The sequence below is a fragment of the Iodobacter sp. CM08 genome (genome assembly GCF_033446605.1).
Lineage (GTDB): Bacteria > Pseudomonadota > Gammaproteobacteria > Burkholderiales > Chitinibacteraceae > Iodobacter.
On record NZ_JAWQUO010000009.1, the window covers coordinates 1 to 57671 of the forward strand.

45 protein-coding genes (1 of these 45 running past the window's edge) are annotated in these 57671 nt (G+C 48.2%); 29 read left to right on the forward strand and 16 right to left on the reverse strand.

All coding sequences use genetic code 11. The features are described 5' to 3' along the window. Nucleotides 1–107: 107 nt before the first annotated feature. From R6242_RS06350 to R6242_RS06360, 3 genes are all read right to left on the reverse strand, one after another. Nucleotides 108–548 (reverse strand): SDR family NAD(P)-dependent oxidoreductase, encoded by a 441-nt coding sequence (locus R6242_RS06350; RefSeq protein WP_318425188.1) that lies wholly within the window; start codon nt 546–548, stop codon nt 108–110. Between the two features lie 54 nt (nt 549–602). After that, the gene (locus R6242_RS06355; RefSeq protein WP_293933859.1) at nt 603–1907 is read right to left on the reverse strand and encodes a hemolysin family protein; all 1305 of its coding nucleotides are present in this window, start codon (nt 1905–1907) and stop codon (nt 603–605) included. 223 nt (nt 1908–2130) lie between these two features. Beyond that, entirely contained in the window at nt 2131–3114 is a 984-nt protein-coding gene (locus R6242_RS06360; protein ID WP_318425192.1) for a patatin-like phospholipase family protein, read from the reverse strand. Between the two features lie 154 nt (nt 3115–3268). Here R6242_RS06360 and creB point away from each other — a divergent pair, with 154 nt between their 5' ends. From creB to creD, 3 genes are all read left to right on the forward strand, one after another. After that, the gene (creB, locus tag R6242_RS06365; protein WP_318425194.1) at nt 3269–3967 is read left to right on the forward strand and encodes a two-component system response regulator CreB; all 699 of its coding nucleotides are present in this window, start codon (nt 3269–3271) and stop codon (nt 3965–3967) included. Further along, the gene (gene creC / locus R6242_RS06370) at nt 3967–5400 is read left to right on the forward strand and encodes a two-component system sensor histidine kinase CreC (protein ID WP_318425197.1); all 1434 of its coding nucleotides are present in this window, start codon (nt 3967–3969) and stop codon (nt 5398–5400) included. The genes creB and creC overlap by 1 nt, the downstream gene beginning before the upstream one ends. Nucleotides 5401–5733: 333 nt before the next feature. Further along, on the forward strand, nt 5734–7152 hold the full coding sequence (gene creD / locus R6242_RS06375) for a cell envelope integrity protein CreD (protein ID WP_318425199.1): 1419 nt from the start codon (nt 5734–5736) through the stop codon (nt 7150–7152). Nucleotides 7153–7478: 326 nt separating this feature from the next. Here the strand turns inward: creD and R6242_RS06380 are convergent, their stop codons facing one another. Together R6242_RS06380 and R6242_RS06385 are read right to left on the reverse strand one after the other, a co-directional pair. Next, nucleotides 7479–8597, reverse strand: a complete 1119-nt coding sequence (locus tag R6242_RS06380; protein WP_318425201.1) for an efflux RND transporter periplasmic adaptor subunit — start codon at nt 8595–8597, stop codon at nt 7479–7481. Between the two features lie 15 nt (nt 8598–8612). Next, nucleotides 8613–11702 (reverse strand): efflux RND transporter permease subunit, encoded by a 3090-nt coding sequence (locus R6242_RS06385; RefSeq protein WP_318425204.1) that lies wholly within the window; start codon nt 11700–11702, stop codon nt 8613–8615. A 283-nt stretch (nt 11703–11985) separates the two neighbouring features. Here R6242_RS06385 and R6242_RS06390 point away from each other — a divergent pair, with 283 nt between their 5' ends. From R6242_RS06390 to tyrS, 6 genes are all read left to right on the forward strand, one after another. Next, nucleotides 11986–12702 carry a 16S rRNA (uracil(1498)-N(3))-methyltransferase gene (locus R6242_RS06390; protein WP_318425208.1) on the forward strand — a complete coding sequence of 239 codons (717 nt, stop codon included), beginning with the start codon at nt 11986–11988 and terminating at the stop codon, nt 12700–12702. A 203-nt stretch (nt 12703–12905) separates the two neighbouring features. Further along, nucleotides 12906–14660, forward strand: coding sequence for a lipid A export permease/ATP-binding protein MsbA (gene msbA / locus R6242_RS06395; protein WP_318425211.1), 1755 nt, complete (start codon nt 12906–12908; stop codon nt 14658–14660). Between the two features lie 283 nt (nt 14661–14943). Next, nucleotides 14944–15432 carry a 5-(carboxyamino)imidazole ribonucleotide mutase gene (gene purE, locus R6242_RS06400; protein ID WP_318425213.1) on the forward strand — a complete coding sequence of 163 codons (489 nt, stop codon included), beginning with the start codon at nt 14944–14946 and terminating at the stop codon, nt 15430–15432. Further along, the gene (locus tag R6242_RS06405; RefSeq protein WP_318425216.1) at nt 15429–15689 is read left to right on the forward strand and encodes a hypothetical protein; all 261 of its coding nucleotides are present in this window, start codon (nt 15429–15431) and stop codon (nt 15687–15689) included. Before purE ends, R6242_RS06405 begins: the two co-directional genes overlap by 4 nt. A gap of 77 nt (nt 15690–15766) precedes the next feature. Then, entirely contained in the window at nt 15767–16906 is a 1140-nt protein-coding gene (locus tag R6242_RS06410) for a 5-(carboxyamino)imidazole ribonucleotide synthase (RefSeq protein ID WP_293933834.1), read from the forward strand. A 230-nt stretch (nt 16907–17136) separates the two neighbouring features. Next, nucleotides 17137–18402 carry a tyrosine--tRNA ligase gene (gene tyrS / locus R6242_RS06415; RefSeq protein WP_318425219.1) on the forward strand — a complete coding sequence of 422 codons (1266 nt, stop codon included), beginning with the start codon at nt 17137–17139 and terminating at the stop codon, nt 18400–18402. Nucleotides 18403–18458: 56 nt separating this feature from the next. Here tyrS and pssA read toward each other — a convergent pair whose 3' ends face one another. After that, the gene (gene pssA, locus R6242_RS06420; RefSeq protein WP_318425222.1) at nt 18459–19802 is read right to left on the reverse strand and encodes a CDP-diacylglycerol--serine O-phosphatidyltransferase; all 1344 of its coding nucleotides are present in this window, start codon (nt 19800–19802) and stop codon (nt 18459–18461) included. A 127-nt stretch (nt 19803–19929) separates the two neighbouring features. Beyond that, nucleotides 19930–21129 carry a nicotinate phosphoribosyltransferase gene (gene pncB, locus R6242_RS06425; protein WP_318425225.1) on the reverse strand — a complete coding sequence of 400 codons (1200 nt, stop codon included), beginning with the start codon at nt 21127–21129 and terminating at the stop codon, nt 19930–19932. A gap of 401 nt (nt 21130–21530) precedes the next feature. Here pncB and R6242_RS06430 point away from each other — a divergent pair, with 401 nt between their 5' ends. The 12 genes from R6242_RS06430 (at nt 21531) to R6242_RS06485 (ending at nt 39670) form a co-directional block, all read left to right on the forward strand. Beyond that, nucleotides 21531–23702 (forward strand): DUF3141 domain-containing protein, encoded by a 2172-nt coding sequence (locus tag R6242_RS06430; protein WP_318425228.1) that lies wholly within the window; start codon nt 21531–21533, stop codon nt 23700–23702. Then, nucleotides 23699–25078, forward strand: coding sequence for a bifunctional enoyl-CoA hydratase/phosphate acetyltransferase (locus R6242_RS06435; RefSeq protein WP_318425230.1), 1380 nt, complete (start codon nt 23699–23701; stop codon nt 25076–25078). The genes R6242_RS06430 and R6242_RS06435 overlap by 4 nt, the downstream gene beginning before the upstream one ends. A 588-nt stretch (nt 25079–25666) precedes the next feature. After that, nucleotides 25667–26851, forward strand: a complete 1185-nt coding sequence (locus tag R6242_RS06440) for an acetate/propionate family kinase (RefSeq protein WP_318425233.1) — start codon at nt 25667–25669, stop codon at nt 26849–26851. 72 nt (nt 26852–26923) lie between these two features. Beyond that, nucleotides 26924–27706 (forward strand): enoyl-ACP reductase FabI, encoded by a 783-nt coding sequence (gene fabI, locus R6242_RS06445; protein ID WP_318425235.1) that lies wholly within the window; start codon nt 26924–26926, stop codon nt 27704–27706. A gap of 332 nt (nt 27707–28038) precedes the next feature. Continuing rightward, complete coding sequence (locus tag R6242_RS06450; RefSeq protein WP_318425238.1) at nt 28039–31017, forward strand: type VI secretion system Vgr family protein; 2979 nt, start codon at nt 28039–28041, stop codon at nt 31015–31017. Next, a complete protein-coding gene (locus R6242_RS06455) occupies nt 31014–32981 on the forward strand; it encodes a phospholipase D-like domain-containing protein (protein ID WP_318425241.1) in 1968 nt (655 codons plus the stop codon). The genes R6242_RS06450 and R6242_RS06455 overlap by 4 nt, the downstream gene beginning before the upstream one ends. Before the next feature lie 87 nt (nt 32982–33068). After that, nucleotides 33069–34301, forward strand: coding sequence for a sel1 repeat family protein (locus tag R6242_RS06460; protein WP_318425244.1), 1233 nt, complete (start codon nt 33069–33071; stop codon nt 34299–34301). A gap of 28 nt (nt 34302–34329) precedes the next feature. After that, nucleotides 34330–35643 (forward strand): sel1 repeat family protein, encoded by a 1314-nt coding sequence (locus R6242_RS06465; protein WP_318425247.1) that lies wholly within the window; start codon nt 34330–34332, stop codon nt 35641–35643. A gap of 28 nt (nt 35644–35671) precedes the next feature. Further along, nucleotides 35672–36985, forward strand: a complete 1314-nt coding sequence (locus R6242_RS06470; RefSeq protein WP_318425250.1) for a sel1 repeat family protein — start codon at nt 35672–35674, stop codon at nt 36983–36985. A gap of 28 nt (nt 36986–37013) precedes the next feature. Beyond that, a complete protein-coding gene (locus tag R6242_RS06475) occupies nt 37014–38327 on the forward strand; it encodes a sel1 repeat family protein (RefSeq protein ID WP_318425252.1) in 1314 nt (437 codons plus the stop codon). A gap of 28 nt (nt 38328–38355) precedes the next feature. Continuing rightward, a complete protein-coding gene (locus R6242_RS06480) occupies nt 38356–39099 on the forward strand; it encodes a tetratricopeptide repeat protein (RefSeq protein WP_318425254.1) in 744 nt (247 codons plus the stop codon). Next, a complete protein-coding gene (locus R6242_RS06485) occupies nt 39083–39670 on the forward strand; it encodes a DUF6396 domain-containing protein (RefSeq protein WP_318425257.1) in 588 nt (195 codons plus the stop codon). Before R6242_RS06480 ends, R6242_RS06485 begins: the two co-directional genes overlap by 17 nt. Nucleotides 39671–39850: 180 nt before the next feature. On the opposite strand, the gene R6242_RS06490 is transcribed toward R6242_RS06485, so the two are convergent. After that, on the reverse strand, nt 39851–41053 hold the full coding sequence (locus R6242_RS06490) for a glycerophosphodiester phosphodiesterase (RefSeq protein WP_318425260.1): 1203 nt from the start codon (nt 41051–41053) through the stop codon (nt 39851–39853). A 241-nt stretch (nt 41054–41294) separates the two neighbouring features. On the opposite strand from R6242_RS06490, the gene R6242_RS06495 reads away from it, so the two are divergent. Then, nucleotides 41295–42245, forward strand: a complete 951-nt coding sequence (locus R6242_RS06495; RefSeq protein WP_318425262.1) for a transporter — start codon at nt 41295–41297, stop codon at nt 42243–42245. Between the two features lie 4 nt (nt 42246–42249). Here the strand turns inward: R6242_RS06495 and R6242_RS06500 are convergent, their stop codons facing one another. The 4 genes from R6242_RS06500 to R6242_RS06515 form a co-directional block, all read right to left on the reverse strand. Then, nucleotides 42250–44199 carry a hypothetical protein gene (locus R6242_RS06500; RefSeq protein ID WP_318425265.1) on the reverse strand — a complete coding sequence of 650 codons (1950 nt, stop codon included), beginning with the start codon at nt 44197–44199 and terminating at the stop codon, nt 42250–42252. A 108-nt stretch (nt 44200–44307) separates the two neighbouring features. Beyond that, nucleotides 44308–45033 carry an acyltransferase gene (locus R6242_RS06505; protein WP_318425268.1) on the reverse strand — a complete coding sequence of 242 codons (726 nt, stop codon included), beginning with the start codon at nt 45031–45033 and terminating at the stop codon, nt 44308–44310. Nucleotide 45034: 1 nt separating this feature from the next. After that, nucleotides 45035–45955: a glycosyltransferase gene (locus R6242_RS06510; protein ID WP_318425271.1), complete on the reverse strand. Its 921-nt coding sequence runs from the start codon at nt 45953–45955 to the stop codon at nt 45035–45037. A 449-nt stretch (nt 45956–46404) separates the two neighbouring features. Next, nucleotides 46405–47316 carry a LysR family transcriptional regulator gene (locus R6242_RS06515; RefSeq protein WP_318425274.1) on the reverse strand — a complete coding sequence of 304 codons (912 nt, stop codon included), beginning with the start codon at nt 47314–47316 and terminating at the stop codon, nt 46405–46407. Nucleotides 47317–47407: 91 nt separating this feature from the next. On the opposite strand from R6242_RS06515, the gene R6242_RS06520 reads away from it, so the two are divergent. Further along, the gene (locus R6242_RS06520) at nt 47408–48328 is read left to right on the forward strand and encodes a DMT family transporter (RefSeq protein WP_318425277.1); all 921 of its coding nucleotides are present in this window, start codon (nt 47408–47410) and stop codon (nt 48326–48328) included. On the opposite strand, the gene R6242_RS06525 is transcribed toward R6242_RS06520, so the two are convergent. Continuing rightward, on the reverse strand, nt 48325–49239 hold the full coding sequence (locus R6242_RS06525) for a LysR family transcriptional regulator (protein ID WP_318425280.1): 915 nt from the start codon (nt 49237–49239) through the stop codon (nt 48325–48327). The genes R6242_RS06520 and R6242_RS06525 overlap by 4 nt on opposite strands. 93 nt (nt 49240–49332) lie before the next feature. On the opposite strand from R6242_RS06525, the gene R6242_RS06530 reads away from it, so the two are divergent. After that, nucleotides 49333–49518 carry a hypothetical protein gene (locus tag R6242_RS06530; RefSeq protein ID WP_318425283.1) on the forward strand — a complete coding sequence of 62 codons (186 nt, stop codon included), beginning with the start codon at nt 49333–49335 and terminating at the stop codon, nt 49516–49518. 28 nt (nt 49519–49546) lie between these two features. Then, complete coding sequence (locus R6242_RS06535) at nt 49547–50020, forward strand: GNAT family N-acetyltransferase (protein ID WP_318425285.1); 474 nt, start codon at nt 49547–49549, stop codon at nt 50018–50020. Nucleotides 50021–50238: 218 nt separating this feature from the next. Here the strand turns inward: R6242_RS06535 and R6242_RS06540 are convergent, their stop codons facing one another. Continuing rightward, a complete protein-coding gene (locus tag R6242_RS06540; protein WP_318425287.1) occupies nt 50239–51063 on the reverse strand; it encodes an SAM-dependent methyltransferase in 825 nt (274 codons plus the stop codon). A 390-nt stretch (nt 51064–51453) separates the two neighbouring features. On the opposite strand from R6242_RS06540, the gene R6242_RS06545 reads away from it, so the two are divergent. The 3 genes from R6242_RS06545 (at nt 51454) to R6242_RS06555 (ending at nt 54897) form a co-directional block, all read left to right on the forward strand. Then, nucleotides 51454–52182 carry a carbonic anhydrase family protein gene (locus tag R6242_RS06545; RefSeq protein WP_318425290.1) on the forward strand — a complete coding sequence of 243 codons (729 nt, stop codon included), beginning with the start codon at nt 51454–51456 and terminating at the stop codon, nt 52180–52182. 219 nt (nt 52183–52401) lie between these two features. Next, the gene (locus R6242_RS06550) at nt 52402–54561 is read left to right on the forward strand and encodes a YgiQ family radical SAM protein (protein ID WP_318425293.1); all 2160 of its coding nucleotides are present in this window, start codon (nt 52402–52404) and stop codon (nt 54559–54561) included. A gap of 135 nt (nt 54562–54696) precedes the next feature. Beyond that, nucleotides 54697–54897, forward strand: a complete 201-nt coding sequence (locus tag R6242_RS06555) for a SlyX family protein (RefSeq protein ID WP_293931509.1) — start codon at nt 54697–54699, stop codon at nt 54895–54897. A gap of 48 nt (nt 54898–54945) precedes the next feature. Here the strand turns inward: R6242_RS06555 and R6242_RS06560 are convergent, their stop codons facing one another. Next, the gene (locus R6242_RS06560) at nt 54946–55641 is read right to left on the reverse strand and encodes a MarC family protein (protein ID WP_318425297.1); all 696 of its coding nucleotides are present in this window, start codon (nt 55639–55641) and stop codon (nt 54946–54948) included. 441 nt (nt 55642–56082) lie between these two features. Next, nucleotides 56083–56403: a N(4)-acetylcytidine aminohydrolase gene (gene yqfB / locus R6242_RS06565; protein ID WP_318425299.1), complete on the reverse strand. Its 321-nt coding sequence runs from the start codon at nt 56401–56403 to the stop codon at nt 56083–56085. Between the two features lie 153 nt (nt 56404–56556). Between yqfB and R6242_RS06570 the strand changes: the two genes are divergently transcribed. After that, a protein-coding gene (locus tag R6242_RS06570; RefSeq protein WP_318425302.1) for a diguanylate cyclase domain-containing protein crosses the window boundary here: on the forward strand, nt 56557–57671 show its 5' portion. It continues 424 nt past the right edge of the window; only the first 1115 of its 1539 coding nucleotides appear in the window; it begins with the start codon at nt 56557–56559; its stop codon lies off the right edge, out of view.

Below are 57671 nucleotides of genomic sequence, written 5' to 3' on the forward strand. Positions count from 1 at the left end.
CTCAATTGCGGCAAAGATTTCATCCATTCGTGAAATACAGAAGATTTCATGATGCTTTCTCCTTGCGACCTATATTTCAGTATAGCGAGAAGAACGTATTTCAACTGTTAACGCAGACAGAGCCAATATAAAGACCAACTGCCATAGCCACGCAGTGCTGCACCGGATGAAATTTGCACCAGCGTTTTAGGCACAGGCATATCGCCAAAATGGCGGATAAACGCCGCAATAACGCGGATTGCCGAGTTGAAATTAACATTCAAATTAAGGGCAATCGCCTCATCGCTGATGGCTGAAACAGGTGCGAGCGGGCTAAGCATACCGGCGTTATTAACCAGTAGCACTTCTTCCCAAGGCTGGCTGGCAAGCTGGCTAAATGCTTGATCGGCCACACTGGCGGCATCGGCCGCAGCTAAATCCAGACGAATATGCCCGTTGCTGCTGCCGCTGCGCGAAAACTCACAAATATGCCAGCCCAAGCCTTGATACACATCCACCAAAGCCGCGCCTAAGCCTTGCGATCCACCGGTAATGCAAAGAAGCTTCATTTATTGGTGCCTATTGATGAGCTAAAACAAGGTAACCAGCGTATTTCTTAGCGATTAACTCACCAACTCATGCGGGTAAATTCGCAGCAGCACAATTCTTGGGCCATTCATCTTTTTAACCACGGCATCAAAGTGCTCAAAACGAATACGCTGGCCTTCCGTGGGTAAATCACCGAGCTGCTGCATAATCAAGCCGCCCACTGAATCCGCCTCGGTTTCCTCAATATCAATCCCCAATGCACGCTCTAGGGTAAAGATATTCAAGCTACCCTTACCAATTAAAGAGCCATCGTCGAGCTTGGACCATTCATTTTGTGGCTGGCGAAATTCATCGCCAATCTCACCCACCAAAGCACCCAGCAAATTATCCAGCGTAATAAAGCCCAACGGCTGGCCGTCTTTATAGGCCACCACAGCAAAATGCGGCGTGCCGTGCTGAAAGCGTTTAAACAGCTCAGATACCGACATACGCGGAGATACGGTAAGCACAGGGCGGGCTAATTTATCTAAATGAGTAGGCAACTCGCCTTTACGCATCGCAAAAAACACATCTTTTAAGTGCAGTACCGATTGTACCTGCCCCGCCTCATTCAACAGGGGATAGCGGCTGTAGCGGTGTTTTACCAATAAATCTAAATGCGTTTCAATATCTGCACTCGCCTGCAAAGCCACCGCCTCATTAAAAGGATGCATTAAATCTGCGACTTCTAAATCACGGAAATCCAATGCCTGCGCCAAGACACGCCAATCATCTTCGCTATACTGCTCATCAGATTGCGAGGTACGTAAAATGAGCTTCAGCTCTTCAGCGGAATAATGGCTATCGTGATCATCCGCAATATCTAGGCCCAGCTTACGCAGCACCCAGTTGGCACTGTGGTTCAGCATCCAGATTGCCGGATACATCAGCCAATAAAAACAATACAGCGGGATGGCAGTCCAAATACTGACCTTATCTGGCATACGAATCGCCATGGATTTGGGAGCAAGCTCGCCCACCACGATATGCAAATAAGAAATAATAAAAAATGCGAAGGCAAACGAGATAGAGTGAATCAAAGCCTCATTCACAATCCCCACCGAAGCCAATAAGGGCTGCAATAGGCTGACAAATGCAGGCTCGCCAATCCAACCAAGTCCAAGGGATGCGAGGGTAATACCAAGCTGACAAGCAGAAAGATAAGCATCAAGATTACTATGCACCTTGACTAAAATCTGCCCGCGCCAGCCCATTGTTTTAGCGATGGCATGCACCCGAGTTGAGCGTAATTTAACTAAGCCAAACTCTGCCGCCACAAAAAAACCATTGAGGAGAACCAACAGCAACGCAACTACAATCAATAAAATACTACTGCCCATATCAGGAGCTTCAAGAAGCTCCTATCCTTTTGTTTGTTTAAGTAGCCTTCATTATGCAGGATCAAAGTGTTTTTTAACGAGATCACTTTAAAAAATAAACACATAAACGGCAAAATGCGGCAGATGATGGTTAAAAAACCAAAAAAACTGACAAAAATCGACTTAAATCTCAATCTATTACACTTTATTGCACGGCAAACTGCACTGCGCAAGCCGCCACAACTTAAGCAAATACTTCTGCTAAATCCACGCTAGATGAGCGGCCTAAATCAGCATAATGGCCAGCCAGCCATTTTTTCCCCGCTTCACGCCCCATTTCTTTTAAAGTGGTAAAAAACTTTAAATTAACAGCTAGTTTGGACTCCGCATTAAACTGCCCCATTTCTGCCTCAATCAAATGAAAATGAGTGCGTGCAATATGCCGATCTAATTTTGACCAAACAAATAAGGGGCGGCGTGCTTTCAGCCGCGTAAACATCTGCATTTCTCGCAAAAACCCAGATTGAAACGTAATATCTAAAATTCTACTTTGAATTTCTCTGGCCGAATCCGGTGTAGGATTTAAATTAAGCGGCTGCAATAGCACCAGCAAAATATCACAGGCATCACAGTAATCAAATAAAGGAAATATCGCTGGATTAGCCGAATAAGCGCCATCCCAATAAGGCTCGCCATCAATGGTTACACTGCGATATAAAGTAGGCAAACACGCCGAGGCCAACACCACATCAGCCGTCATTTCTGCATTAGTAAAAATTCTTAACTTGCCTGAATTAGCATGGGTCGTGGCAATAAATAACTTAACGGGACTATGCCTTTGCAATGCCTCAAAATCTATTTGCTGACAGATCAAATCACGCAGCGGATTTAAATCAAAAGGATTCATTTGGCTTGGGGACAAATAACGCGTCCACTGCTGCATTATTTTGCTCACCGACGTACTGTCGCCTGATCCCATATCAGCAGGCATGCTACTAGCAAGCGCTAGCCAAAATTTCTCTAACGCCAGTCTCGCCCCTGCTGGCCCACCATCCATCAAGCCCTGTGCCAGCACGATCGCATTCATTGCCCCTGCGCTAGTGCCGCTGACGCCCTCAAACTGCAGGCGGCCATCTTCTAGCAAGGCATCCAGCACACCCCAAGTAAATGCCCCATGCGCGCCACCGCCTTGCAAAGCAAGATTAATCGTTCGCAAATTCTTAGTCATGGTCAGCCCTCACAAGAATGCACAAGAATAAACACCCAGCCTAACGAAGCTTTGTTAAAAACTGATGCTGCAATGCAGCATAGCAGCTATCCGTGGCGCACAGAGTGTAGAAAGTCACTTACAATCAAGGGCATTACTTCTGATAAGGCCTGCAATGAGCACCACCATTGTATTAATAGAAGACGAACCCGCCATCGCCGATACGCTACGCTTTGCTCTGGAGCGCGAGGGCTTTGCGGTAAGCAGCTATTTGCTGGCCAGAGATGGCGAAGCGGCCATCAAGGCGCAGCGGCCCGATCTGCTGATTTTAGATATCGGCCTACCCGACGATAGCGGGCTAGAAGTGCTTAAACGCCTGCGCCGCCACAGCGATCTGCCGGTGCTGCTGCTCACCGCCAGAGCGGAAGAATTCGATCGAATTTTAGGGCTGGAGCTGGGCGCAGATGATTATGTACTCAAGCCCTTTAGCCCGCGCGAAGTAGCTGCCCGAGTCAAAGCCATTTTAAAACGCAGCAGCCCCAAAACCGATACTAGCTCCAGCTATAGCCACCCCGCCACCAGCAGTAGCCTGTTTCAGCACGAAGCCCAAGCCCGCCGCGTGCAATACGCTGGCCAATATTTAACGCTTACCCCTTCGGAATATCGCCTGCTGATCACCCTGCTAGCCCACCCTGGCCAAGTATTTAGCCGCGCCCAGCTGCTGGACGCGCTGGGCGAGGCGGCCGAAGATAGCTTCGAGCGCACCATCGATAGCCATATCAAAAGCCTGCGCGCCAAATTGCGCCTAGTGAGGCCAGACCTAGACCCCATCGCCACCCACCGCGGCTTTGGCTATGCGCTGGAGCAGATTTAATGCGTTTTTCACTGCGAATATTCTTGGGTTACTTTTTACTGGTTGGCCTGCTGGCGGCTTTTTTACTCAGGCTGGTGGGCGACGAGATCAAACCCGCAGTGCGCCAATCCAGTGAAGAAGTGCTGGTCGACACGGCCAATTTATTAGCCGAACTGGTACAGCCCGATTTTGTGGCGGGGCGGCTAGACGATGGCCGTTTTGCCAGAGCCATTAAGCTGTTTGCCGAAAGAAACCCGCAGGCCAAAGTATGGGGCGTAGCCAGAGATAAAACCTTTTTGCGCGTGTATATCACCGATGCCAAGGGCAAAGTGATACTCGATTCCACCGGACTAGCGGTCGGCCAAGATTACAGCCAATGGCGCGATGTGTATCTCACCCTGCGTGGCCAGTATGGCGCGCGTAGCTCACCGATGGATCGCTACGATGAATCCACCACCGTAATGCACGTTGCCGCCCCTATCACCAAGGGCAAAGAAATTATTGGCGTACTCACCGTAGCCCGCCCCAACTGGGCCATGCAGCCATTTATTGAACGCAGCGAAAACAAATTATGGCGAGCGGGCCTCATCCTACTGGCCGTCGGGCTAATGATTGGTGGCTTATTTTCATGGTGGCTTAGCCACGGCATCAGCAAGCTCACCACCTTTGCCCGTGCCGTTAGTGAGGGGCAGGCCGTGGCCGTGCCACACTTTAGCGCCAACCGCGAGCTCACCACCCTGGCCGCAGCCCTAGGCAATATGCGCGAGCGCTTAGAGGGCAAAGCCTATGTAGAAAACTATGTGCACGGGCTAACCCACGAGCTGAAATCACCACTGGCGGGCATACGTGGCGCGGCCGAAATTCTGTTTGAAGAGGGCCGCGAGCTAAACGAGGGCGATCACCAGCGCTTTACCAGCCATATCCGCCAAGAAACCGCCCGCATGCAGCAAATTGTCGACCGCCTGCTGCAATTAGCCACCTTGGAAGCCAGGCACGGCCTTAAAGATACCAAACCAGTGGATATCGCCAAGCTACTAGACGAAGTGATCAATGCACTTAGCCCACAAGCCGGTTCACGGCAAATACTGCACGCACCATGGCCCAGCGCCATCATCCACGGCGAAGCCTTTTTACTCACCCAAGCCATCAGAAACCTGCTGCAAAACGCACTAGACTTCACCCCTGAGCATGGGCAGATCGATATCAAGCTGACAATTGAAGCGCAAAGCTTGCAAATTGCCATCCACAACCAAGGCGAGCCCATCCCCGACTACGCCCTCACCCGACTATTCGAGCGCTTTTACTCCCTACCCCGCCCCGCCACCGGTCAAAAAAGCACCGGTCTAGGGCTGGCACTTACCCGCACCATGCTGGAATTACATGGCGGAAGTGTAAGCTTGGCAAATCATGTGGAGGGAGGCGTGGTGGCGAGCGTTTGCTTGCCATTGGATTAGATCATCAATAAAAACTCACTCTTGAACCACTTCGATCCCAGAGGACACGGAATTCCACGGAGAAACACAGTAACTATGCCGTTTGCATTGAACGTCCTAATTATCAGACCAACCTTTCCTGCTTAAACCTCCTTTGCAGGACATAAAAGTTCACAGAGAAAACCGATCAAGCCTCGTTTTTCTCTGTGGAACTCCGTATTCTCTGTGCCCTCTGTGGTTCAAGAGTGGGTTTTGCTGCGCAACACCCCATCTCCACACAATCTCCACATTCCACTCATTATCCCTCCACACCGGCCTTGCACAATGCCCCATCGCATATGTAAGGGGAAGGTCATGAAACTTAAGTGGAAGTTTTTCACCAGCGTTCTGCTGCTAATAGGCATGGTGTTTGTTTTAAATCTGGTCAGGCATATGGTATTTGAGCGGCAGCAGCGCGCTCAGGAGGTACGCCAAGAAATTGCCCAATTCAGTGCGGGTGAGCAAACCGTGAAAGGGCCTTTTTTGGTGCTGCCTTTAACTGAAACCATCAGCAAGCTGACCGAGCAGAAAACCCCCCAGGGCAAAATCAGTGCTTGGGAAGAAAGCAGCAGCAGCCGCAATATCATCCTGCGCCCCGAGCAATTTGCTGCCAATGGGCAATTAGCGGTAGAGAAACTAAAGCGGGGTATTTTTGAAGCGCCAATTTACCGCAGTGATCTTATCCTATCTGGGCGCTTTGCCCTGCCCCTACTAAGCCACTACGAGCAACAGCCAAGCTCCACCCGTGAGAAAATCACTAGCCGCTGGGGCAAGCCCTATATCGTGCTTAGCCTTTCTGATGTGCGTGGTATTCAGAATATGGGCGGTACGCTGGCGGCTAATTCATTAAATTTTGAGCCTGGCACCTTGCAAGAAGTCAGCACACCAAGCGTGGTTGCCGAAGCGGCTTCGGCTTCGGGGGAAGAGCGCACCGTAGCCCTCGCTCCCGCAGCCAGCAATTTAGGCGGCGGAGTACACGCCATGGTTAGCTTGCCCGCCGGTGCAGAATCGCTAGATTTTAAACTGAACCTAAAACTCAGTGGCACAACGCAATTACTGATCGAACCCATTGGCAAAGAAAGCCATGTAGCGCTGGCGGGCAATTGGCCTCACCCCAGCTTTAGCGGCAACTTTGCCCCAGTCGAGCGCAGCGTTACCGCTCAGGGCTTTAGCGCACGCTGGCAAACCAGCCAGTTGGCTACCGGTGGCAACTGCGTTAAATCAGACTGCCCCAGCGCCTCACTAGGCTTACGCTTGGTAGACCCCGTTGATAGATACGCCCTCAACGAGCGCACGATCAAATACGCCGAACTATTTGTACTGGTGATTTTTGGTGCGGTGTTTTTGATGTCGGTACTCAAACGCATCGAAATCCACCCCGTGCAATACGCCTTGGTTGGTGCAGCATTAGCGCTGTTTTTTCTGCTGACTTTATCGCTATCCGAGCATCTAGGCTTTGCCAAAGCCTACTGGGCCGCCGCCGCCGCATCCACTGCCCTGCTCGGCTATTACGTCAGCTTTGTGCTGGCCGCATGGCAGCGCGGCTTAGGCTTTTCCATCATCCTTTCCGCACTCTATGGCCTGTTGTATGGCATCTTGCAATCAGAAGATATGGCGCTACTAATGGGCAGCCTAACCCTATTTGGCCTGCTGAGCTGCGTGATGGTGCTCACCCGTAAAACAGATTGGCAAGCGCTGAATTTGCGGACGGCGGGCGATTCCAGCGAGCTGTAGGCTGGACAAAACCCTTTATCTTGCCCACGCCGAGATGCATAGACGTGTGGGCACGGGTGCCCACCCTACATCGCCATCCTCAAAATAAATGGCCCATTGCTTAATTTATAGGCAATGGGCCATTTCAGCGATCTGTAGGGTGGGCAAAACGCTTCCTGACTATGCCTCTTGCTCAATCTCATTATAAATAGCGTAGGGCGGGTGAAACCCGCGTGTTGATTCAGCCTTGCTCGCGGGTTTCACCCGCCCTACCAATTCCAAAACCAAGCCCTCAAGAAATCCATCTACACAGAGTGCATTGAGCAAGAGGCATCACGCCGCACAACTTACCCCCCCGAAGCCGCAATCGCCACCATTCCCGTTTTAATCCCGTCCATTTTCCTTGCCAGCACTTTAGTGCCTGCGGCGATGCCGAAGGTGATTTCGGTAAGGCCGCTGCGCTCGTCACTGCTGCCTAGTTTTACTTTGCTTTGGGCAATTTTGCCGTTCTCTAGCCAATAGACGTAAGGATCGGTGCTGCCACCAAGCACTGCGCCGCTTGGGATGGTGAGTTTTGGCGACGATACGCCAAGGGCCAGCTGGCCTTTGGCAAACATGCCGCCACGCAAGGTGCCACCGGGGTTTTTAACTGCTAAAAACACGGTAATCGCGCGGGAGTTCTTTTCTACTTCGGGATTGATGCGTTGCACCGTGCCGTTAAATACCTTGCTGCCAAAGCCATCCACCTGAAACTCGGCCTGCTGCCCAGCGGCTACATTGGCAATTTGATTGGCGGGCACGGCGACTTGTAGCTCCATAGCGGATACGTCGACGATATTAAATAGCTCGGAATTTTGATCGACTTTTTCACCAGGCTGAATAAAGCGCTTGCTGATCTGCCCAGCAATCGGCGCACGCAGCACCATATCGTCCATGGCGTTTTTAGCCACCGCCACCTGCGCTTGAATCGCTTTTAACTTGGCTTGGCTAACAGTCAGGCTGCTTGAGCTGCTATCAAAGGCATTGCCAGAAATAAAGCCTTGTTTTTGTAAGGCTTGGTTTTTGCCGTGGGTTTTTTCTGCCAGCGCCAGCTCGGCCTTCGCCATATCCAAATTGCTTTGCCGCTCGTTCAACTGGGCAATCATATTGCTCGCATCAAAGCGCGCCAGTACTTGGCCCGCTTTTACTTCTTCACCTTCACGCACCAGCACGCTATCTACCTGAGCCGATACTTTAGAGCGCAAAGAGGCATGGTTAACCGCCTGCAAAGCACCACTAATCGAGATGGATTGATCCAAGGGCCGCAACGTAGCCACGGCTAAATCGGCGGCGGCAAATTCTAATTTACGCGGCGCTTCTTCTTTTTTATCAGGCTTACCCTTGCCTTGGGTAAAAGCCACACCGCCAGCTGCCAGAGCAATAAACAAGAGTGCTAGGCCAATACTTTTTTTCTTAAACATAGTCATCGCATTTATTCCTGATTAGTTCGTTGCCAGCGCAAGCTTTGCAGCTTTACGCGCCTTGCGTTTTACCGCCCAGCCATCTAAATAAGCATACAAAATCGGGACAACAACCAGCGTCAGCACGGTGGAGGAAATCACCCCGCCGATAATTGAACGGCCCATTGCTGCTTGGGTTTCGCCGCCTTCGCCTAGGCCAATCGCCATCGGCAACATGCCAAAAATCATCGCGGCAGTGGTCATTAAAATAGGTCTTAAACGCACTTGGCCCGCTTCTAGCAATGCTTCCTTCACCTGTTGGCCAGCACGTCTACCGTGGTTGGCAAAATCCACCAATAAAATCGCGTTTTTAACCGCCAAGCCTAGTAACATCATAAAACCGATCATGGAGAATAAATTGATGGTGGTGCCAGTTAAAAACAGCGCCAGCAATGCTCCCGTTAGCGAGAACGGCAGTGAGGCCATGATTGCCAAAGGCTGCAAAAAACTGCCAAATTGCGAGGCCAGCACAAAGTAAATAAAGATCACCGCTAGGCCAATTGCGCCAAGGAAGGCGGCAAAGGCTTCTTGCATCTCGGCCTGCTGCCCACCTGTGCCAAAGTGATAGCCAGGTGGCAGCTCGGTTTTATCCAACAAGGCTTGCACTTCATTGCTGACCGTGCCGCTGGGGCGGCCTTGCACATTGGCGTAAAGCGAAACACGGCGCTGCATATCTAGCCGTTTAAGTTGCTGCGAGCTGCTGCTGTTTTCTAAGCTAGCCACTTGGCGCAAAGACACTCTAAGCGGCGAGCCATCGCTATTGGTTTTAGAGCTGCTCAGGTAAAGATCACCCAAATCGCTGGCGGTACGCCGATCGCTTTCGGCCAACTGCACCACCACGTCGTAATTTTGCCCATCGCTGGCTAGCCAGTGGCTGATGGTTTCGCCTGAGATGAGCGCGCGTAATGCACTGCCAATTTGCGCGTTATTTAGGCCTAAATCACTCGCAGCTTCGTTATCAATTTTGATCGCCAGCGTGGGGGTAAAGGCTTTTTCGCTACTTTCTAGATCCACCACACCAGGGATCTTGGCGATTTTTTTCATTAAATCACCGGTGATTTGCGTCAGTTTGCTAGGGTCGGGGCCAAATACGGTGATAAAAATCGGCTTCCAACCGCCCACCGATAACTCCACTCCGGCCACATGGCCAATCACCTTGCGAATTTCTTTTTCGATATCGTCTTGCGAGCGGCGTTGTTTGCGATCCACCAGTTTTAGGGTGATTTCCGCCATATTTTTGCTGTTTTGCACCCCTACCGAAGCCTGAATTGAGCGCACTTCTTTAAACGCTTTTAAAGCAGTTTCAATCTGCTTGGTCTTGGCATTGGTGTAATCCAAGCTAGAGCCGATCGGGGTGTTTAGTTGCAACCTAACCACGCCGTTATCAACTTTAGGCTCAAACTCTGTACCAATAAATGGCAGCAAAAATAAGCTAGCAATAAAGGCCACCGTGGCACCGGCCAGCACGGTTTTTCGTTTAACTAAAGACCAAGCTAAAAAGCGGCCATAGAGATGGTGCAGCCTTTCGATCTGGCGCTCAAATGCCGCCATAAATCGCCCCATACGCGGCCAGCTTTTAAAACGATCGCCTTCTGGATCGTGCCAGATTGATGAGAGCATCGGGTCTAAGGTAAAGCTAACAAACAAGGAAACCAGCACGGCCACGGTGACGGTAATCCCAAACTGAAAGAAAAACGAGCCGATAATCCCATGCATAAACGCCACGGGGACAAACACCGCCACAATAGCAAAGGTGGTGGCCATTACCGCTAGGCCAATTTCCTCGGTTCCCTCGTGGGCAGCGCGGATATGGTCTTTGCCCATGCCCAGATGGCGCACAATGTTTTCCCGCACCACAATTGCGTCATCAATTAATAGGCCAATCGACAGGCTCAGCGCCATCAGCGTCAGCATATTTAAAGAGAAACCAAAGGCATGCACCGCCACAAACGTCGCCACCACCGAGATGGGCAGGGTTAAGGCGGTAATCACCGTACTGCGCCATGAGTGCAAAAACATAAACACAATCAGCGTGGTGAGTATGCCGCCTTCTAAGATGGTGGCCTTGGTGTCGTTCAAGGCGCGCTTAATATCGTCAGAATTAGCCTGAACCACGGTCAGCTCAGCGCCAGCAGGCAGGCTGGCTTTCATTTTTTCAACTGCGGTTTTAACCCCTTCGCCCAGCTCAACAATATTCGCCCCCTGAATTGGGAAAATATCCAAGCTAATCACGCTCTGCCCATCAAGGCGAGAGATAGAGGTGTTTTCCTGCTCGCCATCCACCACATCGGCGACCTGCTCAAGATAAATCGGTGTATTGGCTTGGCGGGCGATAATGATTTTGCCAAATTGCTTAGGGTCTTTAATCTTGCCCTCAAGCCGCACCAGCTGCTCGTTATTGCCATTTACAATCCGCCCTGCGGGCACATCCTGATTGGCCTCGCGCACGGCGTTCATCACCTGATCTACGCCTAGGCCGTAGCTATTAAGTGCATCGCGGCGCAAGCGCAACTGAATCTGCCGGTTCACCAAGCCATTACTATTAATGCTACCCACGCCTGGCGCTGTGCGTAAGCGCTTTACCACTATCTGCTCAGACAACATGCTCAGCTCGCGCAGGCTAAGCGTGCCGGAGCGTAAGGCCAGCTGCATCACTGGCTCGCTTTCACCACTGATATCAGACTTTAATACCAGCGGGTCTTTCGCTTCCTTAGGAAAATTGGGCTTAATCAGCGCTACTTTATCGCGGATTTCTTGCAGGCCACCGGCAGAGTTCGCATCCATACGAAACTCCACCTGCATAAAAGCCGAGCCCTCACGCGCCGTAGCCCAGATATGCTTGACGCCATTAACGGTATTGATTTGCTCTTCTAGCGGCTTGATTAAATCGTTTTCAATCGCCTCTGGGGATGCGCCAGGATAGCTCAGCTGAATAAACACCTGCGGGCTAGCCACGGGCGGCATACGCTCTACCGGCAGCAAGCCGTAAGAGGCCAAGCCCAGCACCAGCAGCGCCAACATGACCATCGTCGCAAAAACCGGATGTTTAATACTAACCTTGGTTATCCACATGCAGGGGCTTCTTTCAAAAGAGGTTAAATTAGCACGCCAAGATAATGCCACAGCTTGACACGCCATCGGCATATTCTGCTTTATTTTGATGTCGTGAGGCTTATAAACTTTGTATTAATTTTGTATTTGATCAATGCACTGCGCCTAAAAACACGGCATGCTCAAAGCGCAGCTAAAAACAAACATCGCCGCGCTAAGGCATACAAAGGTAAAATCCCCTGCTCAGTACTTGAATCGAAGCCTGCCTTGGGGTATACCAAGCCCTCGAATGTACGAGGTGAATATGCCTAGATTTTTCCTTGATATGCCACTGGCCGCGGGCCTTGGCTTCAATTTGCCTGAAAATGTTGCTCGCCATGTACAGGTGCTGCGCCTGCAGCCGGATGACGCCATCACCCTGTTTAATGGCCAAGGTGGCGAATACGCTGGCCGCATCACCGAAATGGGTAAACGCCATGTTGCGGTAGAAGTGCTGGCATGGGACGAGCAAGATAGAGAATCCCCACTTAAACTGACCCTGCTGCAAGCGATCTCCGCCAGCGATCGCATGGATTACACCATCCAAAAAGCCAGTGAGCTGGGTGTAAGCTGCATCCAGCCGATTATTTCTGAATATTGCCAACAACGCCTTAGTGGTGAGCGTGCCGAAAAACGCCTCGCCCACTGGCAGGCCATTGCCGTATCCGCCGCCGAGCAATGTGGCCGCACCCGTGTTCCTGCTATCTTGCCCATCATTAAGTTTGAGCAGGCCTTAGGGCAAAACGCGGCGCTAAAACTGCTGCTCTCCCCTATTGGCGCCATCCGGCAAAATGAATTACCCGCCACAGCCAACAGTGCCGCCGTGCTGATTGGCCCCGAGGGTGGATTTTCTGCTGCGGAAGAAACACTGGCCGTGGCCGCTGGCTACACCCCGCTGATCCTTGGCCCAAGAATTTTTCGCACCGAAACGGTTGCCCCCGTGATTGCTGCACTGCTGCAAAGCAGATATGGAGATTTGTAAGCCTTAATCAGCGTTTACACTTAAGCAAGATCACTGTAACCAAATCCAGCACTCACTGACATGACGCCGCGATAAGGTGACAAACAAAGTAGCTGAAATGCAAAAAAATGCTACTGAAATGCAAGCACCGTCGGTAGCTATGTTGTTCCACACTAAAGCGTATAATCCGCCCCTGTCCGAAAAACCCAAACCAAGGTACGCCGATGTCAGCAATGAATAATCGAGCTCTTTATAAGCGCATCCTGAGCGAAATTCGCCCTTACTGGAAAATGGTCGCCATTTCCATTATTTGCCTCGCTGTTGCTGCAGCAGTGGATGTGGCCTTGGGTGGATTGCTACAACCCCTCGTTGATAAAAATCTCAAATCAAACGCAGCCGCAGAGGCCCTTGCCAGAAGCCAAGCGTGGATATTACCCGCGCAAATTTTAGGTTTAGCCATGCTGCGGCTGGTTTCAAACTTTGGCAATGACTACACCAGCGTCTGGATTTCATCACGGGTTATGCACAATTTGCGCAGCAGAATGTTCAGCCGCATGCTTACGCTGCCTGTTAAGTTTTATGATCAAAACTCGGTAGGTGTACTGCTATCACGGGTCACTTACGATGTTAACCAGATCATGGAAGCAGGCACTAAAGTGCTCACCGTCTTGGTTAAAGACTCGCTTTTACTCGTATTTCTTATTGTATATATGCTGTATCTCGACTGGCAGCTCACCTTACTCTGCCTGATATTGCTGCCTGGCGTAGCGATTAGCATTAGCGTGGTAGGTAAGCGCCAACGCAGGCTTTCGCGTGAAACACAGGCCGCCATGGGGCAGATGACGCAAATCTTAGATGAGAGCTTATCGGGCCAGCGCATCATTAAGATCTTTGGTGGTTTTTCTTATGAGACAAATCGTTTCGGCAACACCAATAATCATGTGAGGCAGTTGAGCGTAAAGCAAGCCATCACATCCAGCACCAATTCTGGACTGATCATGTTTTTGATCGGTGTCACTTTGGCCGTGATTGTTTATTTTGCCAGCTTGCGAGCACAAAGTGGCGAGCTGACAGCGGGATCATTTGTAGCCTTTATGGTGCTAATGATGATGTTGCAACAACCCATCAAAAATCTGACCAAAATTAACGAAAGCCTGCATAAAGGCTTAGCCGCAGCTGAATCGGTATTTGCCATCTTAGACGAGCCCATAGAGGCCAATCAGGGCCAGCTACAAAGCCCACGGGTGCAGGGTGCGATTACGCTACAAGACATCCACTTTGCCTATGGCGACGAGGGTAAGCCCGCACTAGATGGCATTTATTTGGACATTAAACCTGGCGAAACCATTGCCCTAGTCGGTAGCTCCGGCAGTGGCAAAACCACCTTGGCCAATCTGCTGCCACGTTTTTATGATGTCAGCAGCGGGCAAATATTGATCGATAAGCAGCCATTAGCGGATTACCAGCTAGCTAATCTGCGTCAACAAATTGCCCTAGTTTCGCAAGATGTAATTCTTTTTAATGACACGGTAACGGCGAATATTGCTTACGGTAATGAGATTGATTTGGAGCGGGTTCGTCAGGCGGCACAGGCAGCCCACGCACTAGAATTTATCGATGCCATGCCAGATGGCCTCAACACCCTATTAGGTGAGAACGGCATGCGTTTATCTGGCGGCCAACGCCAACGCCTTGCGATTGCCCGCGCTATTTATAAAGACGCACCGATTTTGATCTTGGATGAGGCCACCAGCGCACTAGATACCGAATCCGAGCGCAAGGTACAAGACGCGCTAGAAAACCTAATGCAAGGCCGTACCACCCTCGTGATTGCCCACCGCCTATCTACCATCGAAAACGCCAGCCGAATCGTGGTGATGCAGCAGGGCAAAATCGTTGAGAGCGGTAATCACCACGCGCTGATGGCTAAAAATGGCATGTATAGCCGTATGCATGCCGCGCAATTTGCCAACGGTTAACAGGCGTTTAGGTAAAAAAACGCTGAGAGGCAAGCCTCTCAGCGTATCAAATGTAATTGCGAATTACGCGGCACATGCACCGCGGAACGCAGAATGCCCTAGTGCATATGACACGTCAATTTATTTATTAGTATTTGCTAATGCTTGGTAAAAATACAGCTAATTTACTTAAAATCACGGCTTTGACTTCATGCAAACTGCGCTAAGAAAACTCGAAAGCAATCGAAACTCTCCCTAATTGCTATTTTTTCGGTAACATTCATTCTTTACTCGGGGGAAACCCATGATTCAAGTCGGCGTTGTAATGGGTAGCAATAGTGACTGGGAAGTCATGCAGCATGCCGCTAAGCAACTAAAAGCCTTTGGCGTGGCATTTGAATGCCGCGTTGTTTCTGCGCATCGCACCCCTGATCTCTTGTTTGAATACGCCGAAACTGCCGCTGCCCGCGGCTTGCAATGCATTATTGCAGGCGCAGGCGGTGCAGCCCATCTGCCAGGCATGATTGCGGCCAAAACCACCATTCCGGTACTGGGCGTGCCCGTTCCTTCTAGATATCTACGCGGTGAAGACTCCTTGCTCTCCATCGTACAAATGCCTAAAGGCATTCCGGTTGCCACTTTTGCGATTGGTGAAGCGGGTGCTGCTAATGCAGCGCTATTTGCCATCTCTCTGCTTGCCAATGCACAGCCAGAGCTGGCTGCTAAGCTGATTGCATTCCGGGCCGAGCAAAAAGAAACCGTGCTGGCGATGGAACTGCCCGAAGTCGAATGAAACCTGCCAAAGAGCTGCTGGCTGAGCTAGAAGAAAAAGGCTTTTTATTCAGCGTTTTTTACCGAGGAGCCTTCTGCTGGGGGCTGCCCTTTGGCCTGCTGTTTTCTTTGACAATCAGCTTTTTTGAAAGAAAATCACTGATCGCCGCCACCTTGCAGATCCTGCCATTAGCCCTTATTTTAGGTGCCGTCTTTGGCTGGGGCCTCTGGGGCGTTGCCCTATTACAGGGCGTAAAACGACGTCAAGATAATGATTGATTTTGTAGGGGCACGGCATGCCGTGCCCTAATTAGCCGCCAATCTCTGCTGGAATTGGCACAAGAAAGGATTTAAAAATGGCCGTTAAGCCGATTCTCCCACCCGCCATGTTAGGCATCTTGGGTGGAGGCCAACTAGGCCGCATGTTTGCCATGGCAGCCAAAACCATGGGCTATAGCGTAACCGTGCTTGATCCCGATCCTGCCGCTCCAGCAGCCGAGATTGCTGATGTTCATCTGTGCAAGCCCTATACCGATCCAGAAGCACTGGCGGCGCTAGCCAAGCAATGCGCGGCTGTCACCACCGAGTTTGAAAACGTCAACGCCGATAGCATGCGCTGGCTAGCCACGCAGGGAGTAAAAGTAAGCCCCTCAGGTGATTCAGTCGCCATTGCCCAAGACCGCACTTGCGAGAAAAACTTTATCCGCGATGCGGGCCTTGCCACTGCGCCGTTTCTAGTGATTAAAAACTCCGGCGATCTAGAACAAGACCTTAGCCCCTACCTGCCAGGCATTTTAAAAACTGCCCGTAATGGCTACGACGGCAAGGGCCAAGTGCGCATCAAAAACCTAGAAGAAGCTCGCTACGCCTTATCTGAGCTGAAACATCAGCCTTGTGTGCTAGAAAAAATGCTACCACTTAAGGCCGAAGTCTCTGTGATTGTGGCTCGCAGTGCCGCCAATGAAATCGCCTGTTTTCCGCCTGCAGAAAATATCCATACCGATGGTATTTTAGATATCTCGATTGTTCCGGCCCGCATCAGCCCAGAAATCACCGAGCGCGCCCGTGCGATGGCGATCACGCTTGCCGAAAAGCTCGACTATATCGGCGTGATTGCCGTCGAGTTTTTTGTGCTAGAAGACGATTCTCTGGTCATTAACGAAATGGCACCGCGCCCGCACAATAGTGGCCATTACACGCTAGACGCTACTTTTAGCAGCCAATTTGAGCAACAAGTACGCACCATGTGCGGCCTTTACCCAGGCAAGCCTGATTTGCACACACCGGTGGTGATGGTGAATCTGCTGGGCGATGTTTGGCATAGCGATGGCAGCGAGCCGCAGTGGGAAATCATGCTCACCGCACCCAACACCAAGCTGCACCTCTACGGCAAAAAAGAAGCCCGCGCAGGCCGCAAAATGGGCCATTACAATGTGCTAGCCAGCAATGTAGATGCCGCTTTAGAGCAGGCTTTGGCACTAAAAGAAACGCTGTAATTATTAAAACCCAACAAAACCCAAGTCTTGAACCACGGAGGACACAGAGAACACGGAGTTCCACGGAGAAAACCTTTGGGTAACAATCACTAAGCAATAGAACGGTGCATCAGGTTTTGCATGAGCCGTTATATGGTTATTGCCTGTTTTTAAGGTTTCCTCCGTGATCCTCCGTGTTCTCCTTCACTCCGTGGTTCAAGATTTGGGTTTAAAACCGGAGCAAGGGTGAAATGAATTTAATCAGTGATTTACAAGCGCGTGGCCTGATTGCCCAGCTTACCGATGGCGATGCGCTAGAAAAACGGCTGGCTGAGAAATCCATTACGCTCTATTGCGGCTTTGATCCGACGGCAGATAGCTTACATATCGGCAGCTTAGTACCGATTCTGGTACTCAAACGCTTTCAAGCAGCGGGCCACAAGCCGATTGCCTTGGTAGGTGGTGCCACCGGCATGATTGGTGATCCAAGCTTTAAAGCCACCGAGCGCAAACTCAATACCCTCGATATTATCGATAGCTGGGTAGGCAAAATTCGCAAGCAAGTTGAGCCTTTCTTAAGCTTTGAAGGCAGCAATGCCGCCATTATGGCCAATAACCACGATTGGTTCGGCAAGATGGATGTGCTGACTTTTCTGCGCGATATTGGCAAGCATTTCTCAGTGAATGCCATGATCAAAAAAGAAGCGGTGCAACAACGAATTAACCGCGACGACTCTGGTATCTCGTTTACCGAATTCACCTACAGCCTGCTGCAAGGTTACGACTTTGTAGAGCTAAATAAGCAATACGGTTGCGAGCTGCAAATTGGCGGCTCTGATCAGTGGGGCAATATCACCGCCGGTACCGACCTCACCCGCCGCATGAATCAGCAGCAAGTTTTTGGCCTGACCATGCCACTGGTAACCAAATCTGACGGCACTAAATTTGGTAAAACTGAATCTGGCACCATCTGGCTAGATGCAAAAAAAACCTCGCCTTATAAGTTTTACCAATTCTGGCTGACCACTGCCGATGCGGATGTGTATAAATTCTTACGCTACTTTACCTTCCTAAAGAATAGCGAAATCGATGCCATTGAAGCGGCGGATATTGCCGCTGCGGGCAAGCCAGAAGGCCAGCGCATCTTAGCCGAGCAAGTCACCGCGCTGGTACACGGTGCGGATGCCGTGGTTGCGGCACAGCGCATCAGCCAAAGTTTATTCTCTGAAGATCAAGATTCGCTTACAGAAGACGATTTTGAACAACTGGCGCTCGATGGCCTACCGCATATTGAAATCAGCAAAGAGCAAGCAGGCTTACTAGATGCAATGGTGGCAGGTGAGCTCGCCACCTCTAAAAGCCAAGCGCGTGGCTTTATTGAAAGTGGCGCGGTGATTATCAATGGCGCAAAAGCCAGCGACGTGGCTTACAACATCAGCGATGCAGACCGCCGCTACGGTAGCTACACCCTGCTGCGCCGTGGTAAGAAAAATCATTGCTTGGTGATTTGGAAATAAAGATTTTCTAGGCAATAAAAAACCACGGTTATACGCCGTGGTTTTTTATTGCCTACTTAAAGCAATCTAGAGACTAATCGATCTGCTCTAAAGCGCGACAATCTAGTTAATAATTTTTTAACCGGTGGTGGGTAATCCAATAAAGTTTCTAGCTCGCGGTAATAATTAATGCGCGTGGTATTTTTAGCAATCATGTCTTTTTCTGTTTGCAACTGCGCTTTTAGCTCGTGCTTTGGATCATGAATTAATAATCCATTTTCTAAATCTAAGCTAAACGCGCGTGGATTTAGATTATTGCCCGTTAGCAAAACATAATCATCATCAATCCAAATACCTTTTAGATGATAACTATGGCCAGGATCATTCCAGAGCATTAAATTAAGCTGGCCACGATAAATATCTAATTGATGCAGCTTAGCAAAGCGGCGTAAATGTGTTTCGTATAAATAAGGCAAGGCACCAATGGTTTTAAATGGCTCGTCTTCAGGAATATAAAAATCATTGGCTTTTTTCTCACCAACAATAATATCCACCTTTACGCCTCTTTGCAGCAGGCGGTTTATTTCTTTAATCACCATTCTTGGCAAGTTAAAGTAAGGCGTGCAAATTTGTACGTGCTCTTGGGCCGAGCCTAATAATTTAATAATTAAACGATTTAATGGATTTCGCTTTCCCACCCCAACTATAGGAGTAATCGCCAAACCAAATACTTCATTGGATGCATGCTGGGTTGAATATTGTGCAGATTTAAGCCGCTGGCGAAATTGGCGAATCTCTGGGCTAATTTGTTTTGTGCTAGGAACAGTATCTAAATCTAGGCGATAAACTGCGCTACTATTTAAAAATTCATTCTGTAAAAAATGCACCATGCTATTGGCTAAATCAGTATTCTGCATAATATGGTAACGATCGTAGCGATAGCGATCACCAAGATGCAAATACACATTATTTAAACTGGCACCGCTATAAACCACGGTATCGTCAAAAATAAAGCCTTTTAAGTGCAGCACGCCAAATAGCTCACGCGTTTGTGCAGGCACGCCATAAATAGGGATATTTAGCGCGTTATTCAAGCGCTCTTTTTGATACCAAGCCGCATTACCCGCCTGCGCTCCCGCACCAATCAAGCCACGCTGGGCCCGATGCCAATCTACAAAGATGCGAATATCCAAATCGGGCTTGCTAGCACGGGCAGCGTACAGCGCCGCTAAAATTTGCGCCCCTGCCTCATCCTCTTGCAAATACAGCGCAGTAATATAAATCCGCGTTTGTGCCTTACTAATTAGATCGAGTAACTTTTCACGAAAGCCCTCGGTGCTTAGTAAGGTTTGGAAATGAGCTGGGTCTTGTGCAAAACGCGGCAAAGACGCCAAATATGAGCGATTAGTTTCAAAAAGCATAAATGATCTGCAAACTGCAGAGTAACCTGTCTAGCATATTGAAGCCTACTATCTTAGCACTATGTTTTATAAGAAAGGAGATGTATTAATTGCCTAAGTGATCTTTTGAATAGGGTGAAAGCCACGGTTAGCGATGGGTAATTTTAAAAACATCACAAAGATAATTTAAAAAATTTTCATCCTCACACATCCCTTTACCCTCGGTATCACTCACTTTTGCCACGGGCTGACCATTGCAAGACACTAACTTCATTACAATTTGCAGTGGCACTTGGCCGCAATCATTAGATAAATGGGTGCCAATACCAAAGCCGGTACGGGTTCTAGGTGCAAAATGGCGATAAAGTGCAATCGATTTTGCTAGCGTTAAGCCATCGCTAAACACCAATTGCTTGGTGCCATAATCAATATTCATTTTAATGTAATGAGCGATTACTTTCTCGCCCCATTCATAAGGATCACCGGAATCATGGCGCAATCCATCAAAGAGTTTGCAAAAATACAAATCAAAATCACGTAAGAATGCATCGGTGCCCACCACATCAGTCAGAGCAATCCCTAAATCACCACGATATTCACGCACCCAGTGTTCTAGTGCATTAGTTTGAAAATCACGCAGCCGCGATCCAAAGCACTGAAATGCTTGCATATATTCATGGGCCATCGTGCCAATGGGCGTCACGCCATATTGCATGGCCAGCAATACATTACTGGTACCGCGAAAATAAGGAGCGGCCTGCTTTACTAAGATACCGACCATTTCTGCATGCCACACTTTAGAAAAACGTCGCCTAGTGCCAAAGTCAAAAAAAACAAAGGGATTAGTGGGCATAGCTTGCTGCGATAAAGCATTTAATTCATTTAATTTGGCCTTTAAACGCTCGCGGCCAATTGCAAGAGCTGAAGCTTGAGGCACTTGCCTAAAATATATTTCATTCACAATCGATAAGACATAAATTTCAAACAACATGCAATGCAACATTGGCCCTACAACACGGATATCTAAATCCTCACCCTGTGCTGTAATGGTAATAAAACGCCGCTGTAATTGAAATAAACGCAAGAAATCAACGAAATCAGATTTAATAAAACGTAATTTAGCTAAATAGGCCAACTCTGCTTCGCTAAAGCGTAAAGAGCAGAGATGATCGAGCTGGGTTTCTAACTCGGCTTGCAATGCCGCCAAAGGCCGCTCAGGGGTATTACGGCACTTAAATGCATAAGCCGCCTGCGTTTCAGGCTGATGGTGCAGTATTTCCTGCATCATGGTGAATTTATACAGGTCAGTATCTAATAATGATTCAATGACGGGCACAAAACCTGACATAAACTACTCCACTCAGCCGCAAAACGTTTTTAATTTAGCTATTAACCAATACATTATTATATTTAATGCCAATTAACGCTTTATATCATTGATGACTCACCCTCTGCACGGGCATTCTTACACCTGGCTCAAATAGACCATTGGCATAACGCTATCTAAGCGGGCGGATGGTTTAATCAATTGCATACATATCCGTGTCATATTAACCGTTTAGCTTGTCAGCACATTTATACTTAATTACTATATCTTTGCAAAGATATGCATTTTATCTAGCTATAAACTTACATAAAATTATAAGTAGCAACGAAAAAATTTTCTAAGCTGTCCCCAGCACAATGTTAGAAAACTTTTTCTGCTTACTTTATTACCAGCTTATAAACCCAAACACAACGAGTGGTGCAATGACTCAAACCAGCTTAATCTCTCCCCTAGCCCTTTTAGACCACGCTTGGGAATACTGGATAGACACCACTCAGCGCTCAACGCTATTTCTTGATGTGATGCGTGAGCGCAGCAATATTGCAATCGAGCATGCCCAGCACGGCAAACCACCGCTACTGGCCTTTGATTACGAGCTCTTAATTGATGCTCGCAGCCTAAGCGTGCCTTGCAACTATATGCTACTGCGCGTATTGCCTTCTGCGGGGATCAACACCGACAGTAACAAACGCCCTTATGTAATTATCGACCCCCGCGCAGGGCACGGCGCGGGCATTGGTGGATTTAAAGCTGATTCGCAAGTTGGCGTGGCTTTACGTGCTGGGCATCCAGTTTATTTTGTGGGCTTTTACCCAGACCCCGTTCCTGGCCAACGCCTGCAAGACGTAATGCAAGCCGAAGCGCTGTTTATTGAAGAAGTAGCCAAACGCCACCCTCAAGCCAGCAAGCCTTGCGTGATTGGTAATTGCCAAGCGGGCTGGGCTGTGGCGGGTTTAGCCGCCTTAAGGCCAGAAATCATGGGGCCGATTGTGCTTAATGGCGCGCCGCTTTCTTACTGGGCAGGCTCAGATGAACAAAATCCAATGCGCTACGCCGGTGGTGTAAATGGCGGCTCATGGATGGCAGCGCTCAGCGCCGATTTAGGCGGTGGTGTGTTTGATGGCGCTCACTTAGTTAAAAACTTTGAAAACCTCAACCCCGCCAATACGCTCTGGAGCAAGCCATACCATCTTTATGCCAATATCGATACCGAAGCGCCACGCTACTTAGAATTTGAGCGCTGGTGGGGTGGGCATTTCCGCATGACGGGCGACGAAATTGAAGCCATCGTTAATCAATTATTTATTGGCAATAAGCTTGCTAGCGGGCAGATCCAGACCGCCAATGGCGACAAGATTGATTTACATAAAATCACCTCCCCGATTATTGTCTTTGCCTCTTGGGGCGACGATATCACCCCGCCTGCGCAAGCATTAAATTGGATTATCGACCTCTATGGCCATGAAAGCGCCATCGTGGAAGAAGGCCAAATCATTGTGTATTTGCTGCATAAAGACGTTGGCCACTTAGGGATTTTTGTAGGGGGCAAGGTCGCGCGCAAGCAGCATGCCGAACTGGTTAATGTGATGGAAATGGTGGAATCGCTGCCGCCCGGCCTGTATGAAATGGTGATCGATACCAAGACCGCAGATTTAGCCTACGCCGAGCTAGAGCAAGGCGATTACACCGTAAGCTTTGAGACACGCACCATTGAGCAGCTTCGTTTAGTTGACCCAGACACACGTAGCGATGAGGCGGTTTTTAGCACCGTTGCGCAGGTTTCTGAAATTAACGAAACGATTTATAAAAATACCCTACGCCCAGTTTTACAGGCGGTGATTACGCCTGAAATGGGCGCATGGTCACGCAAACTCAGCCCAAGCGCCGTAAAAAACTACGCCTATTCGGACTTTAACCCTTTAATGGCGGGGATTGCCAATCAAGCCGAGCAAGTTCGCCAAGCACGGCAAGTGGCCAGTGAAGATAATTTTTTCCGTGGCTTAGAGCAGCAAGCCTCCGAAATGATCATGGCCTCACTCAATAGCTACCGTGATTTACGCAATGCTGCCAGCAGTAGCTACGTAAAAACACTTTATGGCGCTTGGGGTTTGGGTGCGATTTTCCCTCCTGCAGCGCCGCTTGAAGAAGCCGTACGCAAACAAGCCGAACAGCGCTTAGATACTCTAAAAACAGAGGCCGAGCCAGAGTTTGAAGCAGGTGGTTTTACTGAGGGCCTAGCACGGCTGTTTATCTTGGCGATGCATCACAGCGGCGGCATAGAGCGCCGCTCATTCTTAATCGCCGATCAAATCCAACTGCCAGAAATAGACCCTATTGAGTGGCGCAAAGCCGTTGATGCGCAAACGCTACTGATTAGCCTAGATGCTGAGCGGGCGATGGCAAGTTTGCCTAAGCTATTAAAAAATCTGGCGGAGCGTAAACGTGCGGTGGAGATCGTTACTAAAGTTACCATGCTCACGCCTGAGCTAGAAGACCCTAGCTCGCCACTGGCCATTAAAGCCAAAGAGCTATTAGGAATTAAAACCAGCCGTGCTAAGCCTGCCGCTAAAGCGTCTAAAACGGGGGATGCATGAGCGCAATCACCTTACAAAATCGCTGTTTTGATGAAATAGATATCGGTGATTACGCTGGGGTTCAGCACACCCTATCCATGCGTGATATCCAGCTTTTTGCCACCGTTGCTGGCGATTTTAACCCCACCCATTTAGAAGCCGCCTTTGCCAATCATGCAGGGTTTAGTGGAGCTACCGCGCCAGGAATGTGGTTGGGTGCGCAGATTTCCGGCATTTTAGGCAGCCAACTCCCTGGCCCTGGCACGGTTTACTCTGGGCAAAATCTGCAATTTCATGCGGCAGCTATTTTGGGGGATACGCTAGAAATCAGCGTCACCGTGCGCGAAAAATACCCAGAAAGCCATCTGATTAGTTTTGATTGCCTATGCCGTAACCAGCACGGCCAAACCATTATGACCGGCATTGCCAAGGTGATTGCCCCTAGCGAAAAAATCACCTTAACCCGCCCCGATGCAGGCCTCGTCAGCGTGCAAACTCATCATGCTTTTGAAGCGCTGCTTGAGCGCTGCAATGATCTGCCCTGCTTTAGCGTAGCCATTGCACATCCATGCGATGAATCGTCGCTTAAAGCCGCCATTGCCGTGGCCTCACATCATTTAATGCAGCCAATTTTAGTTGGCCCAGCCGCTAAAATTAAGGCCGTGGCCGCACAATATCAGTTAGATATCAGTGCATTTAGGCTAGAAGACACACCACACAGCCACGCCGCAGCCAGCCGTGCCGTAGAACTAGTTACCAGCGGTGAAGCCGCCATTTTAATGAAGGGCAGTTTACATACCGACGAGCTGATGAGCGCCGTGGTTAAAAGCAGCCTGCGCACCGAGCGGCGTATCAGCCATGTATTTATTATGGATGTGCCCACCTACCACAAGCCGCTACTGGTCACCGATGCGGCCATTAACATCTATCCCGAGCTGCTAGATAAAGCCGATATCTGCCAAAACGCCATCGACTTGGCGCATATTCTTGGCATTGCTCAACCCAAAGTGGCGATTTTATCGGCGGTTGAAACCATCAATCCCAAAATTCTATCCACCCTAGAAGCCGCCAGCCTATGCAAAATGGCTGACCGAGGCCAAATCACCGGCGGCATTCTGGATGGCCCATTAGCACTGGATAATGCCATTAGCTATGAATCAGCACGCATCAAGCAGATTAACTCGCCCGTGGCGGGCGACGCCGATATCTTGTTAGTGCCTGATTTAGAAGCGGGCAATATTCTTGCCAAGCAGCTCACCTTTATGAGCAATGCTGATGCTGCAGGAATCGTGCTTGGTGCACGCGTGCCGATTGTACTCACTAGCCGTGCCGATAACGACAGGACCAAATTAGCTTCCTGCGCCATTGCCTGCTTAATCGCGCAAGCTAAGCTTTAGGGGGCCTCGAAAAAACCTATATTGCTAAATAAGACAAGCCGCGTATTAAAAAATAGACGCTGCATATGTTTGATATGTCAGAAGATTTTTTTAATATGCAACGCAGTATTGTGAGATCAGATGGGTTTTTCGAGGCTCCCTTTAGTTAGGTCAACGGCGCTTGCCGCTTCATGGCAGCTAAAGCCCTACCTCTGATTATGTCTCTTGCTCAATGAACTCTGTGTAGATGGATTTCTTGAGTGCTGGGCTTGGTTTTGGAATATGTAGGACGGGTAAAACCCGCGAACAATGTTGAATAAATACACGGGTTTCACCCACCCTGCGATATTTATAATGAGATTGAGCAAGAGGCATAATCAGAAAGCCCCATGTGCTAAGACAAAAATGATGCGATGGGACAGTGAGTTAAATCTTAAACCACAGAGACCACAGAGTTTCACAGAGAAAGCACTGTTTTGAGCCTGTGTACTCAAAACTTACAGTATTTCACGCACAGCGCTACGCAGCTTGAGTTAGCGCGCATGCGGTTTCACCCGCCATAAGCCATCCTTTACAAAATAGAGATCGCCCCAACACAGGGATTAAACAATGACGAAAGCAATTTTGGTTTTAAATGCTGGCTCATCCAGCCTGAAATTCTCTGTGTTTGAATACGATGCCGCGAGCGATCTGCACCTGATGGCCAAAGGCCAAGTAGAAGGGATTGGCAGTGCGCCACACTTTTTTGCAAAAGACCATCACGGCGAAGTACTAGTAGACGAGCACTGGCAAGATGGTGAAAGTATCGATCATGCGCATTGCCTACTCGCCATTGCCACCCTGCTGCGCACCCACTACCAAGGGATTAAGCTGCTTGGCGTTGGGCATAGAGTTGTGCATGGCGGCGTACACTACGCCGCCCCCATTTTGCTTACCCCTGGCATTATCAATGCGCTGGATGCCCTGAGCCCACTTGCTCCGCTGCACCAGCCGCATAATTTGGCCGCCATTCGGGCCGTGGCTAAAGCCATGCCAGAAATGCCGCAAATTGCCTGTTTTGATACGGCATTTCATCGCAGCCAAAGCGAGCTAAATCAGCTATTTGGCCTGCCTTATAGCTGCTTTGAACGCGGTATCCGCCGCTATGGTTTTCATGGCCTATCTTACGAATACGTTTCATCGGTGCTACAGCAACAAGAGCCAGAGGTTGCCGCTGGCAAAGTAGTGATCGCCCATTTAGGCAATGGGGCCAGCATGTGCGCCATCCACAATGGCCAAAGCATAGCCAGCAGCATGGGCTTTACCGCACTCGATGGCCTGATGATGGGAACTCGAGCAGGCCGCCTTGATGCGGGCGTGGTGCTCTATCTGCAGCAGCAAGAGCAACTTGATGTGCATCAAGTGGAAGAGCTGCTCTATAAACGCTCCGGCCTATTGGGGCTATCCGGTGTCAGCAGCGATATGCGCGTTTTGCTCGCTAGCCAAGAGCCACACGCCCAGCTTGCCATTGATTATTTTGTCCACCGCATCAGCAGCGAGCTAGGCTCGCTAGCCGCCAGCATGGGCGGTTTAGATGCCTTGGTATTCACTGCAGGCATCGGCGAAAACAGCGCCATTATTCGTCAAAAAGTATGCGAGCAAGCCCAATGGCTGGGCGTTGAACTAGACCCGCAAGCCAATGAAGCAGGCGAGCAATGCATTAGTAGCATCAATAGCTCAACTTCGGTATGGATGATCCCAAGCAATGAAGAGCTGATGATCGCAAGGCATACTCGCAAGCAGCTCGGGCTGTAATGTCCCTATCGCACGATAGCCGCGTGGGTAAGATAAAACACTTTGCCTACCCTAAAATTGAAAGGAAGTCCCATGACCCAGCCTGCCGCATACGAATCCTTAGCCGGTAAAAAAGGCATTATTATTGGCATTGCCAATCAGCACTCCATCGCCTACGGCTGCGCAAAAGCATTTAAGCAGCGTGGCGCCGAGCTGGCAATTACCTATATCAACGAAAAAGGCCGCCCCTTTGTCGAGCCTTTAGCCAATGAGCTAGAAGCCTCGTTATTTATGCCACTCGACGTGTTACAGCCAGGGCAGATGCAAGCCGTATTTGATGAAGTCCGCCAAAAATGGGGGCGCTTAGACTTTGCCATCCACTCCATTGCCTTTGCCCCTAAAGATGCCCTGCATGGCCGCGTAGTGGATGTCACCGAAGAAGACTTTCATACCGCGATGAGCGTCTCCTGCTACTCCTTTATCGAAATGGCCCGCCTTGCCGAGCCGCTGATGGATAAGGGCGGCACGCTGTTTGCCATGAGCTATTACGGCGCAGAAAAAGTCATCAAAAATTACAATATCATGGGGCCAGTTAAGGCCGCACTAGAATCAGTCTGCCGCTACACCGCGGCGGAGCTTGGGCCTAAGGGCATTCGTGTGCACGCTATCTCCCCCGGCCCACTCAAAACTCGCGCCGCCTCTGGCATTGCAGAGTTCGACGAGCTACTGGATAAAGCCGCCGCCGAAGCCCCTAGCCGCTCATTAGTGAGTATCGAAGACGTGGGTGCGGCCTGCGCAGGCCTCGCATCCGACAGCGCCAAGTTGATTACCGGCGGCACAATTTATATTGATGGCGGCTTTCATATTATGGGTTGATTAAATTTGGCCTGTTCCACGTGAAACGGCTTTGCTATCGCATCGGGGAAAGCATGCTTTTTAAGCCCATAATTTTATTAGAGTAATGGAATGAGTCAAACATTATCTAGGAAGAATGCGGCCCGCGAGGCCGCATTCTTATTGCCATAAGAAATAGTAATTAGAATATTTTTAGCCACCAGCACTGAATTGATTCGCATGCCAATAAGGCAGATTACTTACAGACCAAATAGAGATTTACGGGTAGTTGTGTAGTAATTACAAAACACATTAAACAGCATGACAAAAGCTTCGTGTAATATACAAGCCTTCTTGTAAGCCCTTGGTTTAACATGCCCTTCGATCTACTCGCTTCGTTTGCCGCTGCTTTTAATCAGGAAAATCGCCTAATTACCCTTCAGCTTAGCGATGGTGCAGCGTGGGGTGAACAATTACTCCCCCAACGCGTATCAGGTAGCGAAGGCATCAACCAAGCTTATTGCTATCGGCTTGAATGCCTGTCTCCCGATAGCCACTTAGAGCTTAAATCTTTACTTGGTTTGCCCGTAGCTCTGGGCGTTATCGATGCAAACGGTGCAGCAATAGAGCGCTGTGGTATTGTTTCTAAGGCAGAATTATTAGGCTCTGATGGCGGTTTTGCTAAATATGCATTGACCATTGAGCCGCCTTTTTCTTTATTACGTTACCGCCGCACCTCCCGCGTGTTTCAGGACTTAAGCGTAGCCGAGATTATTAAGCAAGTTTTAGCGGAGCATCAGGCACTTAATCCCGTGTTTGCCAGCGTGCAAACGCTGGAGCTTCAGTTATCAGGCACACATCCCCCACGCTCCTACTGCCTGCAATACCGAGAATCTGATTTTGATTTTTTGCTGCGCCTCATTCATGAGGAAGGCATTTCATGGCGCTTTAAGCACTTAGCCGGAGATAGCCCGCAAGTTCAGCTCATTTTGTTTGATGACGTTTACGCCTTGCCGGAAACGGCAGATTCTGCCGTGCGCTTTCATCGATCTGACGCAACGGAAGAGAGTGATACACTGACCCGCTGGCATACCCAACGCAAAATAGGCAGTAGCAGCGTGTCCTTAGCGAGCTTTGATTACAAAGCCACCAGCACACAGCACAGTTTTAATGAAAGCAGTATCGATCAAGGGGATGGCGGCCAGCAAATTCAAGCCAGCTTAGAAAATTATGAGTCACAAACGCTTTATTACGCGGCAGATACTGAGCAGCTCAGCCATTACGCTCACCTGCGCCAGCAAGCCTTAGACTCACAAAAGAAGTCTTTTTCTGGCTCTGGCACATTGCGCGGCCTGCAAGCAGGGGAGTGGTTCCGCCTAGAAAATCACCCCGCCCATGAGTGGGACAGCGCCGAGCAGCGGGAATTCGCCGTAACCGAGCTGAAATTTACTGCAAATAATAATTTGCCCGCTGATCTTAGCCAGCACTTACTCATGATTGCCCCCAGTTTACTTGCCAGCTCTGGCGAGAGTGCCGCCCCGTATCATGCCGACTTTACCGCCCAAAGGCGCGGCCAACCACTCACCCCTGCCTTTGCTCACCAAGAACTCAGCAAGCCTAAAAGCCGTGGCTTACAAACCGCTACCGTGGTCGGCCCGCAAGGCAGCGCTGCCGATTCCAATCAAGCCTCAGAAGTGCATACCGATGAGCAAGGCCGCATAAAGGTGCAGTTTCACTGGCAACGCGCTGCCGAGCACCCAGAATTTGGCGCAAACATGGATGACAAATCATCTTGCTGGATTCGTGTCGCCGCGCCATCTGCCGGTGCAGGCTGGGGCCATCAATTTATTCCGCGCATCGGGCAAGAAGTAACAATAAGCTTCCTCGAGAGCGATATCGACCGCCCCATCGTGACGGGTGTGGTTTACAACGGTAGTCATCAAAACCCAACTTTTAGCGGCGCAGGCAGCTTACCCGCCAATAAAACACTATCAGGTATCAAAACCAAAGAGTTTGAGGGCGGCCAATACGGCGAGCTGCTGTTTGATGATACTAAGGGTGAAGTCGGCACCAAGCTATCGAGCGAGCACGGAAAAACCCAGCTTAACCTTGGCTACCTGACTCACCCTCGCACCGATGGTAAGGCCGAGTCGCGCGGCGAAGGCTTTGAGCTGCGCAGCGATAATCAAGGCGCAATCCGCGCCAATGGTTTACTGATTAGCACTGAAGAAAAAAGCGGCGCAAGCGGCAAGCAGCTCGACCACAGCCCCGCGCAAAGCCAGCTGGAAGCCGCCCTCGCCTTAGCCCAAAGCCTAGGTGAAGCCGCCACCCATCAACTCGCCGACACTATTGAAACGGGGGACGACAATCAAACCGTTAAGCCAGACAATAGCGTAGGCGATAAAAAGACCTCCGGCCATTTGCACCACCACGTGCATGCCAGCAAAAGCTTTGCAGCGGGTAGCAACACCGATAAAGACGGCAAGAATAAATCCCAAAATCAAGCTGGCCAGCAAAAAATTATCCTGCTACATGGGGAAGACGGCGTAGCTATTACCAGCCCGCAAAGCCAAACGATCAGCGCCGGAACCAACCTAGATTTGGTCGCCCAAAGAGACACCAACCAAACCTCTGGCCGCCGCTGGATTCATAATGTGGGATCACACATCAGCCTATTTGTGGCGGGCGTAAAAGACCAAGTCGCACTTAAACTGATCGCCGCTAAAGGTAAGATTCAGCTACAAGCGCAGAGCGACGATATTGAAATCACCGGCGATAAAGATTTAAAAGTTACCGCCTGCAAAGAAAGCATCCATATTGTTGCCAAAGACGAAATTCTGATGACGGCAGGGGGTGGCTATATCCGCATAAAAGGGGGAAATATTGATATTCATTGCCCTGGGGAGGTAACGGTAAAGGGGGCGAATCACACGATGAGCGGGCCAGATAAGATGACAGCTCAGCATCCAGCCTTTCCCAAAAATACACCCAAATCACCGTTTATTTTTAAACTTGATCAATCACCAATGGGTGAGCAAAGCAGCTGGAATCGAATGCCCTATAAACTATATGCCGATGGTGCATTGATACAACAAGATGTTTTGGACGCCAGTGGGCAGCTGCATATTCCGCACGAAGTCCCAACACAGCATTACAAATTAGAATTAGCAAATGGATTGGTTTATCAGATTCCAGTAGCTAGCGAGTATAAAAACGCTTCTCAAGGGGATCTGGCAAATAAAGGATTTCATCGCTATGAGCCAGTAAAATCAAGTGATACTGATACGACAAAACACCAAGACTCTGCCCGTGAAGATTATCGCAACCTATTTACTGGCAAAGGTGAAGTATGAGTAAACCTATTGTTACTCCCGCTGCGCTGGGGCAGACCAATGAATGCACAATCACACCTCCTTGGGTGGTGCAAAAAGCTGAATATGCACCCGTTGGAGCGAGCTTTAAGCCATTAATCAATGGAGAAAGAGCATTTAGAGCTGTTTATGAAGCGATTGTCGCAGCAGAAAAATCGGTTTGCATTATTTGCTGGGGCTTTCAACCTTCTATGTATTTTATTCGTGAAAGCGATCCTGATTTAATGAGCATTGGCAAGCTACTAGAGAAGAAAGCGGAAGCGGGCATTAAGGTTAGGGTTCTTTGTTTTGCTTTTGAGTTAACCCTTAAACCTTTTTACCTCAACGTTACAGGCGTTAAGCAGGGTTTAGGTGAATCCAATACACCAGGCAGACATTCAATTGGGATTCAAGATCGCCCAGCTTATAGTGATGATGCTCAGTATCAATATGACTGTGATTGGTTCAATAAATACGATGAAAATCAAGAGATGTGGGATGTTGCCGTTAAGCTTGGAAAAGCAGTAATGGGTAATAAACGTGCAAATAATCTACGTTTCTTTAGCCGAGGTTTTAGCTCAACAGATCGCGCACGTATTGCTGGCCGTAATTATGAAGATCAAGGATTGAGTGGCGGCACTAAAACCGTGCTAGCAGCGACCCCCAGCCATCACCAAAAAATGGTGTTAGTTGATTACGAAACACCCAATAAAGCAACTGGATTCGTCATGGGCCACAATATGCTTGATGAATATTGGGATAAAGATAACCACAGCTATTACCGCCAACATTATAAGGCAGGCCGTAATGGTGTTATTGGCCCACGCCAAGATATTTCGAGCAGAGTAACTGGCCCTGTTGTAGGCAATCTATTTTCCAACTTTAGCCAAGCTTGGGAAAAAGAAACCGGCGAGTCACTGGGGAAACTTGATTGCTCACGTTACCCTACACGCAAAGATGCTGAAAATCTGCCTGTATATGCGCAAATTTTACGAACTCAACCGCAATATGGCATCAAAGAAATTAAAGATGTATATATGCAGGCAATTAATAATGCCAGCACAATGATTTATGCTGAGAATCAATACTTTCGCTGGCCCCCTTTAGCTGAAAAAATTAAAGAAGTTGCTCAAAAACAAACCCAGTGGGGATGTGACCCCGGCAAGCATGATGCTCTGTATTTATTTGTGACCACAAATTCCACGGATGATGGCGTAGGCTCAGGAACGGTCAACACTTATCGTATGCTCGATAGCCTAGGACGAGCCGACACCATACCCAATGTGGCCCGCTCAAAAGAGCTGGATGTTCGGCAAGCTGAATTAAAACAAGCCAAAGCACAAACTGATGCAGCACAAAGTAAAGTGAACCGATCCGCCCCGCAGGTTGAAGGCGGAATCCAATTTGGTAGGATTAGTGAAGCACACCTGCAAAACTTGGAAGAGCTAAATGTTGCAAACCAAAGGCAGAGCAAAGCAGAAGATGCCGTAAAAGCCAGTGAGGATGCACAGCAACGTGCCAAGAACAATGGCAAAGAGCGAGTCATTGCCCCCAAAGAAGTACCTGGTCTAAAAATGCAAATTTGTACCTTGGTCGCTCCTGATTCGCCCGCTGGGAAGCCTTGGCTGGATGTGTATATCCACGCCAAATTACTAATGGTAAATGATAGTTTCACCACGCTTGGCTCTACAAATATCAATACCCGCAGTATGGAAGTTGATAGTGAATTGAATATCGCCTTTGCTGATAGCAGAATCACCAAGCCAATGCGTCAGCATTTATGGGGACTGCATACCAATGGGATGGGGGCACAGGATGAACCCGCAGAGGCATTTAAAAAGTGGGATAAAATTATTAAGGAAAATAAGAAACGATCCCCCGATAGAAGCAAAGCTAGCCTAGGAAAACCCTATGCATCCCTGGTCGAGTTCTATCGCGGTAGTACCAAAATCTCAGACTCGGATTAAACCATGCCACGATTTAGTTATCTGCTATTAATTTGCCTCATGTTTACTGCTTGTAAAGCCAGCTCGCCCCATGCCAAGGAAAGGACTATGCCTGATTTACCCGATGTACACGCAAAACTTGCTTTTAGCTGTGTTTATGAAAAAGATCATTTACCAGAACTGCCCAAAGAAGCAGATACGCTGTTCCTTTATGCCCGCTGGCTACAAAAGAATAACCTATTAAAACAAGACACCAAGGTTTATCCTGAGATTGCCCGCCTATACCGTATTGCCGCTGCTAATGGACACTACAAAGCCAATATAAATTTACAAAATGGCATGACCGATGGCAGTCTGGAAGGATCAATTATTGAAGTCCTAGATTTAAATGATCAATTAGTAAAAGAAAATATCCCTACTGGCTTTTACAATATTGGCTATTACATCGAGCATGGCTATGGCTACGATGAAAACCCTGAATTGGCACTAAAATACTTCCGAAAATCTGCCGATATGGGAAGCCCCGCAGGTCAATTTTATGTAGGTGAAAAATTAGATCCTGCTGATATGGCACCAGAGGTTGCAGAAAAAATGTTCCAGTGTGCTGCAGAGCAGGGGCATGGTGAAGCGGCTATTTCAGTTGCGATTGGCTATAAAACATTAAAAAAGAAGTACCCAGAGGCTCTTGTTTCTTTTCAACTTGGAGTGAAAGCAGGGCATGAGACAGCAGCTTCATTTCTCGAAGGTGCGTTTCTCACCCCCTCCCCCAGTAATGAATTGGATTACCTCGCCTTAGAAAAAGACGAAGAACGCTCACGCCGCTATAAAGCAATTGGCGCTGTACTAGGCCGCTATTCTTACCTCAAGCCGACAGTAGAAGAAATTGACGATATTGTGCCCTTGCCACCAGCTAAATTGCCACCTTGGGACGGCTCTTTAAAATGGCTAAAAATGCATGAAGCGAACATTGCACCTGCTAAGCCCAGTGATGAACTGATCGCCAAACTGGCTAAAGCCAAGGGGCTGGATCCTGCATCGGGCATGCCGCTGGCCCTGCTTAAAAAAACGGAAGTTGTCCCTCCAGCTCCAGCCGCCATCACTACGCCAAGCCGCGTCGCCCTTGGCACCCTCTGTCACAACGGCTTACCTTGCCCAGAGGCCGGTCTGTGGGTTGGCTATTTTGAAGGGCAAAAATATAGCCACCTGCTCAGCAAAGGCCAGCTTATGCCCACCATTCCAGCATCAATTCCCCGCAGCAATAAACTGGCCCAATGGCTAAAAGGCCCTGAAAAAATGGAGCTGGCTATGGAATGGCAATTGGAAAAATATACGGATGCATGATTTTGTTTGGAAGGCGAGAGTCAATAAAATGTCTGCGCATATTTATTGCTTCGTCTTGTTTGCTGCCCTTGCACTCACGGCCTGCGGCAATGATTTTAAGGATAGAAAATTGGATAGTCTGGATAATATTAAAGCCAAGCTGGCATTTACTTGCGCTTATGAAAAAGATCATTTACCTGACTTACCTGCAGAGGCAGATATCTTATTTAAATACGCCCGATTTTTAGAGAAATACAATACCCAAAAGCAAGATGAAGGTGTGTTTGCAGAAATAGAACGCCTCTATCGCATTGCAACCGCCAACGGCCATTACAAAGCCAGTATTAATTTACAAAACGGCATGATGCGCCGTTATTTACACGGCAGCTCCACCGAAATGGCCGACTGGGCAGAAGAGCTGATCAAGGCCAATATCCCTGCGGGCTACTTCCTAATGGGCCTCTATATCAAAAATGGCAGTGCAGGGATTAAAAAAGACCCTGAGCTGGCTTTACGCTATTTCCGTAAGGCTGCTGACTTGGGTAATCCAGATGCACAATATTATGTCGGAGATAAGTTAGCACCGATTGATATCGCGCCAGATGTAGCTCGTCAAATGCACCAATGTGCTGCGGATCAGGGGCATGGGGAGGCGGCAATGGATTTAGGCTTCAACTTCCAATTGACGGGAAATTTTGTTGCGTCTGCCAAGGCTTTTCAACTAGGTATTATTGCCGGCAATTCCACTACAGCATCTTTTCTGAGAGATGCATTTAAAGCCCCGTCCCCTGATGATCCATTAAACTATTTAGCGCTTGAAAAAGATGATGAACGATCATCACGATATGAAAAAATATGGCGGATGTTAGCAAACTATTCCTTTGCTAATCCCAAAGTCCCCGAACTAGACCAAATAGTACCCTTGCCACCGGCTAAGCTGCCTAAATGGGATGGCACATTCCAATGGCTTAAAGAATACCAAGCTAAAGTCGCCCCTGAAAAACCAAGCGATGAACTGATCGCTAAATTGGCTAAAGCCAAGGGGCTAGACCCTGCATCGGGCATGCCGCTGGCCCAGCTTAAAAAAGCAGAAGTTGCCCCTCTAGCTCCAGCCTCCATCACTACGCCAAGCCGCGTCGCCCTTGGCACTCTTTGCCACAACGGCTTACCTTGTCCAGAGGCCGGTCTGTGGGTTGGCTATTTTGAAGGGCAAAAATATAGCCACCTGCTCAGCAAAGGCCAGCTTATGCCCACCATTCCAGCATCAATTCCCCGCAGCAATAAACTAGCCCAATGGCTAAAAGGCCCAGAAAAAATGGAACTGGCTATGGAATGGAAATTGGAAAAATATACGGATGCATGATTTATTATGGAGAGCGAGAGTCAATAAAATGCCTGCGCGTATTTATTGCTTCGTCTTGTTTGCTACCCTTGCACTCACGGCCTGCGGCAATGATTTTAAGGATAGAAAATTGGATAGTCTGGATAATATTAAAGCCAAGCTGGCATTTACGTGTGCTTACGAAAAAGACCATTTACCCGCCTTGCCTGCCGAGGCAGATATCTTATTTAAATACGCCCGATTTTTAGAAAAATATAATACCCAGAAACAAGATGCAGGCGTATTTGCAGAAATTGAACGGCTTTATCGTATTGCCACGGCCAACGGCCATTACAAAGCCAGTATTAATTTACAAAACGGCATGATGCGCCGTTATTTACACGGCAGCTCCACCGAAATGGCCGACTGGGCAGAAGAGCTGATCAAAGCCAATATCCCTGCGGGCTATTTCCTAATGGGCCTCTATATCAAAAATGGCAGTGCAGGGATTAAAAAAGACCCTGAGCTGGCTTTACGCTATTTCCGTAAGGCTGCTGACTTGGGTAATCCAGATGCACAATATTATGTCGGAGATAAGTTAGCACCGATTGATATCGCGCCAGATGTAGCTCGTCAAATGCACCAATGTGCTGCGGATCAGGGGCATGGGGAGGCGGCGACAGACTTAGGTATAGATATGAAGTTTTCGAAAAGTTATCCTGAGTCTGTTAAAGCCTTTCAGACAGGGGTCACTGCAGGACATGAAATCTCAGCATTGGCTTTAGAAGAAGCTTTTAAAGGCCCTTCCGCAGCAGATGATCACACTTATTTAGGACTTGAAAAAGACGATGAACGTGCAAAACGCTACAAAACTATCGGCGCGATGTTGAGCGCTTATTCTTTTGCTAATCCTAAAGTCCCCGAACTAGAGCAAATCGTACCCTTGCCACCGGCTAAGCTGCCTAAATGGGATGGCACATTCCAATGGCTTAAAGAATACCAAGCTAAAGTCGCCCCTGAAAAACCGAGTGATGAGCTGATCGCCAAATTGGCTAAAGCCAAGGGGCTAGACCCTGCATCGGGTATGCCGCTGGCCCTGCTTAAAAAGGCTGAAGTTGCCCCTCCAGCCCCAGCCGTCGTTGCATCCCCAAGCCGCGTTGCCCTTGGCACCCTCTGCCACAATGGCTTACCTTGCCCAGAGGCCGGTCTGTGGGGTGGCTATTTTGAAGGGCAGAGATATAGCCACCTGCTCAACAAAGGCCAGCTTATGCCCACCATTCCAGCATCAATTCCCCGCAGCAATAAACTAGCCCAATGGCTAAAAGGCCCTGAAAAAATGGAGCTGGCGATGGAATGGCAATTGGAAAAATATACGGATGCATGATTTATTATGGAGAGCGAGAGTCAATAAAATGCCTGCGCGTATTTATTGCTTCGTCTTGTTTGCTGCCCTTGCACTCACTGCCTGCGGCAATGATTTTAAGGATAGAAAATTGGATAGTCTGGATAATATTAAAGCCAAGCTGGCATTTACTTGCGCTTATGAAAAAGATCATTTACCTGACTTACCTGCAGAGGCAGATATCTTATTTAAATACGCCCGATTTTTAGAGAAATACAATACCCAAAAACAAGATGAAGGTGTGTTTGCAGAAATTGAACGCCTTTACCGAATTGCTACGGCCAATGGCCATTATAAAGCCAGTATTAATTTACAAAACGGTATGATGCGCCGCTATTTACACGGCAGCTCCACCGAAATGGCCGACTGGGCAGAAGAACTAATTAAAGCTAATATCCCTGCTGGCTACTTCCTAATGGGGCTCTATATCAAAAATGGCAGCGCGGGGATTAAAAAAGATCCTGATCTAGCTTTGCGCTACTTCCGCAAAGCCGCTGATTTAGGCAACCCAGATGCTCAGTATTATGTTGGGGATAAGCTGGCCCCAATTGATATTGCGCCGGATGTGGCTCGCCAAATGAGACAGTGTGCTGCGGAACAGGGGCATGGAGAAGCGGCTATAGACTTAGGTATTAACCTGCAAGGCAACAAGCTCTTTCCTGAGGCACTTAAAGCGTTTCAGCTCGGAGTGTTAGCAGGAAATGATATATCTGCATTAAATTTAGAAAATGCATTTAAAGCCCCCCCCCCTAATGACCCACTATATCATTTAGCTCTTGAAAAAGACGATGAGCGGGCAAAACGCTATAAAGCCATTGGCGATATGTTGACCGCTTATGACTTTGCAAAGCCCAAAGTCCCCGAACTCGATCAAATCGTGCCATTGCCACCGGCCAAACTGCCCAAGTGGGATGGCACATTCCAATGGCTGAAGGAATACCAGGCTAAAGTTGCTCCTGAAAAACCAAGCGATGAACTGATCGCTAAATTGGCTAAAGCCAAGGGGCTAGACCCTGCATCGGGCATGCCGCTGGCCCAGCTTAAAAAAGCAGAAGTTGCCCCTCTAGCTCCAGCCTCCATCACTACGCCAAGCCGCGTCGCCCTTGGCACTCTTTGCCACAACGGCTTACCTTGTCCAGAGGCCGGTCTGTGGGTTGGCTATTTTGAAGGGCAAAAATATAGCCACCTGCTCAGCAAAGGCCAGCTTATGCCCACCATTCCAGCATCAATTCCCCGCAGCAATAAACTGACCCAATGGCTAAAAGGCCCAGAAAAAATGGAGCTGGCTATGGAATGGCAATTGGAAAAATATACGGATGCATGATTTCTTATGGAAGGCGAGAGTCAATAAAATGCCTGCGCGTATTTATTGCTTCGTCTTGTTTGCTACCCTTGCACTCACGGCCTGCGGCAATGATTTTAAGGATAGAAAATTGGATAGTCTGGATAATATTAAAGCCAAGCTGGCATTTACTTGCGCTTATGAAAAAGATCATTTACCTGACTTACCTGCAGAGGCAGATATCTTATTTAAATACGCCCGATTTTTAGAAAAATATAATACCCAAAAACAAGATGAAGGTGTGTTTGCAGAAATTGAACGCCTTTACCGAATTGCTACGGCCAATGGCCATTATAAAGCCAGTATTAATTTACAAAACGGTATGATGCGCCGCTATTTACACGGCAGCTCCACCGAAATGGCCGACTGGGCAGAAGAACTAATTAAAGCTAATATCCCTGCTGGCTACTTCCTAATGGGGCTCTATATCAAAAATGGCAGCGCGGGGATTAAAAAAGATCCTGAGCTGGCTTTGCGCTATTTCCGCAAGGCGGCTGATTTAGGCAACCCAGATGCACAATATTATGTTGGGGACAAACTGGCCCCTATTGATATTGCACCAGATGTCGCCCGTCAAATGCGACAGTGTGCTGCGGAGCAGGGGCATGGGAAAGCTGCTACAGATTTAGGTATTAACTTGAAAGGTAACGGGGTATTTCCGGGGGCACTTAAAGCTTTTCAGCTTGGTGTGTTGGCAGGAAATGACATATCTGCATCAACATTAGAAAATGCCTTTAATGCCCCCCCCCCCTGATGACCCATTGGATTATCTAGCCCTTGAAAAAGACGATGAGCGCGCAAAGCGCTATAAAGCCATTGGCGATATGTTGACCGCTTATGACTTTGCAAAGCCCAAAGTCCCCGAACTAGACCAAATAGTACCCTTGCCACCGGCTAAGCTGCCTAAATGGGATGGCACATTCCAATGGCTTAAAGAATACCAAGCTAAAGTCGCCCCTGAAAAACCGAGTAATGAGCTGATCGCCAAACTGGCTAAAGCCAAGGGCCTAGACCCCGCATCGGGCATGCCACTGGCCCTGCTTAAAAAGGCTGAAGTTGCCCCTCCCGCCCCAGCCATCGTTGCATCCCCAAGCCGCATTGCCCTTGGCACCCTCTGCCACAACGGCTTACCTTGCCCAGAGGCCGGTCTGTGGGTTGGCTATTTTGAAGGGCAAAAATATAGCCACCTGCTCAGCAAAGGCCAGCTTATGCCCACCATTCCAGCATCAATTCCCCGCAGCAATAAACTGGCCCAATGGCTAAAAGGCCCAGAAAAAATGGAACTGGCTATGGAATGGCAATTGGAAAAATATACCGATGCATGATTTATTATGGAAGGCGAGAGTCAATAAAATACCTGCGCGTATTTATTGCTTAATCCTGTTTTCTACCCTTGCACTCACGGCCTGCGGCAATGATTTTAAGGATAGAAAATTGGATAGTCTGGATTATGTCAGATAAAAATAGCCCACCAGTATAAGCGGGCCATTTTTTAACTCAAAGAATTAACGGCCCATTTCTTTTAAATACTCGCTACGCGCAGCAATCGCGGTGTCAGCAAAATCACTGAATACGCCGTCTAATCCCAAGCGGAAGAAGGCTTTGTATTCAGCTTTTGGATCGTTTTTAAAGTCTGCCGGAATGCGGCGCTTTTCATTGCGGAAGGTATAAGCGTGTACAAACAAGCCTGCCTTATGCGCATCGCTAATCAAGCTTGTTGGAGCCATGCTGGTGGCATCGGCGTAATTAACTTTACCGTCGCCATTTAAATCCAGCTGCTTGCCATCTGCGCCAAACGTACCTTTGACGGGGATAATATAAGGCTTCCATGGGCCGATGCCATCGGCGTAGGTTTTGATTTCTGCAAGGCCCGCTGGGGTTACCATTTCGCTAAAGAAACGGCTAGTCTGCCCTGCCAAAGTCCAATCATAAGGGCGATCAGACGGCAATGCGTAAGTCAGCTTACCAGTTTTCATATCCACATCATCGGCATCAATTAGCTGAATCAGCTTGGTATTCAAACCTTTAGCCTTCAGGTATTTAAGGCTGCTTGGTTCAAAGCTTTGCACAAACACCGGTGCTGTTTTGCTATTCCAGCCGGCCTTATTCAAGATTTCAATCAGCTTATCTTCAAGAGGCAAACCCAAGGCTCGGTGGTAGCTTGGGTTTTTGGTTTCAGGATAAACCGCAACCGTGCGTGTAGCGCTTGATTTTGCTTTGGCCAAATCAATAATTTCTTGGAAAGTAACGATCTTATATTTGCCGTTAAATTCTTGCGGGCGCTCTGCGTCAGTGGAAATACCCCCCAAAGTTTTAATTTCTTTTAAGGTGAAATCACTTGCAAACCAGCCTGTTTGCTCTTCGCCATCCACTAATCTGGTTTTTTTGCGATCGGCAAACTCAGGGTGTGTAGCCACATCGGTGCTGGTGCCAAGATTGGGATCATGGCGAGCAATCAATTCACCATCCTTAGTGGAAATTAAATCAGGCTCAATTGCATCAGCCCCCAGCTCAATTGCCTTAACATAAGCCTCGTAGGTTTCTTCTGGCAAATAACCTGAAGCACCACGATGCGCTACAACCAAAGGCTGCTGACCATCCAGCGTTAATAACGCAGGCTTAGTGGACTCTGGCGTGGTGACATCATCACCACTACAAGCGCTCAGCGCCAATGCAATACTACAAACTAGGATTGAAGGCTTAAACATGGCATTGGTCTGCATAAAAGGATAAAACCCCTATTTTAGAAAAATTACATTACCCAAATAAGTCACTCACATGACATCTAGATGAATTTCCATAGCCTACGTTTCATAATACCTGCAATCAATTCGTCACATGCACAAGGCATGCTACCTATCTTATTCAATCAACATCGCGGCTATGGTCACAAATTTGGGTGCAAGCTATGGGTCCGATCACAGTGGAATAATTTGTGGCTATCTATTTTTGCCAGGCTTGCCCGGCCAGCAAATTGAATCGGCTCAAATCAAACAATGGCTGGCCACACCTTTTGAGCCCACATCGGAGGAGTTTTTATGGTTGCATTTCAATCTATCTAATACCGCCGCAGAGAAATGGCTAAAAGCCAATTTAACGCTACCAGAGCAGTTTTTTGAGGCATTACACGAAGGCTCTCAATCTACCCGTATTGAATACGCCGAACATGCCTTAATTGGCGTGGTGAATGATGTGCTATTTGATTTTGCCTTTAATCCATCCGATACCGCCACACTGTGGATGAGTGCTGATCGGCATGTATTAATTAGCGCCCGCAGTAAGCCATTACGCTCTATTGATAAGCTTCGGGCACAGGTTCGCGCTGGAGAGTTGTATCGATCACCCATTGATTTAATGGTAAATCTATTACGTGATCAGGCCGATGTATTAAGCCAAATCGTGCGTGAAGCCATTACTAAAGTCGATAAGGAAGAAGATAAACTACTCACCAATCGGCCCAATATTAAGCTGGCCGATTTAGGCGCATTACGCCGCGTTTTAGTCAGGCTTTGCCGCCTACTCGCCCCAGAGCCTGCCGCCTTATTCCGGCTATTAAACCGGCCCCCAGAATGGATAAGCGCGCACGATATTCAAGATTTACGCCAATCTACCGAAGAATTTTCCGCCGTTTTAAGCGATATCTCAGCGCTAGTAGAGCGCATCAAGCTATTACAAGAAGAAGTGGCCGCCAAAGTAAACGAGCAAACTAATCGCAGTATTTATATTCTTACCGTGGTCACGGTTTTAGCCTTACCCGTGAATATCATTGCCGGTTTTATGGGCATGAATGTGGGGGGGATTCCACTGGCGCAACACCCTCATGGCTTCTGGATTATTCTGGGGTTTACCTTTGTTTTTCTAGCACTCGCAGCGGCTTGGGCGTTTCGAAAAAGAGATTAAACCATCAGAATCCACCGGTTAATGAAGGCAGATTATTCTCGCCAATCAAAGGGGGCAACACCTTTAGCACTGCGCTGACGCGGGCGCTGGTGTACACACCCTTAGCCGCTTGCTGGGCTTCGATTACCGTATGGCCTGCCCCAACTAAAGTCACTTCGCCGGTGCTTTCTTCAACCATTGCTACTTCAGGGTGGCTACTGGTATAGCGCAGCGGGCCTTGGCTATTGCTTTGAGGAGGACTAATTATAAATGGCTCATCGCCCAGTATTTTGCTATCTAATTCAAAACCAGCCAGCGTTGCCGCAGGCAAAACGGCTCGTTGCTGCGGGCTAAACTCAACATCCAGCGCGTTTAATCCAGCCAGCTGATCAAGCGACAAAGCCATCAGTTGAGCGGGGCTAAGCATCAGCACCAAGGGTGGTGCCAAACCGGCCAGTTGCTCAATGCTAAGCGTGGGCAGCGCGGAAAACACCGCCAGCTGCACCGGTAATAAAGCACCGAGATGCAATGGGCTGAGCACCCGCAGTTGCTCAGCATTAAACAGCGCTAGCTCGCTGGCAGGCACACGGGAAAATTGCTGCGGAGACATATTTTGTACGCCGGTTGGCGTTGGAAAATTTAATCGTCTGGCCGAAACCAGCTCGATCGCGCCACCCAACTCAGGCTTTGCTTTTTTCAATACCACTTCAATTTGCAATATCGCGCCATCACTTTGCTGCACGTCAAAAATATAGGTACCCGCTTGCCTGAAATTCCTGAGCATCAGCCTTAAAGCGCCATCATTGATTAACCACAATATATTGTCTGATGAATTAGCTAGCAGCACAGTTGCGGTTTGCAGGGAAATAACCGCTTCAATCGGCATTAGCAAACGTAATTGAATAAACTGACGATTACTTGCATCAATATATAAACCCGATTTATCCCCAGCTTGAGCAGAATAACTTTGCTCTGGCGCAGACAGTGTGGGCAAATAGCCAGGACGTTTAGTCAGCTCTTTTAACACGGATGGCAAGGGCTTTGCTTCCAACCCATACTGCATGCATGAGGTGTTTTTAACACCACCACCGCTCAGTGGAATGGCATAACGCAGTACAACGCTGCCATTTTCTTGCTCAAGCGCACGGCTGGCATTGAGGCTCCATGCATCGTTGGCAATCCTAACATTAAATAAATGGCTGTTTTCGCCGCCATTATAAGCGCCGGTTAGACGCAGGCAATTGCTAAAGTATTGGCTGTATTGTACTAAAGTGCTACGGGCTGTTTCACCAAAAGACATGCCCCTCAGCTCTTTTTCACGCTGGTAGGCTAAGCCAAAATCCAGCTTGCCATTATGAATAGGCGAAAGGCTTAGATTGTAAATGGCCCCCTGCCGCTTGCCTGTCGCCATTCGGGAATCAAAATACATCCCACCTGTGTTCTCTGAGGCAATAGATTCGTTTTCTAGTTTTGGATCTGCGGCATATACCGTAACCCCCAGCTCAGAAAAAAAGCTGCCATAACTGCTACCTTTTTTAAGGCTCAGTAGATAATTATTCTGCCGCATTCTTGGCGAGTTGAAAGCAGTATCTAATTCATTTTGCGCTTGCTGCTGCCCAGCAGATAGCCGCAAGCGTAAGTGATCTGGCGCACTAAATACCCCCGTTAACAAGGCATTTTGAAAGCGCTCGCTTACTTCAAAATTTGCCCCAAGCGCAAAGTAATCACTTAAGGCAAAGCCAGCATCAAAATTAAATGCCGTTTTATTACTTGCCGAATAATCTACCGAAGCAATCAATTGCTCCGTTGCCGTCTCAAACCCCAAGCTCGCCCCATCGTACGCCCAGTTAATTTTTCCCAGCGCCCTATCCTGCGATTCTGGCAAATCAGGCAATGCTCCTTCAGCAGCGTGCAATAGCGTGCTGCTGAATAAGCTCAGGACAATGATTTTTTGATAGGTGAGGGAGAAATCCACGAGCGCCTAAACCGATGCTTCAAGATGGGTACAACATAAGCATTCCGCGCTGGGTTGTCATGGTAAAAGTACAAGGCCGCCACAAACTAGCGGCCATGCAGGTCGTCCTCACGCCATCTGTAGTTTCCCCATGCCTAACGTTTCGGTGGTTTTTATTGGCTCACCCAGCAAGTGTTTAACAATCCTCGCGGGATTGCCGGTGACCACACAAAACGCCGGTACATCTTCGCTCACCACCGCCTGTGTGCCCACCACCGCGCCTTCACCAATGGTTACACCTTTAAGAATAGTTGCCCCAGCACCTATCCACGCGCCATTGCCAATTCGCACCGGAGCAGAGCGGATTCGGCTGGCCTCGCCCGCTTGGCCTCGGCCTAATAAAGGGTGACCACTGCTATCCATAATGGTGACCATAGGCCCAAAAATAACGTCATTACCGATCTCTACTTTTTGATAAGCCAAAATAGCTACGCCCTGCAAAACCACGCGATCACCAATCTGAATCTGCCCAACTGGCCCGTCATTAATTTGCACCGTGCTTAATTTCACCGGCTGATTATGAAACGCTGGGATATTTCCAGATTCGATATAGCACTGGCTACCAATGCTGATGCTGCCAGCAAACAATGCCGCATCTATTTCGCTTTCAATCAGGCCCGCATCTAATAACTCAGCATCAATAACGCGGGTATAAGCAAGCCTAGGTGTGCCAGAAAAAAAACTACTTAAGCCAATATTGACCTGATGCGCAAGCAAGCGCTTTGGCACATCCTGCGCAGGGCTTCCGGCCAGCTCCGGCGGGATAAGATAGATGTTCTGATATTGGCAAGGCATATCATGCCTCCTCAGTTTCAAGAGCTAAGGCGCGCTTAGATTTTTGTACTGTGTGATCACGGTATATTTTGATCACTTTATTTAATGAATACTTAGCGTCATTCAAATCTTTGCCATAAAAGCTGGTCGACCATAAATGATATTTTTTATGGATGCGCAATGCCGCGATTTCCGATTGATCTTTTTGATCGTCCACTTCTTTCTTATGTGGCCAGTGGAAAGACACAGCCTCTCTTTCCATGGAAAACTGATTATTATTCAGATGTAAACGCACACCTAAATCAACGTCTTCACCACCCCAGCTATTAAATGATTCATCAAATAAACCCGCTTTTAATAGCTGCTCACGCTCTGCCGAGGCGTGGCAAGTCCAAAAAATATCAAATGGAGCAGGCCAGTTGCTGATGTTTTCACCCAGCTCATCATATTGCTGCTGGCGCACATCGTGGGCCCCCATCTCTGCCAAGCGGCGAATGGTTGCATCAGGCGTATGAGAATCTATTTGCGCAGACATCTCGGCCAACAGGCTGTTATCCACCTCAAAGCCATAAACATAACCAATAATTACCACCGGAAACTCTGATTGACTATGCACATTGGCATGTACTTCTAAGGTTTTACTGCCCAATAAAACGCCGGTATCAATAAAGACAATGTATTTGCCTTCCGCAATGGACGTGCCAATATTGCGCGCCTTACCTGCCCGAAAGCCTTTGTCTTCCTGCCAGAAGTATTTGATATTAAGCCGCTCAGCAAACGATTGCACCAGCTGCTCGCTGGCGTCTGTGCTGCCATCATCTACAACAATCACCTCAAACAGCTGCTTATCCAACGTTTGTAGCGCCAAAGATTCTAGGGTATAGCGCAAAAGATCGGCTCGATTGTAAGTGGGAATCACAACACTGATCTGCAAATTAGACATGGTATTTCCTTTGACTTTAATTAATCGAAACCCAGCCTGAGCAGCTACTCAATCGAGCTCTGGCATGTAGTTTTTTTGGTGAGTAGTGCTGATGCGATGCTGCGCCCACCTTTCACGCAATAGAATTTAATCCCCATATTTCTTATAAAATGCTAAATTATTTGTAAGTTTTTGTAGTATAAACACTTTATATTGCTTTCGCATAACTGTAAACGAAATGAGTATGTAGTTTTACAACGCAATATATTGTAGTAATTTTTGTATTTACTACATCACTCCTAGAATAGGGCGTGTCAGTGCAGGTAAACCCAACCCAGGCTTACACGCAGCAGGTTTAGCCGACCAGGGATGGTGTCTAAAGCAAACAGAATAGAGTGTGGCGCGAATACATCAATACGCAGGGGCAAACCGAGGGGAGGCTGAAACTACAGCAAAACCAAAGAATCAAATTAGACTTTGCTATCAAGAACCTTGGCCAAAAGTTTAATCAAAAAATCTTTCATCGCTAGCACGCGCTGACTGGCTTTTAAATCGCGGTGATAAACCAGCCACAGCTCGCGTGACGGAACCACCGAAGGGGCATCCAGCTTAACCAGCATGTCATCAATATCACCGACATATTCAGGCAGAAGCGTAATTCCAAGCCCACACCTCACCGCAACATACTGAGTATGCAGCGTATTGCCTTTAATTAAAGGGGCTCGATTTTGGGTAATTTGCTTTAGCCATTTCACCATTGGCAAATAAGCCCAGCAATCACTTAATTCAATAATTGGCAGCGTTTTCCAAGGGTCTTGCTCAGCGCTTAGATCAGCAAGCAAAGACTTCTGGCAGTACGGTGCAAAATGTACATAACCAACAAAATGCGTAATGTAATCTTGGTTATTATCAACCACAATTGAATCGCCATAGCGCAATGCCACATCTGCCTCACGCCGCGCCAGATTAGCAGGCAGGGCGCCGACTAATAATTCAACCTGCATTTTGGGATATAAAGCCAGAAACTCTGGCATATGCGGCATGATTAAATAACTGGCCAACGATTCAGCCGCAGCAAGACGAATTAAGCCGCTGACTTCGTCTACCGACTGCAATTGATCGCCATTTCTTTCTACGGTGAGCATGGCGTTTTCAACTTCAGTGACCCGCATCAGAATGCTCGTCCCCTGATCCGTCAGCAGATAGCCGGTTTGCTGGCGTAAAAACAGCTTAACCCCCAAGCGGTTTTCCAAAGCTGAAATATGACGCGAAACGGTTGATGCGCTACCACCCAGCTTTAGCGCAGCCGCGCTTAAGCCGCCTTCCCGAGCCACCGCCAGAAAATACTTTAAATCATTCCAGTCCAAATCAGTATTTTTCATTTTTAGAAAACCGTTTTCCATTCACTGCTAAATACATAGCAAGGATCAACAACAATAATGACGGCAATTTCCAGCCAAAGCAGTACATACCATGCCACATTTACTAACTTATATAAAACTAACCCTGACGGTTTTCTTCTGGGGTGCAGTATTTCATATTGGTAAATATGCGGTGCAATTTTTATCGCCCATGGTCATTGGCAGCTGGAGATTTATATTGGCAGGGCTGATGCTGTTTATCTTTGTTTCATTACGCGAAAAATGGGATATAAACGCATTACGCGCCAATTACCGCCCATTATTAGCGATGTCCGTCATCGGCATTATGGGGGTTAATTTTTCATTATTTTATGGATTAAAATTAACCTCAGCGATCAATGCTGGGTTGATTATGGCGCTTAGCCCCATCCTTACGGCCGTACTTACCGCTTATTTTCAAAAAGAATCACTCCACCGCCAACAATTACTCGCTATGTTGCTGAGTTTTTTTGGAGTAGTGATTGTAATCAGCGGCGGCTCACTTCAGGCCATTCTTGATTTACATTTTGCACTGGGAGATGCCCTCGTTTTTATTGCCAGCTTTAGCTGGGCTTTATATTCGGCAATTCCAAAACGTTTTGTTCACGGTGTTTCACCTCTGCATATTACAACCGTCACCATTATGGCTGGCGCAGCGTTAATGACGGCATTTGCAGCCAGCATTAGTCAGGATTTTTATACTTTACCAGATTGGAATGTCGCACTCGCGATTGGCATAATGGCATTCTTTTGCACCGTACTGGCTTTTGTTTGGTGGAACGAAGGTTTACGTAAAATTGGCCCTGCCCAAGGCGCTATTTTTATGAATCTAGCCCCTATTTTTGCCACGCTAATTTCTATTGCGCTTGGCCAGTCACCCAGCCTACCGCAGTTTATTGGCATGATTTTAATTATCAGCGGCGTTGTTTATAACTCACGCAAACCAGCCGCAGCCAACACACCCAAATTGTTTGTCCGCGCTAGTACCGCTTAATTCATCGACTGGCTCAGCCTTGCTTGCAAGCGCGGTACTACAAATTGCAGAAAAGCTTCGTATTTTTTTGGCATGGGCTGCCGATAAGGAAATACCAAAAAGTATGGCTTAGGGGTCGCCAACCATTCAGGTAATACGCTCTGAATTAACCCTTGGCGCACATAAGGTGCGGCCACAATATTATCCAAAAGCCCCACGCCGTAACCCGCCTCTACCGCGCTGGCAATCGCACCAAAAGTATTGCAGATCAGCGTGGGCTGCAGCGCCACCCGCACAATTTCACCCGATTTCTCTAGCTGCCAGCCTAACTGCTCATGCACGCCTTCGTGGCAAAATACCCTGTGCAGACGCAAATCACAGGGGTGCGTTAATTTAGCCGCCCTTTGCAAATACACCGGAGAGGCATACAGGCGTTTTTGCGTTACTCCCAGTGGCCTTGCCACCATGGCTTCATCGATCACCTGCCGTGAATGCAGGCAAAAATCAATACCACTGGCAGCCATCTCTTCTAGCTTACATTGCGCCGTCATTTGCACCTGCAAACTAGGATAGTGGATGGCAAACTCGGCCAAAATTGGCGCTAAAACATACTGGCCAATCCCGCTAGGGCTGCTAATAAATAACGGCCCAGCTAACTGATCTTGCATCCCCGCAATTTCTGGCTTTAAACCCGCCATCAAGGCCCTGATTTGCGCGGCGCGCATGGCCAAACGTTGGCCAGCTTCGGTCAAGGTCACCCGCCTAGTGGTTCTTAGCACCAGCACCGCGCCTAAATCCACTTCTAGCCGTTTAATGCTCTGACTGACATAACTCTTGGCACAATCCAGCTCATCCGCCGCCGCAGTAAAACTGCCCAATCTAGCAAGGGCATCAAAAACCAGTAAAGCGTCGGACGAGGGCATTGTTTTCATAGGAGAACAGTTTGTCTAGTTAGCGTGGGTTTATCCAGATAATGAATCAAAATACACTCCAATTACAAATTTAAAAAGCAAATTGGAGATATTATGAAAGTCATTATCAGCAAACCACTAGATAGCCCATTGGCATTCTGTGATACCCGCCTCGGCAGAGAAGAATTTAGCCATGAGCCAGAAAATGACGAACAACTTGAGCTACGCCTGCATAAAGTAGCAAATATTGCGGCGGCAAGGCTTGAAGAGTGGAGATGGCGATGTAGGGAGCGATGTTAAGCATGCCAACCTCAATTAGGAGCAGGCCATGATCATTAGAACGGCAACAGATTTAAGCGACGTTTGCATGCTTGCAGATGAAATAGCTACAACGCACCACCAACACCGCCCAGAAATATTTGCGCCTGCTCCAGGCCAGATTCGGGACAAAGCGCAATGGTCATCCTGTATTACAGCTGAAAATGGGGCTATGTTTATTGCAGAAATCTCAGGACAAATTGCAGGATTCGTAACGGTTCAAATCGGCAATACCCACGCAATCTCATTTTTGCAGCCCCGAATTATTTGCAGAATTGGCACCATCGTCGTTGCACAAACCCAGCAAAGACAGGGCCTAGGCAGGGAATTACTCTCCCATGTAGAGAAATGGGCGGCCAGCAAACATGCCAATGAAGTACGCTTAGAAGTATTTAAATTTAATCCGCAGGCGATTGAATTTTATGCAGCGCAAAATTTCTTAGCGCAATCTCAAATCATGACTAAACAGCTAAATTATGAGTAAAGCCATGCGATATTGAGCAGGCGGCTCATCATGCCATTCTAGGGCGTTAATAAAGCCAAGCGTTTTTTGCTTGGCGGCATTACGCCGCATGGCTTGGCAAACAAGGTGCAATACGTCTAAATAAAGCCTCAGACTTATTGCCCCCTAACGTTTGTAAATGAAATGGCCTTAACTTGATGCATATTATGGATACAAAACATGCCCACCCCACCGCTTGATTACGCAGTAAAAAACCGCTCTTGCATCTCATCCAGCCCCAGCTCCGCCAATACTGCGGCCAAGCGCTCTGCCGGTTTGCGCCGTGGTAGATTTTTGTACTGGGCAATAATCAGCTCGTTTTTCATCGAATGTTCCCACCCCACCAGCTCGGTTACCGTCACCTGATAGCCGTGCGCTTCTAGTTGCAAGCAGCGCAATACATTGGTGATCTGGCTGCCAAATTCGCGGGTATGGATAGGGTGACGCCATATTTCTGAAAGCGGGTTTTTTAAAGATTGTGATTTATTTTTACGCAGCACGGTTGCCACTTCGGCTTGGCAGCAGGGCACCAGCACCATAAATTTGGCTTTTTTCTTCAGCGCAAAAGCGATCGCATCGTCAGTTGCGGTATTGCAGGCGTGCAATGCCGTGACCACATCAATGGTTTCTGGCAATAAAGCCGAATGAGTCGACTCTGCCACCGATAAATTCAAGAAAGACATGCCAGGAAAAGCCAAGCGTTGCGCCAGCTCTTGCGATTTTTTTACCAGCTCGTCACGCGTCTCAATGCCATAAATATGACCTGAGCTTGGCTTATCTTTAAAGAACAGATCGTAAAGAATAAAACCTAAATAAGACTTACCCGCACCGTGGTCAACCAAGGTGACCTCGGGATGATCAGCCTGTACTTCTTTGAGCAGCGGCTCAATAAATTGATAGAGGTGATAAACCTGCTTCAATTTACGGCGGCTATCTTGGTTGAGCTTGCCGTCACGCGTCAGGATATGCAGCTCTTTTAAAAGCTCAATCGACTGGCCGGGCTTGATTTCGTGATGTTCTGTCATGGTGTTGTCCAAAAGCTGTGCTTGCAGCAAGGCGCAATTCTACCCGCTCCCAAGCAATCCAGACGGCCAAAATAATGCCTTTTCAATGATTTGACACAAATTCTAGCCGCTTCATACCTCACCTCCTGCCTTACTTTTAACGATATAAAACATAAAATGAAAGCAACCACTCAGAAGAGAGTAATAGCAACTATTAAATGTACGTGCTAAAAATAATATGCCTGTAAGTTACAAAGTAATGCCATCAATCCAGCCTTAAATAGAGCACATCAATTTATATGTTATTGAACGATGTAACAGCACAGCCTTCAGATAAAGGCTCTATGGCAATTCACCATTTTTAATGTTCATTAAGCTCAAAATAATTCTTACATACTAAAGGAAACAAAGATGAGATCACTGCCATTTATTCGCCCAGCCGCCATTGCCCTGATGTTGGCCTGCTCACTTAGCTACGCCTCCGACGATCACAGCGACACGATAAAAACTGAGCGTTATGCTGTCGGCAAAACCATGAGTAAGTCCATTCAAGCCGGTATAACCCCCGATGCCGCGCTAGAAATCCTGAAAAACGGCAACATCCGTTTTGCTGCCGGAAAATCAATCAAACGTGATTATAAAAAACAAGTAATGCAAACCGGCTTGGGCCAATATCCCTTTGCCAGCGTGGTCTCGTGCATCGATTCGCGCTCAGCACCTGAGCTGGTTTTTAACCAAGGAATTGGCGATTTATTTGTTGCTCGGGTGGCGGGTAATGTGATTAACGAAGATATTTTGGGCAGCTTAGAATACGCAGCCAAAGCCGCCGGATCAAAAGTGATTGTGGTGCTTGGGCACAGCCAGTGCGGTGCCATTAAAGGCGCATGCGATGCCGTGCAATTGGGCAATCTCACTGGCTTGCTAGACAAAATCAAGCCCGCAGTAGACGCCACCAAAACGGCAGGCGAACGCAGCTCTAAAAACCATGAATTTGTTCAAGATGTAGCGCATGAAAATGTACAAAACAGCGTGCAAAAAATTCGTGACATGAGCCCGCTGCTCAAAGAAATGGAAGAGCAAGGAAAAATCAAAATTGTAGGTGCAATGTATGACGTAGGTACAGGCAAAGTGGATTGGTAATACGGTTATCTCATTGATTTAAAAGACACGGGAAAGCCACTTCGTGGCTCCCCGTTGTTATTTTCTCCCTGAGTAGCAAAAAAAACGCATAGATTTAGCAACTCTGTTTACCTACCGTTCAGAGTCAGAATTTACATATCCTTATGAAAAACAAGCATTTTTTTGATAAGGGAGGGCTAAATCTGCGACAATGCGCGATTAGTATTGCTCATCAAAGCCATGAATCCCGCTCCTACTGCTATTTCTGTTCTGCCCGCAGGTGTTTTCCCCCGCAAACCCGCCCCTTTTCTCCCTATGAGCCGTGCCGAAATGGACGTACTCGGCTGGGATGAGTGCGACGTTATTCTAGTAACGGGTGACGCTTATATCGATCACCCCAGCTTTGGGATGGCGCTGATTGGCCGCCTACTAGAAGCGCAGGGACTGCGGATCGGAATTATCTGCCAGCCAGACTGGTTATCTGCTGACGAATTTAAAGTGCTGGGTAAGCCAAGGCTGTTTTTTGGTGTGACTGCGGGCAATATGGATTCGATGATTAACCGCTACACCGCGGATAAAAAACCCCGCTCAGACGATGCGTATACCGCGGGTGGCATGGGCGGCAAGCGGCCTGATCGTGCGGTAACCGTGTATTCGCAGCGCTGCCGCGAAGCTTATCCCGGAGTGCAGATTATGATTGGCGGGATTGAAGCCAGCTTGCGCCGGATTGCTCAGTACGATTACTGGAGCGATAAAGTTCGCCAATCAGCGCTGATTTATTCGAAAGCCGATATTCTTTTATTTGGTAATGCCGAACGCGCCTTGGTCGAAGTCGCTCAGCGCTCTGCTGCGGGCGAAAAGCTCAAAGATATGCGGGATATTCGCGGCACGGCCTTTATGAGCCCACAGGGCTGGTTGCCAGAAGGCTGGGTGGAGCTGGATTCCACCACCGTCGACACCCCAGGCCGCGTCGATAAGCATATCGATCCTTATGAAATGCTGCCGGAAAAAACCGAAAAAGACATCACCCCGCCAAGCGACACCAAGGCCATCCGCCTGATCAGCAAGGCCGAGCGCATCGCCGCCAAGCAAGCCGATCGCCAGCACACCGTAATCCGTATTCCGGCTTATGAAGCCGTGGCTTTTGATCCGGTGCTGTACGCCCACGCCAGTCGTACCCTGCATTTAGAATCTAACCCAGGCAACGCCCGGGCAATGGTGCAGCAGCATGGCTCGCGCGATGTATGGATTAACCCGCCGCCGATTCCACTGACTACACCAGAAATGGATTATATTTTTGGCCAGTATTACGCTCGTAACCCGCATCCAGCCTATGGTAAAGCGCATATTCCAGCATGGGAAATGATTCGTTTCTCCATCAACATTATGCGTGGCTGTTTTGGCGGCTGTACTTTCTGCTCGATTACCGAACATGAAGGGCGGATTATCCAAAGCCGCTCAGAAGAATCGATCCTGCAAGAAATCGTCGATATCCGCGATAAAACCAAGGGCTTTACTGGGCAGATTTCCGATCTTGGCGGCCCTACGGCCAATATGTATCGCCTATCGTGCAAAGATCCAAAAATTGAATCGTCCTGTAGACGCTTAAGCTGCGTTTATCCTGGTATTTGCGAAAACCTCAACACCGACCATGCGCCACTGATTCAGCTGTATAAAAAAGCCCGCAAAATTGAAGGCGTGAAGCGCATCACCATTGGCTCGGGCGTGCGTTACGATATCGCGGTGGAATCGCCTGAATATGTAAAAGAACTCGCGACTCACCATGTATCGGGCTATTTAAAAATTGCTCCAGAGCACACCGAAGAAGGCCCTTTATCTAAGATGATGAAGCCCGGCATCGGCACTTTTGAGCGCTTTCGCGAGATGTTTGATTATTACTCCGAGCAAGCCGGTAAAAAACAGAGCCTGATTCCTTACTTTATTGCCGCCCACCCCGGCACCAGCGATGAAGATATGCTCAACCTTGCCCTCTGGCTAAAGAAAAACGACTTCCAGCCCGATCAAGTGCAGGCCTTTACCCCCACGCCAATGGCGATGGCCACCACCATGTGGCACACCCGCCGTAACCCGCTTAGAAAGCTGGCGAGAAGCTCAGAGAAAGTGGATGTGATTCGCGATGGCCATCGCCGCAAGGTTCACAAGGCTTTCTTGCGCTATCACGATTCAGATAACTGGCCTATCCTGCGCGAAGCATTAATCGCCATGGGCCGCGCAGATCTAATCGGTAACACGCCTAAGCATTTGATCCCCGCTCAACAGCCCGGCGAGAAATTTGTGCACGAAAAAAACACTGTCATGGTGCGCCGCACAGATAAGCCCAAAGGCAAAAAAACCTTCGGCAGAAGCCGTGATGCGGCGGCTCAGGGTTCTAAAAAATAAGCTGATAAAAAAATGTAGGGTGGGCACGCTTTTGTGCCCACGCGTACAACGATGTGGATACGCGTGGGGAAGATATAACGCTTTGCAGACGCGTGGGCACGGGTGCCCACGCTACGGTTTTATTGGGGGAGAAAAATGAATTTAGAAGATCGCATTACCGAGCTGGAAATTAAGCTGGCGCTGCAAGATGAATTACTAGAAGAGTTGAATAAAATTGTCGCTACCCAGCAGCAGCAGATGGATCAGGTGGTGAATGAATTACGCTGGTTGCAGCAGCAGGAGCCAAGCGGCCCTGCGCAAAAATCATTATTTGACGAAGTACCGCCGCACTATTAATCGATTGAGCGTGGGCACAAGCGTGTGCCCACGTTTAGGACTTCAAAATTAATGCTTAAGGTATTGCGCTAAAAGCTCACCAAACAGCACACTAAACCCATCCCAAAAAATCTGTATCCCAATGCAGAGCAAAATAAATGCCGATAGGCGCAGAAAGATAATCGAGCCTGTATTACCTAAAAGCTTTAATAAACGCTCGGCATGACGATAGCAAAGATAGAGCGAATAAGACGTAATTGCCACGGCAGTTAAACTGGCCAAAGGCATAGAAAACTTCTGTAATCCTGGGCCGTTAAAACCCGCACCCAAAGCAATCGCCACCGTAATCGCCCCCGGCCCAACCGTAATAGGGAAGGTGAGCGGATAAAAAGCACGCTGACGTAGCTCTTCGTTGCTAGGGCGATGTTGATTCATCTCCACCATTTCTTCTGTCTTGTGCACATTATCGCTAGCTGACATCAGCCGCCAACCTGCGGTAGCCACTAATAGCCCCCCGCCGACTCGTACAATTGGCAAAGACACCCCAAAAAATTCTAAGACATAACTGCCAATAAACATGCTGACCAAGAGCAATACAAAACTATAAATGCCGACACGCCGCGCCAAAATCGTTCTTTCTTGCGAGTTGTAATTCGCCGTCATACTTAGAAAAATCGGTGCATGTCCTGGCGGATTTAAAATGGGCATTAACGCACCAAAAACCAACAGCATATTGCCAAAAAACAAAGTTAAGGTTTGCAACATTTGATTTAAACCTTACAAAAAAGACATGAGGAAACAGGTATTTTAAACTAAGCGATTTCACTAAAAATGAAAACATCATGAACACTAATCACATCCATCATGAGTACTAGCCAACAGCAATACGTAAAATAAAGCTCTACATGCATGCGTAGAACAAACCACCATTCAAAATAGCCTATTGATTTAATTGATTATATTTTTAAATTAAGCATAAGCAGGCTAAGCCTGCTTGGGATTACCTGACTATGCCTCTTGCTCAATCTCATTATAAATATCGTAGGGCGGGTAAAACCATGTTTATTCGGCATTGCTCGCGGGTTTCACCCGCACTACAAACTCCAAAACCAAATACTCAAGAAACCCATCTACATAGAGCCCATTGAGCAAAAGACATAATTAGGTGGGATTATGCGAGCCTTATAAGCCATACATTTTTTAAGCTCACTGCGTAATATCAGTTAATAAGCCAAACTGAATCACATAAAACAGCTCTTGCTCTGGATAAATCTCTTTAATTAAGGCTTTTAGCTCAGGCAATGCCATATTCTCTTGCGCTGCATGCAGCGGGCTTAAATCAGCCAACTTGGTTTCTGTAACCGACAATACCTCTAGACGACAAAACCAGCGGCCCTCTTCTAAAGTGCTCACATCTAAAATATCACCGGCGTGTAAATTGGCCTCGGACGTATCGCGAATCGTGATGGTTTTGCGTTCGGCCAAAATATCATCCACAAAACGCGTAAAGAAAGTCATCTTTTTCATGTAATACAGCTCTTTTTAAATATGCCGACACTGCCCGACACAGACTATGCTAAACATTAACGCCGCCGACTATGGTTAGTAAAAAAAATGATGACAAGGCTGTTCTCCGGCATTCGCCTTCGGCTTGCTGTAATTTTCTTGGCATGTTTTACCATGATGGCAACGCTTGGCGTTTATCTGCTGCAACGAAACTTACTCAGCAACTTTCTTGAAATTGAACAAGACTCCGCCATTGAAGACGTTACTAGGGTGATTTACGGCCTAAACAGCGAACTACGCTATGTAAAAATTATCATCTCAGACTGGGGAGACTGGGATGAGCTGTATCAATTCTCCCTGAATAGACAGCAAGCTTTTCACACTAAAAATCTTGGTAAAGAGCAACTCAAAACCGCTTCACTTAGCGTATTGCAAATCATCGGCCTACAAAATGAAATCATTAGTTATAGCCAACAAGGCCTAAATCCCCAACAAGCCCTCACGTTTTTTTCCCCGCAAAAAAACCATGCAGAACTCAGCACACTGCTGCTGCTGCCCGAAAAACGAGTCTGTGGTTTTTTAAAAACGAAGGCTGGCCTAATGTCTACCTGCTGGCGGGCAATTCTACACTCTGATGGGAGTGGGCCAGCCAGCGGAATCGTCATGATGGGCAGATTGATTGAAGCTCCGCACTTACAATTAATACGCGAAGGATCACAGCTGCCTTTTTCTATAGAGCCCACATCGCCTTCCACTAGCATCCGTTGGCCACTTAAAAACGTGCCGGATGGCTTTATTAGCCATGAAGTCAGTGTGCAATTTTCAGATAAAACACTGACACTGCACTACCCAGTATTTGATACCGCCCAACAACATATCTATAATATTCAGCTGATTATCCCCAGAAAAACGCTGGCCGAAGGGCGAGGAATCATTCAAAACATCTCCATCCAGCTGGTGAGCATCGCCATGCTCTGCTGTGCAATCTTGATCATTTATGTGCACTACACACTGGTTCGGCCATTAAAAACGCTACAAACAACACTCTCACAAGTCAGGGCAGAGCACAGCTGGTCTACCCTTATCAAGCAAGGTAGAGATGATGAAATAGGTCAGCTTGGGCAAGAAATTAACGGCCTACTGGAAGTCATTCATAGCCAAGTCGAACATTTAGAAAATCTCTCTTTAACCGATAGCCTCTGCAACCTAGCAAACCGCCGCTCTTTTGATTTGCGACTATGCCAAGAGCTCAATCGCTGCCAGCGGCTCAAACAACCCTTGGCTCTACT

Coding starts and splice junctions, on each gene's coding strand:
- creB (WP_318425194.1), top strand. CDS start 3,269: ATGAGCACCACCATTGTATTAATAGAAGACGAACCCGCCATCGCCGAT.
- R6242_RS06520 (WP_318425277.1), top strand. CDS start 47,408: ATGCCACATTTACTAACTTATATAAAACTAACCCTGACGGTTTTCTTC.
- R6242_RS06480 (WP_318425254.1), top strand. CDS start 38,356: ATGCCTGCGCGTATTTATTGCTTCGTCTTGTTTGCTACCCTTGCACTC.
- R6242_RS06355 (WP_293933859.1), bottom strand. CDS start 1,907: ATGGGCAGTAGTATTTTATTGATTGTAGTTGCGTTGCTGTTGGTTCTC.
- R6242_RS06440 (WP_318425233.1), top strand. CDS start 25,667: ATGACGAAAGCAATTTTGGTTTTAAATGCTGGCTCATCCAGCCTGAAA.
- msbA (WP_318425211.1), top strand. CDS start 12,906: ATGTCAGCAATGAATAATCGAGCTCTTTATAAGCGCATCCTGAGCGAA.
- fabI (WP_318425235.1), top strand. CDS start 26,924: ATGACCCAGCCTGCCGCATACGAATCCTTAGCCGGTAAAAAAGGCATT.
- R6242_RS06560 (WP_318425297.1), bottom strand. CDS start 55,641: ATGTTGCAAACCTTAACTTTGTTTTTTGGCAATATGCTGTTGGTTTTT.
- tyrS (WP_318425219.1), top strand. CDS start 17,137: ATGAATTTAATCAGTGATTTACAAGCGCGTGGCCTGATTGCCCAGCTT.
- pssA (WP_318425222.1), bottom strand. CDS start 19,802: ATGCTTTTTGAAACTAATCGCTCATATTTGGCGTCTTTGCCGCGTTTT.
- R6242_RS06535 (WP_318425285.1), top strand. CDS start 49,547: ATGATCATTAGAACGGCAACAGATTTAAGCGACGTTTGCATGCTTGCA.
- yqfB (WP_318425299.1), bottom strand. CDS start 56,403: ATGAAAAAGATGACTTTCTTTACGCGTTTTGTGGATGATATTTTGGCC.
- R6242_RS06510 (WP_318425271.1), bottom strand. CDS start 45,955: ATGTCTAATTTGCAGATCAGTGTTGTGATTCCCACTTACAATCGAGCC.
- R6242_RS06360 (WP_318425192.1), bottom strand. CDS start 3,114: ATGACTAAGAATTTGCGAACGATTAATCTTGCTTTGCAAGGCGGTGGC.
- R6242_RS06505 (WP_318425268.1), bottom strand. CDS start 45,033: ATGCCTTGCCAATATCAGAACATCTATCTTATCCCGCCGGAGCTGGCC.
- R6242_RS06435 (WP_318425230.1), top strand. CDS start 23,699: ATGAGCGCAATCACCTTACAAAATCGCTGTTTTGATGAAATAGATATC.
- R6242_RS06410 (WP_293933834.1), top strand. CDS start 15,767: ATGGCCGTTAAGCCGATTCTCCCACCCGCCATGTTAGGCATCTTGGGT.
- creC (WP_318425197.1), top strand. CDS start 3,967: ATGCGTTTTTCACTGCGAATATTCTTGGGTTACTTTTTACTGGTTGGC.
- R6242_RS06555 (WP_293931509.1), top strand. CDS start 54,697: ATGAATTTAGAAGATCGCATTACCGAGCTGGAAATTAAGCTGGCGCTG.
- R6242_RS06390 (WP_318425208.1), top strand. CDS start 11,986: ATGCCTAGATTTTTCCTTGATATGCCACTGGCCGCGGGCCTTGGCTTC.
- creD (WP_318425199.1), top strand. CDS start 5,734: ATGAAACTTAAGTGGAAGTTTTTCACCAGCGTTCTGCTGCTAATAGGC.
- pncB (WP_318425225.1), bottom strand. CDS start 21,129: ATGTCAGGTTTTGTGCCCGTCATTGAATCATTATTAGATACTGACCTG.
- R6242_RS06475 (WP_318425252.1), top strand. CDS start 37,014: ATGCCTGCGCGTATTTATTGCTTCGTCTTGTTTGCTGCCCTTGCACTC.
- R6242_RS06530 (WP_318425283.1), top strand. CDS start 49,333: ATGAAAGTCATTATCAGCAAACCACTAGATAGCCCATTGGCATTCTGT.
- R6242_RS06515 (WP_318425274.1), bottom strand. CDS start 47,316: ATGAAAAATACTGATTTGGACTGGAATGATTTAAAGTATTTTCTGGCG.
- R6242_RS06490 (WP_318425260.1), bottom strand. CDS start 41,053: ATGTTTAAGCCTTCAATCCTAGTTTGTAGTATTGCATTGGCGCTGAGC.
- R6242_RS06485 (WP_318425257.1), top strand. CDS start 39,083: ATGCCCCCCCCCCCTGATGACCCATTGGATTATCTAGCCCTTGAAAAA.
- R6242_RS06470 (WP_318425250.1), top strand. CDS start 35,672: ATGCCTGCGCGTATTTATTGCTTCGTCTTGTTTGCTACCCTTGCACTC.
- R6242_RS06460 (WP_318425244.1), top strand. CDS start 33,069: ATGCCTGATTTACCCGATGTACACGCAAAACTTGCTTTTAGCTGTGTT.
- R6242_RS06540 (WP_318425287.1), bottom strand. CDS start 51,063: ATGACAGAACATCACGAAATCAAGCCCGGCCAGTCGATTGAGCTTTTA.
- R6242_RS06430 (WP_318425228.1), top strand. CDS start 21,531: ATGACTCAAACCAGCTTAATCTCTCCCCTAGCCCTTTTAGACCACGCT.
- R6242_RS06545 (WP_318425290.1), top strand. CDS start 51,454: ATGAGATCACTGCCATTTATTCGCCCAGCCGCCATTGCCCTGATGTTG.
- R6242_RS06455 (WP_318425241.1), top strand. CDS start 31,014: ATGAGTAAACCTATTGTTACTCCCGCTGCGCTGGGGCAGACCAATGAA.
- R6242_RS06550 (WP_318425293.1), top strand. CDS start 52,402: ATGAATCCCGCTCCTACTGCTATTTCTGTTCTGCCCGCAGGTGTTTTC.
- R6242_RS06525 (WP_318425280.1), bottom strand. CDS start 49,239: ATGAAAACAATGCCCTCGTCCGACGCTTTACTGGTTTTTGATGCCCTT.
- purE (WP_318425213.1), top strand. CDS start 14,944: ATGATTCAAGTCGGCGTTGTAATGGGTAGCAATAGTGACTGGGAAGTC.
- R6242_RS06405 (WP_318425216.1), top strand. CDS start 15,429: ATGAAACCTGCCAAAGAGCTGCTGGCTGAGCTAGAAGAAAAAGGCTTT.
- R6242_RS06385 (WP_318425204.1), bottom strand. CDS start 11,702: ATGTGGATAACCAAGGTTAGTATTAAACATCCGGTTTTTGCGACGATG.
- R6242_RS06465 (WP_318425247.1), top strand. CDS start 34,330: ATGTCTGCGCATATTTATTGCTTCGTCTTGTTTGCTGCCCTTGCACTC.
- R6242_RS06350 (WP_318425188.1), bottom strand. CDS start 548: ATGAAGCTTCTTTGCATTACCGGTGGATCGCAAGGCTTAGGCGCGGCT.
- R6242_RS06450 (WP_318425238.1), top strand. CDS start 28,039: ATGCCCTTCGATCTACTCGCTTCGTTTGCCGCTGCTTTTAATCAGGAA.
- R6242_RS06380 (WP_318425201.1), bottom strand. CDS start 8,597: ATGACTATGTTTAAGAAAAAAAGTATTGGCCTAGCACTCTTGTTTATT.